The 46934-nt window shown below is 47.3% G+C and carries 51 protein-coding genes, 8 tRNA genes and 3 pseudogenes; 35 read left to right on the top strand and 27 right to left on the bottom strand.

Annotated features, from left to right (window positions below; genetic code table 11):
• From QZ157_RS05965 to QZ157_RS05850, 24 genes are all read left to right on the top strand, one after another.
• The coding region (locus QZ157_RS05965) for a CDP-alcohol phosphatidyltransferase family protein (RefSeq protein ID WP_295143067.1) at positions 1 to 594 on the top strand (594 nt) is incomplete at its 5' end.
• 153 nt (positions 595 to 747) lie between these two features.
• Positions 748 to 1143, top strand: a complete 396-nt coding sequence (locus tag QZ157_RS05960) for a hypothetical protein (RefSeq protein ID WP_295143064.1) — start codon at positions 748 to 750, stop codon at positions 1141 to 1143.
• Positions 1130 to 2296 (top strand): beta-ketoacyl synthase N-terminal-like domain-containing protein, encoded by a 1167-nt coding sequence (locus QZ157_RS05955; RefSeq protein ID WP_295143061.1) that lies wholly within the window; start codon positions 1130 to 1132, stop codon positions 2294 to 2296. Before QZ157_RS05960 ends, QZ157_RS05955 begins: the two co-directional genes overlap by 14 nt.
• Positions 2293 to 2733 (top strand): thioester dehydrase, encoded by a 441-nt coding sequence (locus tag QZ157_RS05950; protein WP_295143058.1) that lies wholly within the window; start codon positions 2293 to 2295, stop codon positions 2731 to 2733. Before QZ157_RS05955 ends, QZ157_RS05950 begins: the two co-directional genes overlap by 4 nt.
• Positions 2726 to 3439 (top strand): 3-oxoacyl-ACP reductase FabG, encoded by a 714-nt coding sequence (gene fabG, locus QZ157_RS05945; RefSeq protein WP_295143056.1) that lies wholly within the window; start codon positions 2726 to 2728, stop codon positions 3437 to 3439. Before QZ157_RS05950 ends, fabG begins: the two co-directional genes overlap by 8 nt.
• Positions 3439 to 4680 (top strand): beta-ketoacyl-ACP synthase, encoded by a 1242-nt coding sequence (locus QZ157_RS05940; RefSeq protein WP_295143053.1) that lies wholly within the window; start codon positions 3439 to 3441, stop codon positions 4678 to 4680. The genes fabG and QZ157_RS05940 overlap by 1 nt, the downstream gene beginning before the upstream one ends.
• Positions 4681 to 4897: 217 nt before the next feature.
• Positions 4898 to 5317 carry an excinuclease ABC subunit A gene (locus QZ157_RS05935; protein WP_295143051.1) on the top strand — a complete coding sequence of 140 codons (420 nt, stop codon included), beginning with the start codon at positions 4898 to 4900 and terminating at the stop codon, positions 5315 to 5317.
• A gap of 15 nt (positions 5318 to 5332) precedes the next feature.
• Positions 5333 to 6013, top strand: coding sequence for a beta-ketoacyl synthase chain length factor (locus QZ157_RS05930; protein WP_295143048.1), 681 nt, complete (start codon positions 5333 to 5335; stop codon positions 6011 to 6013).
• On the top strand, positions 5991 to 6743 hold the full coding sequence (locus QZ157_RS05925) for a 1-acyl-sn-glycerol-3-phosphate acyltransferase (protein WP_295143045.1): 753 nt from the start codon (positions 5991 to 5993) through the stop codon (positions 6741 to 6743). Before QZ157_RS05930 ends, QZ157_RS05925 begins: the two co-directional genes overlap by 23 nt.
• Entirely contained in the window at positions 6740 to 6997 is a 258-nt protein-coding gene (locus tag QZ157_RS05920) for a phosphopantetheine-binding protein (protein WP_122862785.1), read from the top strand. The genes QZ157_RS05925 and QZ157_RS05920 overlap by 4 nt, the downstream gene beginning before the upstream one ends.
• Before the next feature lie 2 nt (positions 6998 to 6999).
• The gene (locus tag QZ157_RS05915) at positions 7000 to 7251 is read left to right on the top strand and encodes an acyl carrier protein (RefSeq protein ID WP_002946939.1); all 252 of its coding nucleotides are present in this window, start codon (positions 7000 to 7002) and stop codon (positions 7249 to 7251) included.
• Positions 7235 to 7771: a DNA gyrase subunit B gene (locus QZ157_RS05910; RefSeq protein ID WP_295143038.1), complete on the top strand. Its 537-nt coding sequence runs from the start codon at positions 7235 to 7237 to the stop codon at positions 7769 to 7771. The genes QZ157_RS05915 and QZ157_RS05910 overlap by 17 nt, the downstream gene beginning before the upstream one ends.
• A complete protein-coding gene (locus QZ157_RS05905; RefSeq protein ID WP_295143035.1) occupies positions 7761 to 9440 on the top strand; it encodes an AMP-binding protein in 1680 nt (559 codons plus the stop codon). Before QZ157_RS05910 ends, QZ157_RS05905 begins: the two co-directional genes overlap by 11 nt.
• Positions 9413 to 11314 (top strand): glycosyltransferase family 2 protein, encoded by a 1902-nt coding sequence (locus tag QZ157_RS05900; RefSeq protein WP_295143032.1) that lies wholly within the window; start codon positions 9413 to 9415, stop codon positions 11312 to 11314. Before QZ157_RS05905 ends, QZ157_RS05900 begins: the two co-directional genes overlap by 28 nt.
• Before the next feature lies 1 nt (position 11315).
• Positions 11316 to 11747: a thioesterase family protein gene (locus QZ157_RS05895; RefSeq protein ID WP_295143029.1), complete on the top strand. Its 432-nt coding sequence runs from the start codon at positions 11316 to 11318 to the stop codon at positions 11745 to 11747.
• Complete coding sequence (locus QZ157_RS05890) at positions 11722 to 12243, top strand: outer membrane lipoprotein carrier protein LolA (protein ID WP_295143027.1); 522 nt, start codon at positions 11722 to 11724, stop codon at positions 12241 to 12243. Before QZ157_RS05895 ends, QZ157_RS05890 begins: the two co-directional genes overlap by 26 nt.
• Positions 12240 to 14471: a hypothetical protein gene (locus QZ157_RS05885; protein ID WP_295143025.1), complete on the top strand. Its 2232-nt coding sequence runs from the start codon at positions 12240 to 12242 to the stop codon at positions 14469 to 14471. Before QZ157_RS05890 ends, QZ157_RS05885 begins: the two co-directional genes overlap by 4 nt.
• Positions 14472 to 14558: 87 nt before the next feature.
• Positions 14559 to 14753, top strand: coding sequence for a sulfur carrier protein ThiS (thiS, locus tag QZ157_RS05880; protein WP_295143023.1), 195 nt, complete (start codon positions 14559 to 14561; stop codon positions 14751 to 14753).
• A 1-nt stretch (position 14754) separates the two neighbouring features.
• Positions 14755 to 15531, top strand: a complete 777-nt coding sequence (locus QZ157_RS05875; RefSeq protein ID WP_295143019.1) for a thiazole synthase — start codon at positions 14755 to 14757, stop codon at positions 15529 to 15531.
• 634 nt (positions 15532 to 16165) lie between these two features.
• Entirely contained in the window at positions 16166 to 17299 is a 1134-nt protein-coding gene (gene thiH, locus QZ157_RS05870; protein ID WP_295143070.1) for a 2-iminoacetate synthase ThiH, read from the top strand.
• 41 nt (positions 17300 to 17340) lie between these two features.
• Positions 17341 to 18021, top strand: a complete 681-nt coding sequence (locus tag QZ157_RS05865) for a thiamine phosphate synthase (protein WP_295143016.1) — start codon at positions 17341 to 17343, stop codon at positions 18019 to 18021.
• 232 nt (positions 18022 to 18253) lie between these two features.
• Positions 18254 to 19645 carry a WG repeat-containing protein gene (locus QZ157_RS05860; protein WP_295143014.1) on the top strand — a complete coding sequence of 464 codons (1392 nt, stop codon included), beginning with the start codon at positions 18254 to 18256 and terminating at the stop codon, positions 19643 to 19645.
• 77 nt (positions 19646 to 19722) lie between these two features.
• Entirely contained in the window at positions 19723 to 20316 is a 594-nt protein-coding gene (locus QZ157_RS05855) for a hypothetical protein (protein ID WP_295143011.1), read from the top strand.
• A gap of 256 nt (positions 20317 to 20572) precedes the next feature.
• The gene (locus QZ157_RS05850; protein WP_295143008.1) at positions 20573 to 21457 is read left to right on the top strand and encodes an EamA family transporter; all 885 of its coding nucleotides are present in this window, start codon (positions 20573 to 20575) and stop codon (positions 21455 to 21457) included.
• An 824-nt stretch (positions 21458 to 22281) separates the two neighbouring features.
• On the opposite strand, the pseudogene QZ157_RS05845 reads toward QZ157_RS05850, so the two are convergent.
• The 18 genes and pseudogenes from QZ157_RS05845 to QZ157_RS05760 all read right to left on the bottom strand — a co-directional run.
• Positions 22282 to 23136 (bottom strand): annotated as a pseudogene (locus QZ157_RS05845) (ATP-grasp domain-containing protein); the annotation flags it as partial.
• An 18-nt stretch (positions 23137 to 23154) separates the two neighbouring features.
• Positions 23155 to 23487, bottom strand: a complete 333-nt coding sequence (locus QZ157_RS05840) for a cupin domain-containing protein (RefSeq protein WP_295143005.1) — start codon at positions 23485 to 23487, stop codon at positions 23155 to 23157.
• Positions 23488 to 23629: 142 nt separating this feature from the next.
• Complete coding sequence (rplS, locus tag QZ157_RS05835) at positions 23630 to 23986, bottom strand: 50S ribosomal protein L19 (RefSeq protein WP_295143002.1); 357 nt, start codon at positions 23984 to 23986, stop codon at positions 23630 to 23632.
• Positions 23983 to 24687, bottom strand: coding sequence for a tRNA (guanosine(37)-N1)-methyltransferase TrmD (gene trmD, locus QZ157_RS05830; RefSeq protein WP_295142999.1), 705 nt, complete (start codon positions 24685 to 24687; stop codon positions 23983 to 23985). Before trmD ends, rplS begins: the two co-directional genes overlap by 4 nt.
• A complete protein-coding gene (rimM, locus tag QZ157_RS05825) occupies positions 24687 to 25214 on the bottom strand; it encodes a ribosome maturation factor RimM (protein WP_295142996.1) in 528 nt (175 codons plus the stop codon). Before rimM ends, trmD begins: the two co-directional genes overlap by 1 nt.
• A complete protein-coding gene (locus QZ157_RS05820) occupies positions 25207 to 25449 on the bottom strand; it encodes a KH domain-containing protein (protein WP_295142993.1) in 243 nt (80 codons plus the stop codon). The genes rimM and QZ157_RS05820 overlap by 8 nt, the downstream gene beginning before the upstream one ends.
• 6 nt (positions 25450 to 25455) lie before the next feature.
• On the bottom strand, positions 25456 to 25686 hold the full coding sequence (rpsP, locus tag QZ157_RS05815; protein WP_002951203.1) for a 30S ribosomal protein S16: 231 nt from the start codon (positions 25684 to 25686) through the stop codon (positions 25456 to 25458).
• A 67-nt stretch (positions 25687 to 25753) separates the two neighbouring features.
• Entirely contained in the window at positions 25754 to 27094 is a 1341-nt protein-coding gene (gene ffh, locus QZ157_RS05810; protein WP_295142990.1) for a signal recognition particle protein, read from the bottom strand.
• Between the two features lie 66 nt (positions 27095 to 27160).
• Entirely contained in the window at positions 27161 to 27919 is a 759-nt protein-coding gene (locus tag QZ157_RS05805) for an RluA family pseudouridine synthase (protein ID WP_295142986.1), read from the bottom strand.
• Positions 27916 to 29055 (bottom strand): lipid IV(A) 3-deoxy-D-manno-octulosonic acid transferase, encoded by a 1140-nt coding sequence (gene waaA / locus QZ157_RS05800; RefSeq protein WP_295142983.1) that lies wholly within the window; start codon positions 29053 to 29055, stop codon positions 27916 to 27918. The genes QZ157_RS05805 and waaA overlap by 4 nt, the downstream gene beginning before the upstream one ends.
• Before the next feature lie 9 nt (positions 29056 to 29064).
• Complete coding sequence (locus QZ157_RS05795) at positions 29065 to 29775, bottom strand: zinc ribbon domain-containing protein (RefSeq protein ID WP_295142980.1); 711 nt, start codon at positions 29773 to 29775, stop codon at positions 29065 to 29067.
• Between the two features lie 9 nt (positions 29776 to 29784).
• On the bottom strand, positions 29785 to 30522 hold the full coding sequence (locus QZ157_RS05790; protein ID WP_295142977.1) for a Nif3-like dinuclear metal center hexameric protein: 738 nt from the start codon (positions 30520 to 30522) through the stop codon (positions 29785 to 29787).
• 6 nt (positions 30523 to 30528) lie between these two features.
• Positions 30529 to 31407, bottom strand: a complete 879-nt coding sequence (gene glyQ, locus QZ157_RS05785; RefSeq protein ID WP_295142974.1) for a glycine--tRNA ligase subunit alpha — start codon at positions 31405 to 31407, stop codon at positions 30529 to 30531.
• A gap of 10 nt (positions 31408 to 31417) precedes the next feature.
• Positions 31418 to 31831, bottom strand: coding sequence for an effector binding domain-containing protein (locus tag QZ157_RS05780; protein ID WP_295142972.1), 414 nt, complete (start codon positions 31829 to 31831; stop codon positions 31418 to 31420).
• 2 nt (positions 31832 to 31833) lie between these two features.
• Positions 31834 to 32307: a DUF3972 domain-containing protein gene (locus QZ157_RS05775; RefSeq protein WP_122874143.1), complete on the bottom strand. Its 474-nt coding sequence runs from the start codon at positions 32305 to 32307 to the stop codon at positions 31834 to 31836.
• A 10-nt stretch (positions 32308 to 32317) separates the two neighbouring features.
• A complete protein-coding gene (gene purE, locus QZ157_RS05770; protein WP_002951177.1) occupies positions 32318 to 32815 on the bottom strand; it encodes a 5-(carboxyamino)imidazole ribonucleotide mutase in 498 nt (165 codons plus the stop codon).
• On the bottom strand, positions 32812 to 34074 hold the full coding sequence (locus QZ157_RS05765) for a peptidase U32 family protein (RefSeq protein WP_295142966.1): 1263 nt from the start codon (positions 34072 to 34074) through the stop codon (positions 32812 to 32814). Before QZ157_RS05765 ends, purE begins: the two co-directional genes overlap by 4 nt.
• Entirely contained in the window at positions 34071 to 34799 is a 729-nt protein-coding gene (locus tag QZ157_RS05760) for a chemotaxis protein (RefSeq protein WP_295142963.1), read from the bottom strand. Before QZ157_RS05760 ends, QZ157_RS05765 begins: the two co-directional genes overlap by 4 nt.
• Before the next feature lie 123 nt (positions 34800 to 34922).
• Here QZ157_RS05760 and QZ157_RS05755 point away from each other — a divergent pair, with 123 nt between their 5' ends.
• From QZ157_RS05755 to QZ157_RS05710, 10 genes are all read left to right on the top strand, one after another.
• Positions 34923 to 35702, top strand: coding sequence for a histidinol-phosphatase (locus tag QZ157_RS05755; RefSeq protein WP_295142961.1), 780 nt, complete (start codon positions 34923 to 34925; stop codon positions 35700 to 35702).
• A gap of 86 nt (positions 35703 to 35788) precedes the next feature.
• Positions 35789 to 37219, top strand: a complete 1431-nt coding sequence (glnA, locus tag QZ157_RS05750; RefSeq protein ID WP_295142958.1) for a type I glutamate--ammonia ligase — start codon at positions 35789 to 35791, stop codon at positions 37217 to 37219.
• A 125-nt stretch (positions 37220 to 37344) separates the two neighbouring features.
• Positions 37345 to 37420, top strand: a tRNA-Lys gene (locus QZ157_RS05745).
• 10 nt (positions 37421 to 37430) lie between these two features.
• Positions 37431 to 37506 (top strand) — tRNA-Glu (locus tag QZ157_RS05740).
• A 16-nt stretch (positions 37507 to 37522) separates the two neighbouring features.
• Positions 37523 to 37598, top strand: a tRNA-Val gene (locus QZ157_RS05735).
• Between the two features lie 8 nt (positions 37599 to 37606).
• A tRNA-Asp gene (locus QZ157_RS05730) sits at positions 37607 to 37683 on the top strand.
• Between the two features lie 3 nt (positions 37684 to 37686).
• Positions 37687 to 37762 (top strand) — tRNA-Lys (locus QZ157_RS05725).
• An 18-nt stretch (positions 37763 to 37780) separates the two neighbouring features.
• A tRNA-Val gene (locus tag QZ157_RS05720) sits at positions 37781 to 37856 on the top strand.
• 8 nt (positions 37857 to 37864) lie between these two features.
• Positions 37865 to 37941: transfer RNA gene (locus QZ157_RS05715), tRNA-Asp, on the top strand.
• Between the two features lie 3 nt (positions 37942 to 37944).
• Positions 37945 to 38020 (top strand) — tRNA-Lys (locus QZ157_RS05710).
• A gap of 503 nt (positions 38021 to 38523) precedes the next feature.
• Here the strand turns inward: QZ157_RS05710 and QZ157_RS05705 are convergent.
• Positions 38524 to 38616, bottom strand: a pseudogene (locus QZ157_RS05705) (IS1595 family transposase); the annotation flags it as partial.
• A gap of 706 nt (positions 38617 to 39322) precedes the next feature.
• Here QZ157_RS05705 and QZ157_RS05700 point away from each other — a divergent pair.
• Positions 39323 to 39874, top strand: a complete 552-nt coding sequence (locus QZ157_RS05700) for a hypothetical protein (RefSeq protein ID WP_295142956.1) — start codon at positions 39323 to 39325, stop codon at positions 39872 to 39874.
• Between the two features lie 87 nt (positions 39875 to 39961).
• On the opposite strand, the gene QZ157_RS05695 is transcribed toward QZ157_RS05700, so the two are convergent.
• The 8 genes and pseudogenes from QZ157_RS05695 to QZ157_RS05660 all read right to left on the bottom strand — a co-directional run.
• On the bottom strand, positions 39962 to 40621 hold the full coding sequence (locus QZ157_RS05695; protein ID WP_295142954.1) for a hypothetical protein: 660 nt from the start codon (positions 40619 to 40621) through the stop codon (positions 39962 to 39964).
• 795 nt (positions 40622 to 41416) lie between these two features.
• Positions 41417 to 42028, bottom strand: a complete 612-nt coding sequence (gene ttdB / locus QZ157_RS05690; RefSeq protein ID WP_295142952.1) for a L(+)-tartrate dehydratase subunit beta — start codon at positions 42026 to 42028, stop codon at positions 41417 to 41419.
• Positions 42025 to 42924, bottom strand: a complete 900-nt coding sequence (ttdA, locus tag QZ157_RS05685) for a L(+)-tartrate dehydratase subunit alpha (RefSeq protein WP_295142949.1) — start codon at positions 42922 to 42924, stop codon at positions 42025 to 42027. Before ttdA ends, ttdB begins: the two co-directional genes overlap by 4 nt.
• Before the next feature lie 13 nt (positions 42925 to 42937).
• Positions 42938 to 43387: a DUF2809 domain-containing protein gene (locus QZ157_RS05680; protein ID WP_295142947.1), complete on the bottom strand. Its 450-nt coding sequence runs from the start codon at positions 43385 to 43387 to the stop codon at positions 42938 to 42940.
• Positions 43388 to 43436: 49 nt separating this feature from the next.
• Positions 43437 to 44183: a nickel pincer cofactor biosynthesis protein LarB gene (larB, locus tag QZ157_RS05675; protein WP_295142943.1), complete on the bottom strand. Its 747-nt coding sequence runs from the start codon at positions 44181 to 44183 to the stop codon at positions 43437 to 43439.
• The gene (gene larE, locus QZ157_RS05670; protein ID WP_295142941.1) at positions 44170 to 44949 is read right to left on the bottom strand and encodes an ATP-dependent sacrificial sulfur transferase LarE; all 780 of its coding nucleotides are present in this window, start codon (positions 44947 to 44949) and stop codon (positions 44170 to 44172) included. The genes larB and larE overlap by 14 nt, the downstream gene beginning before the upstream one ends.
• Positions 44921 to 46339 (bottom strand): nickel pincer cofactor biosynthesis protein LarC, encoded by a 1419-nt coding sequence (gene larC / locus QZ157_RS05665; RefSeq protein WP_295142938.1) that lies wholly within the window; start codon positions 46337 to 46339, stop codon positions 44921 to 44923. Before larC ends, larE begins: the two co-directional genes overlap by 29 nt.
• Positions 46340 to 46341: 2 nt before the next feature.
• A pseudogene (locus QZ157_RS05660) lies at positions 46342 to 46934 on the bottom strand (general glycosylation pathway protein); the annotation flags it as partial.

Genomic DNA, 46934 nt, shown 5'->3' with positions numbered 1-46934 from the left:
AGTATTTACGAGCTAAAACCCAGGTTTCAAAATCTACTGCGCCCGCTAGTTAGGCGTCTTTATAGCGCAGGCGTCACGGCAAACGAAGTTACTATCGCTGCCTGCGCCATTTCCGTTTTACTTGGCGGAGTTCTGATAAAATTTGCCGATATTTCAGCGCTATTTTTTCTACTGCCCGTTTGGATGTTTTTGCGTATGGCGCTAAATGCCATAGACGGTATGCTAGCTCGCGAGTTTAATCAAAAAAGCCCGCTAGGAGGCTACCTAAACGAGGCTACGGACGTTATTTCGGACGCCGCACTTTATCTACCCTTTGCCTTCGTAGCTCCGTTTGGTCAGAGCGTTATCACGCTCGTTATCTTTCTATCTTTTATGAGCGAATTTTTAGGCGTGCTAGGTCAGATCCACGGACGGGGCAGGCGATATGACGGACCTATGGGTAAAAGCGACCGAGCGTTTTTATTCGGGCTTATAGCTACCGTTTACGCGCTACTGGGACAGCTACCCTCGTGGAGCGTCTGGGTGCTTTACGTAGCGGTATTTTTACTAGCGGTTACTTGCGTAAACCGCGTGAGGATGGGGCTGGGGGAGTAGATTAGCTTATTTTAAGCGCCTAAATCCCTTGCATTCCTAAATTTGCGCGGTCTTTAGCTGGAGGCAAGCTCTGCGCTGTAGGTTTAAGGTAAAAAAGATATAATTTAAAATTATTCTAAAAAACAATAAAGATTTTAATGGGGCGGCTAGCGAGTGAGGCTTAAAAGAGCTTTTAAATTTTTACTTATTTTTACGGCGACGATCTTTTTTTGCGGATGTGCGGCGAAGGCAAAATTTGATGTTCCGCAGATCGTAAATTTCGACAAACGCGAGTTTGAAGTGATTTCCCAAAGCGGCTCAAATTTGCTCTATATTTCGCATGAAAAAGAGGATTTTTATTTTACGATGATAAACTCCATGGGTACTCCGCTGGCTAGGCGAGTTTTAAGGCCGAGCGGCGAATTTGAAGCTATCGGTTTTTTACCGCCAAATAGCGCCTACAGCGAGCTTTTTGTGAAAGTGCTAAATATCGTAAAATCAAATCAAAAAGAGGCCGTCATAACGGCAAATAACGAAAATTTTAAGGTAAGAGCCCTTGATATACGTTAGTAAGCCAGCCCTCATCAGCGCAGCCGGAGCCGATGCGGAGGAAAATTTTGCAAATTTATGTGGCGAAAAGAGATTTTTGAGCGTTTGCGAAGGCTTTAGGGCGGATAAAAGCTTTATCCTCGGCAAAGCCCGCGCGCCGCTGGCTAAATTTAGCCAAAATACGCCAAAACACTTGCAAACGCGCACGAACGCTCTGGTTTTAAGTGCGCTTTTGCAGCTAGATAAAGACGTGCGAGACGCTATCAAAAAGTACGGCAAAAATCGCGTCGGCGTAGTGGTGGGCACGACTACTAGCGGCGTGGAGGAAAACTACGAAACGTTTAAGGATTTTGCCGCAACGGGGTTTTTTGATGCTTCAAAATTCGGCGTCAGTCGCAACTCCTTAGCCAATCCGTCCGAATTTATTGCCGATTTTTACGGGCTTAGCTCGGTTGCGTTTTCCGTCTCGACGGCCTGTACCTCGGGCGTCAAGGCGATCATAACGGCAAAAAGGCTGCTGGAGCCCGGTATCTGCGACGCCGTAATCTGCGGCGGCGTGGATAGCCTAAATACGCTAACGATAAACGGCTTTGATAGCCTAGGCATCCTAAGCGCGCGCGAGACCAATCCGTTTTCCAAAAATCGCGACGGTATAAATATCGGCGAAGGCGCGGCATTTTTCGTGGCGAGCAGGGATGAAATCTCAAACGTCGTTATCGCGGGCGAGCACTCAAACTGCGATGCGTTTCATATGACGCAGCCCGATTTTAGCGCTCAGATGCAAACAAAGTGCGTGCAAAAGGCGCTGCAGGCGGCAAATTTAAGTAGCGTTGATTATATAAATTTACACGGCACGGGCACGCAGGCAAACGATAAAATCGAGGCAAAGATCGTGCATTCGCTTTTGCCGCTCGTACCCGCAAGCTCCGTTAAGCCTCTAATCGGCCACACGTTAGGAGCCGCAGGAGCCATCGAGAGCGCGCTTTGCGCTATGCTTTGCGCTAGAGGTGAAACAGTGCTGCCGCCGCACGTATATGACGGGGTTTATGATGATGAGATAGAGAGGGTAAATTTGGTAAAATTTGGCCAAAAAGCGGTCGTAAATTCAGCTATGTCGCTGTCGTTTGCATTCGGCGGCGATAACGCGGCGATCGTGTTTGGGAGGGCGAAATGAGCCTAGAGGGTTATCTCCCGCACGGCACGGCGATCATTTTTATCGACGAGGTGCTTAAATTTGAAGAAGGACGCATAAAAACCAAAAGCGTTATAAAAGAGGATAATAAATTTCTCTCAAACGGCAAATTCGCCATGCACAAAACCGTCGAGATGATGGCTCAGTCGCTGGGCATCTACGACTCAAAGATGCGCGAACTAAAAGGTATGAAATTTGGCCTGGGTTTTTTGCTAGGCAGTAGAAAATTTGAGATATTTAAGCCATTTTTACAGGTCGGAGACGAAGTCGTCATCGAGGCTGCCTGCTCGATACAAGACGCAAGCGGTTTTGGCGTTTACGACTGCGAGCTCTACGTAAACGGCGAGCTTGGAGCGCGCGCGACGCTAAACGTGCTAAGCCCGGACGAGGAATACGTAAAAAGGATACTAGATGAGTAAAAGAGTGCTGATAACGGGCTCAAGTCGTGGCATCGGCGAAGCGGTGGCTAGACGGCTGGCGGCGGCTAGATACGAGGTCGTGCTGCACGGCAAAAGCGAGAGCGAGCGGCTATTAAATTTACAAAACGAGTTAAATTTGAGCGCTTTAAAATTTGACGTCGCAGATACGCAGGCGGCAAGAGCGGCGATCGAGGCCGATATAGAGGCTAACGGAGCTTATTACGCGGTGGTACTAAACGCCGGTATCACGCGCGATAATACCTTCGTAGCGATCGAGGATGAGGATTGGTTTAGCGTCGTAGATACGAATTTAAACAGCTTTTATAATGTCCTAAAGCCAGCTCTCATGCCTATGATCCGCGCCAAAAAGCCCGCTCGCATCGTCATCATGAGCTCGGTCTCAGGCGTCATCGGCAACCGCGGACAGAGCAACTACGCAGCGAGCAAGGCCGGCCTCATCGGCGCGGCAAAATCCCTAGCCGCCGAGCTAGCCTCGCGAAATATCACCGTAAACTGCATCGCACCGGGACTCATCGAGACTGATATGACGGACGGCGGTTTGCCGATGGAGGAGATCTTAAAGGCAATCCCCGCTAAAAGAGCGGGCAGAGCAGACGAGGTCGCGCCTTTGGTGGAGTTTTTGCTAAGCGAGGGCGCAGCCTACATAACGAGGCAGGTTATCGGCGTAAACGGAGGGCTTTGCTGATGCGAGTTTTTATAACCGGCATGGGTATGGTGAGCGCCTTTGGCAAGAGTTGGGACGAGATAAGGGCTAAATTTGAGCTTGGCAAAAACGCCGTGAGATACATGCCTCAGTGGGATAGATATGAGGATCTAAATACCCGCCTAGCTGCGCCCATAGAGGGCTACGAGTGTCCTATCTCGTGGGACCGCAAGCAGCTAAGAAGCCTAGGCATAGTCTCGATGTATAGCGTCGAGGCGGCGGGTCTAGCGCTAAGAGACGCAGGACTGATGCGAGGCGAAAATTTAGACGCCGCGAGCCTAGATCCTAGCGTGCAGGACGGCAGACTAGGCGTCGCGTGCGGCTCGTCTACGGGTAGCACCGAGTCGATACTGGCGATGGCAAAACTGCTAGAGCGCGGCGAAAACGAGTGCAATGCCAACACCTACATCAAGATGATGCCTCACACCACGGCGGCAAATATCGCGCTTTTTTACTCGCTAAAAGGTCGCATTATCCCGACGTCCTCGGCCTGCACGAGCGGTTCGCACGCGATCGGATACGCCTACGAGAGTATCAAAAGCGGCAAGATCGACATGATGTTAGCAGGCGGCGCCGAGGAGCTGTGCCCGAGCGAGGCGTACGTGTTTGACATGCTTTATGCCACTAGCGTGAAAAATAGCTCGCCCGAGATTTCGCCGGCTCCCTTTGACGAGGGGCGCGACGGGCTAGTGCTAGGCGAGGGCGCTGGGATACTTTTGCTTGAAAGCGAAGAGAGCGCCGTAAAACGCGGAGCTAAAATTTACGCCGAGGTCGTGGGTTTTGGCTCAAACTGCGACGGCTCGCACGTAACGCGACCGCAAAGCGCGACGATGAAAGGCGCGATGGCTTTAGCCCTAAAAGATGCAAATTTAACGCCTGAAAAGATCGGCTACGTAAACGCTCACGCCACGGCGACTAAGCAGGGCGACATCGCCGAGAGTATCGCTACAAACGAGCTTTTCGGAGATAAAATCGCTATCAGCTCACTAAAAAGCTACCTCGGCCACACGCTGGGAGCTTGCGGCGGTTTGGAGGCGATATTTAGCGTGATGATGATGAGAGAGAAGAGATTTTTCCCGACGATAAATTTAACCAGCGTCGATCCGGAGTGCGCGCGGCTTTTTTATCTGAGCGAGCAAACGGCGATAGATACGGACTTTGTTATGAGCAACAACTTTGCTTTCGGCGGAGTAAATACCTCGCTAATTTTTAAAAGAATTTAAAACAAAGCGGCAAAGCGGGTCTAAATATCGGCGAAAAAATCAAAGCATAAAGCGGCGCTTTGCTAGGCAAATGCTTTTTAAAGATAAAGCAAAGCAATACCGCGAGCGTCGTTTGCCTTTGCGGGGTAAAATTTGGGCTAAAACCGAGCTTTTATGTTTATACTAACGAAATTTACGGTAATATTATGCGCTAATACGGCAAAATAAAGGAGAAAAAATGAAAAAATCATTAGTTTTGGCAGGCGTTTGCGCCTTGGCTTTAAATTTGAGCGCGCGCGACGACGTGCAGCACTTTTCGATCGAGGAGGCGTTAAACTCGCCAAAGGCTAAAGAGGTGCTAAATCCAAACATCAAGCTAAGCTTTGGCTCGGGTACGAAAGGCGGCATCATCAAAAGCGGCCTAATGGCGAACAAAAAAACCAATGCCTTTAACAAAAGCGACAAAGAGGCGTGCGAGTGGGCGTTTTTGTCGGCGGTAAAAACCTTCCAAGAGCGCGCGGTGCAAGAGGGCGGCTCGAAAGTGGTAAATTTGACCGGATACTACAAAAAACAGCCTTTTGACTCTAAAACGCAGTTTCAGTGCGGCGCGGGCGCTTTGATGGCGGGCGTAACGCTAAAAGGCGATATAGCAAAATAGGCGGCAAAAGGAGAAATGGGGCTAAATTTTAAACTCGATTTTTTTGACGCGGTAGTTTTTAACGGCGCGCAGGACGCGAAGCTAGCGGCATACAAGAGGGAGCTTGACGTCTCGCACGTGCCCCCGCTTGAGCGTCGCAGGCTTAGCCGCGCGGCAAAATGCGCCTTTGATCTAACCAAAAATATCGCGCCGCTTGATATGCCTATCGTTTTTAGCTCTTATGAGGGCGAGATAAATCGCTGTTTTGAGCTGCAAAATACGCTAGCTCGCGGCGAACTCATATCGCCGACCTCGTTTTCGCTCTCGGTACACAACGCCCTTTCTTCACTTTTAGCGATAAATTTTAAAAACCGTAGCGAAATCTCCGCCGTTTCTGCATACGCGCCGCTAGAGTACGCTTTGGTGCAGGCGCATCTGATGCTAAAAAGCGGAGCCAAAAATGCGCTCGTTTTAGCCTATCACGAGAGCATTTCGCAGGAGTATTTTGATGAGTTTGCGCCCTCATGCATGGTTTGTTTGCTAGTTAGCGAGGGCGAAAATTTAAGCCTATCGCAAGGCGATCTAGGCGGCAAGACGGATGAAAATTTGCTCGTTAAGTTCTTGCAAAATTTCGATCCGAAGCAAAAATGCTCTTGGCAAAGCGCGGATAAAAACTCCGCTTGGCGGTGGGATTATGAGCCCTCGTCGCGGGTTTAAAATTTTTATCGTCGGGGCGAATTTCGCACTATTTGGACTCATCTGTGCGCTTGGAAATTTGATCTTTATCCCGGTCGCGCTTCTTGGACTTTATAAATTTAAATTTATTCGCTATTTTTGCCGCGATCTGGTGCGTTTGGCTTGGAGATTTTTTATATTTTCTACTCAAATTTGCGGCTATCAGCGCACCAAATTTGACCTTCCTTTGGGGCTTGGCTCCGCTTCGCAGATAATCATCGCAAACCACCCTTCGCTTTTAGACGTCGTATTTTTGATAGCGCTCATCCCTCGCGCAAACTGCGTGGTAAAAGGGGGCCTTGGTAAAAATATTTTCTTGGCTCCAGCGATAAAATCCTGCGGCTATATCCTAAACACGGCAAACGAGGAGCTCTTGCAAAAAAGCGCGGATGCCCTAAAAAGCGGCGAGAGCTTGATAATATTTCCCGAAGGCACGCGCACGGCGGGCGAGATTGTCTTTCACAAAGCCGCCACCTATATCGCGGTAAATGCGGCAAAACAGCTAGTCGCCATCGCCATTAAAATGGATCCGCCCAGCCTCAAAAAACACGAGCCTTGGTACAAAACCCCGAGCGTTATGATAAAATACGAGTTCAAAGAGCTTTTTAGGCTAAATTTGGACGGGTTTTGCGCGGATAGGCCAAATCCGATCAGGGCTAGAGAGCTGCACGCTTTTATCAGCGAAAATTATACAAAGGAGTTTAAACAATGAACGAACTAATAGAGGAGATAAAAGAGCTCATCATAAAGAGCTTAAATTTAGAGGATATGAAGCCGAGCGATATCGATGAGAATGCGCCGCTTTTTAACGAAGGACTCGGGCTTGATAGCGTCGATGCGCTCGAGCTCGGCCTTGCGGTACAAAAAAGCTACGGCCTAGTGCTTGATTCTAAAACCGCAAATTTAAAAGAGATTTTTTACAGCGTAAAAAGCCTCGCGCAATACATCTTTGAAAATAGGAAATAACGATGAAACAGGAAGAAATTTTTGAAATTTTAAAGTCCGCGCTAGTGCAGCTTTTTGAGATCGACGAGGCCAAAATCACGCCGCAAACGCGCATTTACGAGGATCTTCAGATAGATAGCATCGACGCGATCGATCTTATAGATCACATCAAGCGCAAAACGGGTCACCGATTGATGCCTGAAGATTTTAAAAACGTGAAAACGCTCGAAGACATCGTAAACGCGGTGGCTAAAAAATTTGACGAGCAAGCTTAAAATCGCCCTAAGCATAGTTAGCGTCATCTACCCGTTTGCACTATTTTTTGCGGGCGATTTTGCCTTTTGGGTCGTTTGGGTGCTGGCTGTGCTATGGATAGCGCGCGCGGCGTATTCAAGCGGCTTTGAGAGAAGGCTTAGCATCGCGGCCGCTGTTTTTTTCATAGTTTGTATGATTTTTAGAGGCGGATTTTTAGCGTATCTTTACCCTGTTTTGGTGAGTTTGGCATTTTTGGCGTTTTTTGCTTTTAGTCTAAAAAACGAAGCCGTCATCACCAAAATCGCAAGGCTAAAAGAGCTTGATTTGGATGAAAAAGGCGTGATTTATACGCGAAATTTGACCAAAATTTGGTGCGCGTTTTTTGTTTTTAACGCCGCCATATCGCTTGCGCTAGCTTTGATTGAGGATAAATTTTACTGGAGCGTTTATAGCGGCGCGGTCTCTTACGTGCTGATGGGGGCGCTGTTTTTCGGGGAAATTTTATTTAGAAAGAGATTTGTAAAAAATAATGAGCTTTGAGGAAAATTTAAAAAATTTTAGATTTACGGACGACTACCGCGATGTCTTTGACGCGTGCCTTAGATTTGCCGCGTTTTTAGAAAAAGGGGGCGTAAAAGAGCTGCAAATTTATATCGATGACGCGTTTAAATTTTACGTCGCATTTTTCGGCTCACTTTTGGCGGGTGCCGCGCCTTACGTACTAGCAAAGCCGATCTATGAGCCAAATTTGACCGCCGTAAACGATGAAAATTTTTTAAATTTTCTTGCAAACGAGCCCGCGAAAGGGCTTAAATTTGACCCACAGGCTAAATTTTACCTGCAAACTTCGGGCTCTAGCGGCAAAAGCAAGATGATAGAAAAAACGCTCGCGCAGATGATAAAAGAGAGCGAGTATCTGGCCGCCGAGCTAAATTTTAGCAGCCAAAATACCTTTTTTTCGAGCGTTTCGCACAGACACATGTTTGGACTTACGTTTAAGGTCTTTTTGCCGCTAGTTCTCGGCGCTCGCGTCATCGCAGACGAGCTAAACTATCCCGAGGCGATTTTGGGTTTAAGTCTCGCAAATCACGTATTTATCGCTAGTCCGGTGCTACTTAGAACTCTAGCTCAAAGCCCCGCCGCAATCGCGCTAAAAGGCTTAAGCGGGATCGTAAGTGCGGGTTCGCCGCTAAAAAAGGAGCTAAGAAGCGAGCTGGGCCGAATTTGCGACGCGCGGATCATCGAAATCTACGGCAGCACGGAAACTGGCATAGTAGCAAAAGACTGCGGCGATGGGCTTAGGCTATTTGGCGCGGTGAATGCGGGGCTGGACGATAGAGGCGCGCTAAACGTGAGCTCGCCTTGGTGCGAGTTTTTTCAGACTAACGACGCGGCGAGCATTGACGAAGGCCGCCTCGCGCTACAAGGCAGGATAGACCGCATAGTAAAGCTAAACGACAAGCGTGTGAGTCTAGAGAGTATCGAAGCAAAGCTGCTAGAAAGCGGCCTGCTCGCGGACTGCTACTGCGCGCCGCATCCTAAATTTAAACGCATCGCCGCGCTTTTGGAGTTTAACGGCGAGGGGCTTAAAAAATTTAGAAAAATCGGCAAAAAAGGTGCAGTAGCCGAGCTAAAAGAGCTTTTAAAGCTTGAGTTTAAAAACAGCGTCCGATACTTTAAAATAGTAGAAAAAATGCCGCGAAACCAGCAGGGTAAATTTGAAAAAAGCGAATTTGAAAATACGCTATTTGCTAGTCCCAAACCCGTCTGGAGCGGCGGGCGCGTAAATGAAGCGGGCGAAATTTGCGGCGGTCAAATTTATGGAAGCGGCCAAAATTTAGAGATCGGTTTAGGCTGCGGCGCAAATTCTAGCTGCGTTAAATTTGACGAAAACGGCGAGCGGCTTGAAAACCTAGTGCAAAAATACGAATTTAGCGCCGTCATGCACGCAGGGCTCGAGATTTTCGAGAGCCATTTTCCAAATTTACCGCTACTGCCGGGGTTTATGCAGCTTGACTACGTCTTTGAGCTAGCTGGCGGCGTCGGTATCGACGTTAGCGGCGCTAGCACGGTGGAAAATCTAAAATTTATGAAGTTTGTAAGACCTGGAGACGCACTTCGCGTTTGTTTTGAAAAACGCGGCGGCAAGCTTTACTTTGAGCTGTTTTGCAACGGCGAAAAATGCTCGACGGGAAGGGCTGCGCTTTGAATAAATTTGCGTTTTTGGTGCCCTTTTACAATCACCCGCAAAATATCAAAGCCCTGATCGCCGCGCTAAAAACACACGAGCTGCCAATTATCGTCGTGGACGACGGCTCGGACGAGGTGAGCAAGCTAATCTTAACGGAGCTTGAGCGCACGGAGGGCATCTTGCTACTCACGCGCGCGCAAAACGGCGGCAAGGGCATCGCGATGAAGGACGGGTTTAAATTTGCTCTAGAGCGCGGTTTTAGCCATGTTTTGCAAATCGATGCCGATTTTCAGCATGACGCGGCGCTCATCGGTGAGTTTTTGAGGCAGAGCGAGGCGCACCCGCAAAGTATTGTCTGCGCAAATCCTATTTACGGCGAGGACGCGCCAAAATCACGCGTTTATGGCAGAAAGATCACGAATTTTTGGGTCGCGATAAATACGCTAAGCCTTGGCGTCAAAGACGCTATGTGTGGCTTTCGCGTCTATCCTTTAGAGCAGCTTAAAAAAGCGGCGGCAAAAAGCAAAACAAATAGGATGGAATTTGACATCGAGATTCTCGTAAGTGCCGTAAGACAGGGCATCGACGTGCGCTGGATCGATACGTACGTGCGCTACGAAAAGGGCGGCGTTTCGCACTTTAAGATGTTACGCGATAACGCGCTAATCAGCCTCATGCACGCAAAATGCTTTTTTTCTCTGCCTAAATTTATGCTTAGTAAAATTTGGCGAGCGTGCGGGGTAAATTTGAGCGAAAATGACCGCGACGAGCCGCGTAAATTTGACGCAGAGTCCGCCAAAATCAGCGAAAAAAACGCGGCAAGCACTCAAATTTCCGTAGAATCCACGGAAAACGGCGTTAAATTTGATGGCGCGATAAATGAAGCGAGCGAGGTACAAACACCGTTAAATTTAAGCAAAAGCGCAAATTTTAAGGACGGCGCAAATGACTCACAAGATTTAAAAAAACCACAAGAAAACGCCGAGCAAAATCTCTGGTGGAAAAAGCAGGAAAGAGGAGGGGCGTTTTTTTTAAGACTTAGCCTATTTTTGGCGCAAATTTTGCCTGAGTTTGCGCTAAAGCTTATAGTTAAAATCGTGGTTTGGTTTTATTATATATTTTCAAAAAACGAGCGCGAAAATGTTGCCGAGTTTAGACGAAATTTAAGCGAATTTGCCGGCTCGCATACGCTAAAAGGAACGAGCATTTTTAGTCATTTTGAGGCGTTTGGCGGCGCTATTTGCGATAAATTTAGAGTCTGGAAAGGCAAGATCAAGGATAACGAGCTAGAAATCATTGATCTAGAGCGCATAAAAAGCGAACTAATCGGCGCGCAAAAAGGGCAAATTTTGCTCACGGCGCACCTTGGAAACGTCGAAATTTGCAAGGCTTTGGCTGCGCGGGTCAAGGGCTTTAGGATGGTGATTTTGACCTATGACGAGAACTCGCGCAAATTTAACGAAGTGCTGCGCGAAATCAGCAAAAATGACGGCAGCGTGCGCATGATGGCGGTAAATAAGCTAGACGTTGCCGCGATGCTGGAGCTAAAAAATATCGTCGAAAGCGGCGAGCATATCGGCATAATGGGCGACAGGACGCCTCTTGGCGGAGATAAGGCCGCGCGCGTGAAATTTCTGGGCAAGGAGGCCGGCTTTAACTACGGTCCGTACCTCATCGCGGGGATTTTAGGCGTAAAGATAAGCTCGCTGTGGTGCCAAAAGATCGGCGGTAAATTTAGGATCGAGCTCGTGCCGCTAGCAAGCGCCGTAAAGCTGGGGCGAGATAAAGCCGCCGCCGCACGCGAATATCTGCAAATTTACGTCCGCGAGCTAGAAAATCGCTGCAAGCAAACGCCTGCACAGTGGTTTAATTTTTTTGATTTTTGGAGATGAGATGATATCAAAATCGGTCGCGCTAAAGGCGCAGTTTTACGACGTGGACAGTATGAATGTCGTGTGGCACGGCAACTACGTGAAGTATTTCGAGACGGCTAGATGCGCGCTGCTAGAGGAGATAGGCTACGACTACGAGGCGATGAGAGCGGACGGTTACGCATATCCGATCGTAAAAATCGAGGTCAAATACGTAAAACCCGTATTTTTCGGCGATGAGATCGAGGTAGAGGCGACGCTAAAGGAGTGCGAGTGCTTTCTAAAGATCGGCTACATCGTAAGAAGCGCCAAAAGCGGCGAGACGCTGTGTACGGGCGCGAGCTCGCAAGCAGCCGTGGATATGCGCGCGATGCAGACGTGCTTTGAGATCCCGCAAGAGCTACAAAATGCAGTAAAAAGGTATATAAATGAAAAAAATAGCGATAATTTTTAGTTTGGCCGCGAGCCTAATGGGGCTTGATTTTAACGAGATAAAATCTCAAATCAAAACGCAAAATATCAGCGGCGAGTTTGCTCAGACGAAGTTTTTGAGCGGATTTAACGTGGAGTTTAAAAGCTATGGCAAATTTGAACTCAGTCAAAGCGAACTGCTCTACGACACGCTAAGTCCGATCGCCGTGAGCATCGTCATAAACGAGCGCGGGATCTTTCAAAAAAGTGGCAACCAGCTCATAAAAATCGATCAAAATTTTGATAAAAAGCTCTTTTTATCCATCATAAAGCTCGATAAGGCCGAGCTTGAGAAAGAATTTATCTTTAAAATCTCAGGCGACAAAAACAACTGGAAGATCGAGCTAACGCCCAAAAATCTACTGCTAAAGCAAATCTTTACGCGAATCTTAGTAGGAGGCGATAAATTCGTCCGCAAGATCGTGTTAAACGAGGTTAGCGGCGATAAGACGGTAAATGATTTTTACAACGTAAAATGAAAAAATCCGCGCGTCTTTTTATCTTTTTAGCGGCGTTTTTAGCCGCGCTCGCCGTTTGTTTTACAAACGCGAAAAAGATAAACGCGGATATTTTTTCTCTAGTAAATTTTGAAAACCCTACCGAGCAAACAGCGCTAAAATCGATGCTAGATAGCGCTTCTAGCGAGTTTTTGCTAGTTTCAAATTCGCCTGAGTTTTTAGAAAAAAGCGAAATTTTAGCCGAACAAAGCGGGATTTTTGAAGAGTACCGCGCAAAGCAGGACGTAAATTTAACCTCGTATCTAACTCAGCTAAATGACTTAAAAATTGCGCTTTTAAACGAGCAAACCTATGAGCTTTTAGTAAAAGACAAAAACGAGTTTTTCAGACAAAGCGCGCAAAATTTATTTAATCAATTCGCCTTTAAGCCGCTTAACGCGAAGGATGATTTTTTCGCCCTAAGCTCGCACATGAGCCTGGATGGCTCAAAAATCAGCCTAAATTTGTCAAATTTGATGCTGGAAGCCGCGCACGAGGGCGGTAAATTTTACCTCGTAAAAGCACGTCTAAAGCCTGGCTACGAGCCGCGAAATTTGATCAAATTTTATGAAGACGTACGCGAGCTCGCGACGCAGGACGAAGTGCAGGCTTATGCTAGCTGCGGCGCGCTATACGGAGCCTACGGCAAAGCGGGCGGCGACAAGGAAAGTGCGGTCATGAGCGCGGTTTCGCTTGGTTTTTGCGCGATTTTTTTGCTGCTCGCGTTTAAAAATTTGCGCATTTTTTGCGTCGTTTTCGTCGCGATTTTCGGCTTTGCGTGCGGGCTTGCGGCTTCGCTTTTGATCTACGATAGCCTTAGCGTCATGGTCGTGGTTATCGGCACGAGTCTCGTTGGACTCATGTTTGACTTTGCGTTGCACTGGCTGGGTAAAAATCAAAATGCGCCCGTGGCGGCCGCAAGCGTGCGTCCGATGCTTAAGATTTTCTTGCTCGGACTTTGTATCACGATGAGCGGATACGGCGTTTTTGCCTTTTCATCGCTTGAGTTGCTGCGCCAAACCGCGATATTTTCGCTATTTACGCTGCTTGGGGCGTTTTTATTTACCTATTTTTGCTTGCCTTTTATATTTGAGGGCGCGACGTTTTCGCAAAGCGCCGTGTTTTCGAGATTTTTTGATAAATTTGCAGGGTTTTGCGAGCGCGCGGCGGGAGCGGTAAATTTAAAAGCTTTTCTCGCCGCATTTGCGCTTTGCGCGGGAATTTTGGCGCTAAATTTTAAAAGCCTAAGCGCGCCAGAGCAGATCAAAGACTACGCAAGCTCGCCCGCGCAGCTACTGGAGCAGTCTAAAAAGATCAGCGAAATAACGGGCGCCGCGCCGCAAAACTCCGTCATCGTGCTAAAGGGCGGCGACGATCTAGTCGGCGACGAAAAGCGGCTGATGCGCGAGCTAAAGCAGGCAAATCTCGTAAAAGACTACGCTTCTATTTCTAAATTTATCCTAAGTCTGGCCGAGCAGGAAAATGTAAAAAATATCTTTAAAGGGGTAGTGCACGACGAGGAGATCTTTAAAATTTACGCTCAGTTTGGATTGCCTAGCGAGCTAGTAAAACCCGAGCTTGAAAAGATCGCAAACGCCAAAACTATCGGCGTTAGCGAGATTTTAGAATTTGACGCGGCAAAAAATTTGACGCGATTTTTACCGAGTAAAAACAGCAGTGCGGTATATACCGAGGGGCTTGCAAGCGGCGCTAAAACGGATGAAATTTTAAAAGCAAACGGCGCTTTTAGCGTGGATTTCGTCGGTGCGCTAAATCAAAATTTGACCGAGGCAAAGGCCTGGGCTGCGGCGCTAAAAGGTGGCGCGTTTTTAGTTGCATTTGCGCTTTTGTGGGCGTTTTTTGGGGCGGCGCGCTCGCTTTTGGTTATGAGCGTCATCGCGCTTGGCGTACTGGTCGTGCTTTGCGGCTTTACGGCGCTTGGCGTTCACGTAAATATTTTTGCTATTTTCGGGCTTATCTTGGCGAGCGCGGTCGGGATCGATTATCTCATCTTTGCGCTAAACGACGACTTGTCGCGGCGGGAGCGCGTGTTTGGGATATTTGCCGCGTTTATCACGAGCTTTATATCGTTTTTTGCGCTTAGTTTTAGCCAGACGCCGGCAGTTAGCGTTTTTGGGCTAGTCGTTAGCCTTTGCGTCGCGTTTTACGGGCTTGCCGCCTGCACGCTCGCTATGAAAAATTTGGCTTAAATTTAGCAAAAAGCGGTATAATCGGCGACTCTGGGGCGCGAAATTTGACCCGCAAGGGCGCGCTAAATTTAATAAAACGGAAATAAAATGCTAAAAATAAACGGCAAAGATGGGGGCGAATTTATCGGCAAAACAGTAGCGCAGCTGCTCGCTGCAAAAGGGCTAAATCCGGGGCGTATCGCGGTCGAGCTAAACGGCGAAATCTTGCCAAAAGATAAATTTGATACGGCGCTAAAAGACGGCGACTTGGCCGAGATAGTGCATTTTGTAGGCGGAGGCTGAGATGAAATTTGATGAAAATAACGATATTTTAGAGCTTGGCGGGCATAAATTTAGCTCGCGCTTTATCCTGGGATCGGGTAAATTTTCATTGCCTCTTTTGGAGGCCGCGGTGTACGAGGCGGGCGCGCAGATCGTGACGCTAGCGCTTCGGCGCGTGAACGAGGGCGGGGTAGAAAATATCTTAGATTTTATCCCAAAGGGCGTGACGCTACTGCCAAACACCTCGGGTGCTAGGAACGCCGATGAGTGCATGCGTATCGCAAAACTAGCGCGCGAGGCCGGCTGCGGCGACCTCGTGAAGGTCGAGGTTATCAGAGATAGCAAATACCTGCTGCCCGACAACTACGAGACGATAAAAGCGACCGAAAAGCTCGCAAACATGGGCTTCGTCGTGATGCCCTATATGTATCCCGACCTAAACGTAGCGCGCGATCTGGCCTCTGCGGGTGCTGCGTGCGTGATGCCTCTGGGCGCTCCGATCGGGACGAATAAAGGCCTTTGTACGCGAGAATTTATAAAAATCTTGCTCGCCGAGATAGACCTGCCCGTGATCGTGGATGCTGGTATCGGCACTCCGGCGCAGGCGTGCGAGGCGATGCAGATGGGCTGCGCGGCAGTGATGGCAAACACCGCTATCGCGACTGCGGGCGACGTAAAGACTATGGCGCGAGCATTTGCGCTAGCGATTCAGGCGGGCAGGCTGGCGTATCTATCCGGGCTTGGCAATGTGAGCGAAAGTGCTCGTGCGTCAAGTCCGCTGACGGGATTTTTGGAGTAAAGTCGGCCGAATTTGCGCTTGGTTTATTTTGGCTAAAAACGGCTTTAAATTTGGTTTGCGATGATTTTGCGGCGTGCTAGGTTTGGTTTTTGGTTTGAAATTTATTTGCTTGGCACGATTTGCTCGGTATTTTAGTAGGTTTTGCGGTAAAACCCGCCTAAATTTAATGAACTTTCGCATTTTAAATTCGGCGAAGCGGCGGCAAAACGGGTCGTCAAATTTACCTTTTTGATTTATACCGCGAGGAAAACTACGCCGATTTAGCTTGCCTTTAAAATAACGCGGAGCGGAAGTGTTTAAAGTCGGCATCGCTTCGCTTTATCGGAACAAACGAGCGATAAATTTTCCTGACGTTGCGCGGCATTTTGGGTAGAGGTCGTAGCGAAATTTGATGAGGCATCGCGATATCGGCGCGTTAAAATTTACCGATTTGTCGTAAAATTTAGCCAAACGCCGCATAAATTTACTCAAAATAGTGAGCCAAACGCGATAAATTTATCCCTTGTAACGGCGAGCTTGCAAATTTGAGCCAAATTTATACGAGCAAGCTCGCGATCTAGGCTCAAATTTGCAGTGCAAAAATCGCTAAAATTTAGACTAAAAAACGGAGAAATATTTGAAAAATATAGACGTGATGGAGTATGCGCAGGGCGCCCAGCGCATAGACGAAACGCTGATGCGGCGGGTGCTAGCCGCGCGAGAGGACTACGACTACGAGAAATTTGACGCCCTTAGCGTAAAGCGCGCTCTTGGCGAAGAAAATCTAAGCGTAGAGGGCCTAAAAGCGCTTCTAAGCCCCGCTGCGGGCGCATTTTTAGGCGAGATGGCGGAGGCGGCGCGAGATAGGACACGCAGGCAGTTTGGCAACTCGGTGCAGTTTTTTACGCCGCTTTATATCTCAAATTTTTGCGACAGCGACTGCGTCTACTGCGGTTTTAGCTCGCGAAACAAGATCTCGCGCGTGCGGCTAAAGGCGGACGAGGCGGCGACGGAGCTGGCAAATATCGCAAAAAGCGGGCTAAAAGACGTGCTTATCCTAACCGGCGAAAGCGCGAAAAAAAGCGACCTAGGCTACATCGGCGAGGTTTGCAAGGAGGCGTCTAGGCTTTTTAGCAACGTAGGCGTCGAGATATATCCGCTAAATGCCGACGAATACGCGTTTCTGCACGGTTGCGGCGCGGACTACGTCGTGGTTTTTCAGGAGACTTACGACCCGGCAGCGTATGCGAAATTTCACCTAGGCGGCGTCAAGCGCTCGTTTGCCTACCGCTTTCACGCTCAGGAGCGCGCTCTTATGGGCGGTATGCGCAGCGTCGGATTTGCCGCGCTTTTGGGGCTTGACGACTTTAGAAAGGACGCTCTAGCCACCGCGCTGCACGCTCATCTCATACAGCAAAAGTACCCGCACGCCGAGATCGCGCTATCTTGTCCGCGCCTGCGCCCCGCGATTAACAAGGCTCACGTCGGCCCGCGAGACGTCGATGAGAGGGCACTATTTCAGGTCATCTGCGCGTACCGTCTTTTTTTGCCGTACGCAAATATCACGATCTCCACGCGCGAGTCGGCGCGCTTTCGAGACGGCGTCATCGCAGTCGCCGCAAACAAAATTTCAGCCGGCGTTAGCACTGGCGTGGGGACGCACTCGGATAAAACCAAAAAGGGCGACGAGCAGTTTGAGATCAGCGACGCGCGCTCGGTTGATGAGATACTGGGCGTCGTGCGAGGTCTAAATTTGCAGCCCGTGATGAGCGAGCATATTTACGTTTGAGGTCGGTCGGCTATCGGTCGCGCGTTTTTCGGACGTAAAATTTGGCTTTTGGAGTAGGGGCGATGGGTTTTGGTAAATTTGAGCTCGTTTGGGTGACGAACCGCCGATTGAGCGAGGATTTTTTCGCGGACGTTAGGCGCGTAGCGCAGGGCGGCAAGGCGGATAAAATTTTGCTCAGGGAGAGCGATTTATCAGGGGACGAATACGAAAATTTAGCCCGCAAAACGCTTGAGATCATCGCTGAGTGCGGCTCTAGCGCGGGCCTAGTTTTGCATACTCACGCAAGCGTCGCAAGCAAGCTCGGCATGGGCGAACTGCATCTGCCTTTTGCTAAATTTAGGGCATCAGGCGGCAAGCGGGCTGTAAATTTAGCGGATTTAAATTCGGCTAAATCAGGTAGCGTTCGTGCGGATAAAGATGAAATTAGCGGCACTTATGCGCCGAATTTGACGCAAAATCTCAAAATTGGCGTTTCGGTGCACTCTTTAGAGCAGGCTCTAGCGGCGCAGGATCTCGGTGCCGACTACGTCGTGGCGGGGCATATTTTTGATACGCCGTCTCACGCGCTAGAGCGAGGCAGGGGGCTTAAATTTTTGCAGGAGATTTGCGAGAGCTTAAAAATAAAAACCTACGCTATCGGCGGGATAAATTTTGAAAATTTAAGCAAGATCAAGGATGCGGGCGCGGCCGGCGCGTATATGATGCGGGGATTTTTAGGCTAAATTTAGAGCGCTTTGCCTACTCGCCGGTACCGAAAATCAGATCAAATCCTAGCCGTAGCGCAAAAATAAAAATTAGCCTTTGCCGCAAAAGCTCGTAGGTTTTGCTACTCTGCGCATCGCCGTTAAACCGCGCTTGCGGCGCGTTTGGGTTTAAAAATACGCTCGCGGCCCTAAAAAGACTTGAAAATTGGGTGCGCGAGGGCTTTGCGCGAACTAAATTTAAAGGAAATAAATGCGAGATAACGGCCTAGAATACGACTTTATCGGCGAGTTTTCAAATGGCGGTCTGGCCGCGATTTGCGGTAAAAGCAAAAAATGGGGGCTGATAAACTCAAGCGGCGAGGAGGTTTTGCCCTGCGTTTACGATAACGTTTGGTGCTTGCCCGAGTTTTTTACGCTCGAAAAAAACGGAAAGCTCGGCCTAGCAAACGCGCAAGGAAAAATCATCCTGCCCTGCGAATACGGCGATATCGTAGGCGATGAAGGGGCTGGCTTAGAGCCTTTATTTCGCGCGAAAAAGGGCGAAAAATGGGGCGTCGTAGATAAAGACGGGACCGTTTTGGCGCCTTTTGAATTTGATGAAATTTCCGAGGTCGGGCAGGACTTTATCATCGCCGCAAAAGGCGAAAGATGGGGCATAGCAAATAAACGCGGCGAAGCTCCAGGCGGGTTTTGCTATAGCAGCGCGAGCTTGGTTGGTCGCGGGGGTTTATTTAAAGTTTCAAAAGATGGCGAGTTTTTGCTGGTTGATATAAACGGCGAGGCGAAATTGCCCGCGGGCTACTATATAGATTATTTCTTGGATGGTTTTGCCGCCGTGCAAAAAGGCGGATCCGCTAGGCCCGTAATCGGCGGAAAATGGGGCTACGTAAATAGTCGCGGCGAGCTTGTTATTCCCTGCAAATACGACGGGGCAGAGTGGTTTTGCGAAGGGCTGGCTAAGGTTAAAAAGGACGGACGCGAGCTTTTTATAAACCGAAACGATAAGGTCGCGTTTTACTGTAAATTTGACGAAACGAGGGATTTTTGTAGAGGACTAGCCGCGGCAAGGGACGGCGAAAAATGGGGTTTTATAGATAAAAACGGAGAAGCTATGATACCTTTTAAATTTGACGAGGTCGGAGAGGTCTGGTATGGGGGCAAATTTTGCCGTGCAAGAATAGGCGAAAAGTGGGGCGTCATAGACAAAAACGGCGAAGCAATAATACCGTTTAAATTTGACGATGTCGGTATACCGGGTAAAAACGGCCTTACGGTAGTACGAGAGGGCGAAAAGTACGCAATCGCGGGCAAAGACGGCATAACCGTCCCCTTTGAATACGATTTTCTAGACGAGTGCGAGGACGGCGTATTTATAGCGCAAAAGGGCGAAAAATACGGGCTAATATCAAGCACGGGCGATATACTCGCTCCGCTAGACTTTGACGATATAGACATTTTTGAGGATGGGCTGGCTAAGGCTGAAAAGGACGGCAAAGTCGGCTTTTTAGACGTAAGCGGACGAGTTGCGATACCGTTTAGATACTGCAGGGCAAGCGCTTTTAAAGGCGGTATCGCTTCTGCTCAAAAAGAGGACAAATGGTATATCGTGGATAAAAACGGCAAAACGGTCGCGCCAAAATAACATAGGCGCAAATTTAACCGTTTTGCGCGGCGCTTAAAAAGCGGTAATAAACTAAAACTAAACGCAAAGGAACAAAAATGGACGAAAACAAAAAGATAATCGTCGAAAAAATGATAGCCTACGAAAAAAGGCTGATTAGCCCGGATCATAATTTTAACGAAGATACGCTTTGCGCGTGGATTTTAGAGGCTTGCGAGTTTGCTTTTGATAACTTTAAGGAAAAAGATACTTTTGCTTTCGAGTATTTGTACGAGTACAGGGTTGCTACCGTAGGGCTACGGCTGATGATGGGTTTGAAGAAATTTTATCCGCAGTTAAAATCCTCTCAAAAGGTCGTCGATACGATTTTAGCCGTCATAGAAAACGAAAAATACGGCGGCGGACGGCACGACTTTGTTCTAGTGCTATGGGAAAATAGGCTAGATATCCCATTTATACAAATCGCTCAAAATCGTAGCGACTTTTGGGAAAATCCGCGGTTTGCAAGCACGATTATCTGGGGCCTGGTTAGACGCAAGATAGCGGGCTTCGCTCCGCAAATACAGGCCGCTTTGCAGCGATTTACGGATAAAAGAGGACTGCATCTAGATATCAGAAAGGATTGTCAAAAGTATTTAGCTAACGAGCCTAAATACAAGCATTTTTCGGTATTTTTACAAAAGCAAAAATAATCTAGCGCTTTAAGCTTTGATCGAGGTCGGTCGGCTTTTGTTTTAAGATAAAGCTCTCAACTAGAAAATTTGCAAAGCCGCCCGTTTGGCCTCCCGTATGCGCGCCTACTTGCGGACTTAACCGCAAGCGGCTGCGCGAGATTTTGCTAGAGCGGGTAAATTTATACGGGCGCTTTTGCGGCTTAAATTTAGGTTTTAAATTTAGGCGAATTTCGCTACTATTTGGGCTAAAATTTGATTTAAAAATGGAGAAAAAGTGAAAAAACTAATTTTCGTAACCGTGCTTTGGGCGTTTAGCTTTAGCCTCATCGGCGAGTTTTTGGCGGGGCGAGTGGATAGCTACTTTGCCGCGTTTTCGCGCGTAGTGCTTGCGCTTGGCGTATTTTTGCCCTTTATGATTAAGGATTTTGCCGCAAAGAACCTCGCCCTCTACGCTAAAGTAGCCGCGATCGGCGCAGTGCAAATCGGCGCGATGTATATCTTTTACTACAACTCGTTTACTTACCTTAGCGTTGCCGAGGTTGCTCTCTTTACGATATTTACGCCGTTTTATGTGAGCGTGGTTTACGACGTGCTCGCGGGTAGGCTTAGGCTACTGTATCTGCTTAGCGTCGGTATCGCGGTCTTTGGCGCTCTTATCATCAAATACGGTAACGTAAATGCGGGCTTTTGGCATGGATTTTTGCTCGTGCAGGGGGCGAATTTATGCTTTGGCGTCGGACAGAGCGCGTATAAATTTTTGCTAGAAAAGCGTGATTTTAACGAGCAAAGAGGGGTTTTTGGCTACTTTTTCGTAGGAGCCTCGGCGGTTACGGGCGTAGCATTTGCCATGTTTGGAAATCTGGAAAAAATAAACCTCGACCTAACCCAAAGCGCGGTTTTGCTCTGGCTTGGTATCGGAGCTAGCGGTCTTGGGTATTTTTTATGGAACAAAGGCGCGTGCGAGGTAGACAGCGGCACTCTAGCCATCATGAATAACGCTCTCATACCTGCGGCCATCATCGTAAATTTAGTCTTTTGGCACAAAGATGCGGATATACTAAGGCTCTGCCTCGGCGGTGCTGTGATTTATATCTCGCTACTCATTCACAACAAAATCATCGAGCACTACGAACGAAGCAGGGCGGCAAAACGGCTCTAAATTCGGCGCAGGATTGCTAAAACGAGTTTTTGGTTTTTGTTTATGAGTGCCGCAAGTTCGTCTTTGCTTTAGCCCAAAAGTTTTTGCCGTGTAGCAAGCTTTGGACGCATTTTATGGGTGCTGGATACGGAGATAAATTTAATCAAAAATACAAAAAATAAGTAAGCAAGAGCGGAAACAAAGGTTGCTAGCGCATTACTAAAAGGTCAGACGGACGAAAAATAAATCTTAAGCCCGCTTGCCGCCTTATCATCTGGCGGCGCTTTGCCAGTTTAAGCAAATTTGCCGCTGTCTTGGCTATCTTTTTACGCTTTTTCGTCGCTTTTTTGCGAAATTTTGCTTTTAATTTTTCGGCATTGCTTGTTGGGCGCAGCCGGTAGAACGGAGGAACGAACCGGTTAAATCAAGCGTTTCGCCTAAATTTAGACCAAATGTAACTTAACCGCATTTTTAGCTACTTTTCCTTGCTTATAGCCGTGTTTTGGGACTGCAAACGCAAGTGGAGCGACATTCTTTAAGATAAAACAATAAAAAATAATGCCATTAAATTTAGTTTATTAGCACAACTCCGCCTACTTGCTGGAGCAAATGGGGGGGGTCTAACTATTGCGTTCGTATGTTCTTTGAGAGGGATATTTTTGTTTTTAGCCTTGATTAGGCGTTATATGAGGCGTCAAAGCCGTTGTTGATTTTATGCGCTAACTCCGATTGCGTGGCTGTCTGGCGCCCGCTGTAGTTAAGTTATAAAATTTACCTCGCATCTCATGCTGCGTCGGTATGCCGACGAGGGCCGATAGCATGCTAACTAACGCGCTATTTTACGCCATGACCTCGCCCGTACTTTTCATCTCAGGCCCCAGGATTAGATCCGCGCCAGAGAGTTTGTTAAACGGAAAGACCGCTTCTTTGACGCAGACGTGATTTTTCACGCGAGGCTTTAGTATGCCGCGCTCCTCGTAAACCGCGCCGTAGTTATCATAAAATTTAAGCGCCTCACGCAAATCTCCTTGCCACATAACGCGCGTAGCGACCTTTGCCATCGGCACGCCCGTCGCCTTGCTAACAAACGGCACGGTGCGGCTAGCGCGCGGGTTTACCTCGATCATGAAAAGTTCGTCCTCGTAGATGGCAAACTGGATATTCATAAGCCCAACTACGCCTAAATTTAGCGCGATGTCGCGGGTTTGATTTTCTACCTTTTCGATCATCTGCGCGGTTAAATTTAGCGGAGGCAGTATGCATGCGCTGTCGCCGCTGTGGATGCCCGCCTCCTCGATGTGCTGCATCACGGCACCGATATAGACGTCCTTGCCGTCGCTGATCGCATCTACATCGAGCTCTACGGCATCTTGTAAAAATTTATCGATTAGTACGGGCGAGTGATTGCTGACCTTGACCGCTTCGCTCATGTATAGGCGTAGCTCCTCATCGCTATGCACCCGCCTCATCGCACGGCCGCCTAGTACGTAGCTAGGGCGCACGAGCACAGGATAGCCGATGGTAGCGGCCTTTTCTAACGCCTCTTTTTCGCTTGTTGCAGTGTCGTTTCGCGGCTGTTTGACGCCTATTTTAGAGATAAATTCGCTAAATTTCTTCCTATCCTCGGCGACGTCGATAGTGCGCGCGCTGGTGCCAATGATTTTCGCGCCCGCTATGCTTAGGCGTTTGGCGAATTTTAATGCCTAAAAGTTTATACCTCAAGATTTTAAAACCTTGAATACTCGACTTACATCGTCATTTTTGCTTAAGCTAAGTCTTACGATACTATTTTCTAGTGCAATGAGTGCATGAGGAATGTTTGGATCAAGCGTAACCATATCAAGCGTATTCAGCGTCGTAGAATCTTCGCCGACGCTAAAATCTATTTTTCCGCTTAAAACTTGAACCATTATCGCTCCAGGCGCCTTATGCTCTTTCATTTCAGCGCCTTTTTCTAAATTTATACGTATCTCTTTGCTATGCGGACCATCAAAAAGCTTGGCGATGGTAACACCGTCAAATATACTATTTTGCCATACTATCTTTTCCATTTACAACCTTTATTATAAAATAATAACACCATTGTAACTCTAAATTTAGATAAAAGGATTGATTTTAATTAAGCGATTTTTGAAATTTAAGAAAATAGGTAGGGAGCAAAAGCCTAAAAATAGACTTTTGCAGGAAGTAAAATTATTTTTTAAGCTCTTTAATGCGAGCAGCTTTACCACGTCTATCGCGTAGATAAAATAACTTAGCGCGGCGCACGCGACCTTGTCTTAGAACGGTTATACTCTCTAGGCTCTCGCTATAGATAGGGAAAATTCTCTCTACGCCTACGCTGTTTGCGCCGATCTTTCTAACAATAAAAGTTTCGCCTGTTCCGCTACCGCGTCTTGCTATGCAGATACCTTCGAAATTTTGAATTCTAGTTTTATCGCCTTCTTTAATGCGGATAGCTATACGCAAAGTATCTCCAGCGCGAAAATCAGGCACAGACTTTTGAGCTATTTGAGTTTGTTCAAATGCCTCTATATACTTGTTTCTCATATTTTTTCCTTGGTCGGCGGCTCAAATTTTCGGTATAAATCCGGACGAAAAAACCTAGTTTTTAAGAACGCCATATTATTTTTCAAAGCTCTGATTTTAGCATGGTCTCCCTTTAAAAACGCTGAAACCACTCCAGAACCTTTGTAATCACTGGGTTTTGTAAAAGAGGGGGCTTCGAGCAAATCGCCTTCAAAACTCTCAACTTCAAGGCTTTGATTATTTCCTAAAACGCCGTCGATATTACGAGAAATCGCATCGACAATGCAAAGCGCGCCCAGCTCCCCTCCGGTCATCACAAAATCGCCTATGCAAAAAATCTCGTCCGCGTATTTTTCTATTATGCGCTCGTCTATACCTTCATATCTACCGCAAACTAGACAGATGTGTTCTTTTTTTGCTAGACGCCTAGCATCGTTTTGAGTAAATTTTTTTCCGGCAGGCGCGAGAAAAATAGTATGGATTCTTGGCTCATTTTTCAATAAAAAATTTAAAGTATCATTAAGAGGCTGACATGCCATGAGTAAACCCGCACCGCCGCCAACCATATAATCATCTACCTTTTTATGCTTATCGGTACTAAAATTTCGAGGATTTAAAAAATCAATAAAGATAAGATTTTCCTTTACGGCACGGCCTAAAATACTATCTTGAAAATAGGGTAGCACAAGGCTTTCAAAAAGCGTAACAAAGGTAAATTTCATCAGGAATTTTCTAAAATCAAGATAGCATTCTTGGTATAGATTTTTTTATTTTCTACATCGACTTTTTCTATATAAATGTCGATGTATGGAATATAAAAACTTTTTTCCAACCCTTTGGTGATTAAATTTTCATCGGTTTTTACGAGGAATAGATGATTTGCCCCGACTGCATCTATATCCTCTACCTCACCCAGCCTTTGGTTATTCTCGTAAATTTCGCAACCGATGACATCAAAATAGAAAAATTCGCCCTTTTTTAGTTTGCAGTTTTTTCTAGTTTCTTCTTTTGTGGTGTAGATTGTTTTATTTGTAAGAGTTTTTGCACTATCTATATCTTCAAAGCCGCAAAAAGAGATAGTATCGTTTGTGTGATTGTAGCTTTTTACGACAAGTTCTTTACCGTCTTTATCGCAAAATATAGCATTTTTTTTAAACTGGCTAGGAAAGTCACCTTTATTGTGAAGCTTGACAAATCCCTTTAGTCCTACAGTTTTGCCAAGCAGCGCGACTTCTATAAACTCATTCAAGAGGCTTTACCGTAACGCGGTATGACGTCGCATCTTTGGCTTTATAGCCTACGATTACGGTCTTTATCGCGTTTATCATTCTGCCGTCTTTGCCGATAAGTTTACCAGTATCGACTTTATCGGCGTAAATTATCAGCTCGGCAAAATTTTCGTCAAGCTCGACTCGCTCGAGTTTCACTTTTTCAGGAAAATCGGCGATGAGCTTAGCATATTCAAGTAAAAAATTTTCTACCATTTTTAATTATTTGCTGGTTATTTTTGCAACCCTATCGCTAAGTTTCGCACCAACGCCCTTCCAATAAGCCAAGCGCTCAGCGTCAAATTTTACCACCTCAGGCTCAACCATCGGGTTGTAGTAACCGATCGACTCTATCCAGCCGCCGTCTCTTCTTTTTCTGCTATCCGTTACGACTATACGATAAAAAGGTTTTTTCTTGCGTCCCATTCTCGTTAGTCTTACTACTGTTGCCATTATATTTCTCCTTCTGTTTTTTAAATAGGCTTAAATTTAGCCACGCTCGTAGCCAAATTTAAGCCATTTAATTAGGGCGAGAGTTTTTGGCTTGGTTTAGTAAATTTCCAAGCCCCTTTAGGCCTTCTTTACCAGAAAACCTCTTTGCTATTTTTGATGCATTTTCAAATTGCTTCAAAAAGCGATTTACTTCTACTTGAGATAGTCCAGATCCCGCAGCCAAACGCCTTTTCCGGCTATTGTTTAGCAAATCAGGATTCTCGCGTTCTTTTTGTGTCATCGAATTTATCATAGCTTTGATATGTAAAATTTCCTTCGAGTTATCAAGGTCGATATCTTTTATCTGATTTGCCACGCTTGATAGCCCTGGTATCATACCGATTAAGCTTTTCATATTTCCGAGCTTTTTGACGCTTTCCATTTGTGATAAAAAGTCGTTAAAGTTAAACTGCCCTTTTTTAATCTTTTTATTTATTCTTTTTGCTTCTTGCTCGTCTATCACAGCGCTAGTTTTTTCAACCAACGTCGCTAAGTCACCCTCGCCCATTATGCGGCTCACGATACGCTCAGGGATAAAGCTCTCCATATCGCCGACTTTTTCGCCGATACCTACGAATCTAAGCGGTATATTTAGCTGCTTGGCTATGCCGATAGCTACGCCGCCTTTGCTGTCAGAGTCAAATTTGCTTAGCACTACGCCGCTTATTTTTAGCGCATCGTTAAACGTGCTTGCTGTTTTTACGCCGTCTTGTCCGCTCATAGCGTCAGCTACGTAAAAAATTTCATGCGGCTCGAGCGCTGATTTGATATCTTTTATCTGCTTCATCAAAGCTTCGTCTATAGCTAGACGTCCCGCCGTATCGACCAAAAGTACGTCGTAAAGCCCGCTTTTTGCTTTAGCTAGCGCTTGTTTAGCTACGTTTAGCGGATCGGTTTCGTTGTCTATACTAAAAAGCTCTATCTCGTTTGCTTCGCAAAGTTGACGAAGCTGCTCGACGGCCGCCAAGCGTTGCAAATCGCACGCCGCGACCAAAACTTTTTTCTTTCTAAGCTTTAGATAATTAGCTAACTTTATCGTCGTAGTGGTTTTTCCGCTACCTTGCAAGCCAGCCATTAGCACGATCGTAGGAGCTACGGGCGCAAAGACAAAGCCCTGGTTGCCCGGCGCGGTTAAAACTTTCGTCAAATTTGACTTTATAGCGTCTAAAAACTGCTTTTGGCCTATCCCGCTTTGCTTTAGATCGGCCTCTATGAGAGCTAGCAATTCTTTAGTAACTTTGTGATGAACGTCGGCTTTTAGTAGTGCTTTTTTAAGCACATCAAGCGCGTTATTTAGCGCTTTTTCATCGTCTACGAAACGAATTTTACTAACGGCTAAGCGAAACGACTCGCTGATTTGTTCAAACACATTCTACCTTTTATTTACATTTATAGCTAAAGCGCGTATTTTATTAAATTTAAGCTTTATCGCTCTTTAAATCTCAAAATTTCTTGAAATTTCAAAACCGAGCCTATTAAAATCACTGCTCAAATTTGACCTAAATTTATATCCTAAAAGCTCGATTTTGTAAGCATGCAGATACATTCTCGCGGATTTATTTTTAGCGTATTTTTCGTCCCCTACGATCCCGTATCCCACGTGATTTAGATGCACTCTGATTTGGTGAGTTCTGCCGGTTTTTATCTCGACTTTTACGAGGCTTTTTTTGCCTGCGACCATAACCGGCGTCACGTGCGAAAACGCCTCTTTGCCGTTTGGCGAGATCTTAGAAAACGCTCCGCCTTTGTTTTTTAGCGTGATTATTGGTTCGTTTACGCTAAATTCCTCGCTCACGATACCCTTGACCGCCGCAACGTATTCTTTTTTTACGCGGCAGTTTTTAAACTCCTCGATCGCTTTTTTTTGAAATTCCTCATTTTTAACAAGCAAAAGCACGCCACTAGTTTCCTTATCAAGCCTATGAAGCAGAGGAAATTTATAAGTTTCGCTCACTTTTTCCGACGTTAAAAACGCCGGCTTATCAACAGCGATTAGGTTTTCATCCTCGAAAATCACGCTTGGGCGCGGCAGCTTTTGCACGTTAAATTTAGTCGCCGCGCTCATCATCGCGCGTGCTACGGCGATCCTTTGCCCCTTGGCGCTAACCAGCCCAGCGTCGATCAACTCCTTTGCCTCGTTGTTTGAGATGCCCTCCTGGATCGCCAGTAGTTTATAGGCTTTTTCTTCTTTCATAAATTTTCCTCAATATCTTTTAAAATCTCGCTTGCATCGCCTTTGGCGACTATTTTTGCCTTTGGCAAATCTTGCTTTAAAAGCGAACTTATCTCGTCCGCTTTTGCAAATTTTATACCGTCCACCGCGCCATACAGGGCCTTTTGGTTAAATATAAATTCCCCGCTTATCACCGCGTTTTCAAACTGCGCCGCCTCGATCGGATTGTGTCCGCCGACGTTTGGCACGAAGCTACCGCCAAGCACGACGACGTCGCTAAATTTATAAATATTTACCAGCTCGCCCATCGCATCGACCAGCACGCACTGCGCGTTGAAATTTTTCGTTTCGCTAAATTTAGCAAAACTAAGTCCGTTTTTTACGGCAAATTTAGCCAAAATCTCGCCCGCATCGTCAAATCTCTCAGGATGACGCGGAACTAAAATCAGCTTGTCGTTTGCGCTAAAATTTAACTCGCGCAAAATCAGCTCCTCTTCGCCCGCATGAGTGCTAGCCAGCACGATAACGCGCTCTTTTGGCTTAGCATAAATTTTACTCGGGCTTGGCAAAAAGGCTGATTTTATATTGCCGCTAACGACGATATTTTTGGCGCCTAGCCGCTGTAGACGCTGTTTATCTAGATCGCTTTGAGCGTAAATTTTATCTATAAATTTAAACAAATATCTATAAAAAAAGCCAAATTTGAGATAACTTTTGTAGCTCCTATCAGAGATCCTAGCGTTTATCAAAATGACGCGCGAGCCTTTAAATTTAGCCCAAAAAACAAGCCCCAGCCAAAGCTCGGCCTCAAAAATAACCGTTATCTTAGCAGGCTTTAGCCAAAACGGTAAAAATATCTCAAACGGCAAAAAGCGCGTATTTGGCGTGATCTTTTTCGCCTCGTCAAAACCGGTTTTGGTTACGACCGAGACTGCGGCTGCGTCCTTGAATCTACTAACTAGCGGCGCGATAGAACGCACTTCGCCGAAACTGCACGCGTGAAAATGCACGCGCGAGGCGTCAAATTTGGGATTTTTAAACAAAAAAAATCTAGCGGGGATCGAGGCTCTGTACTTTTTATTAAAAGCTAAAATCGCAAGCGGTAAAGCCCCCAAGGCAAATGCCGCGAGGACTAAAACGTAATAAATTATTATCAAATTTAAAGGCTAGTTCGCCGCTTCTTTGTATAAAATTCGGCCGCAGTGAGGGCAGGTCACGATATCTTCGCCCTTGATGACGGCAGAATAAGTCTTGTCGTTTATTTGCATAAAGCAACCGTAGCAGGCCTGCTTTTTGACAGGCACGACGGCTGTGTTGTGCGCCCATTTGCGGATTTTCTCGTAAAAGGTCAAGATTTTTTGATTCATCTCGCCGACTAGCTTGTTTTTCTTAGCGTATATTTCGTCTCTTTGTTGCTCGATAGCGCCGACTTCGGCCGAGATTTCGCTCTCGATTTTGGTCAAATTTTCGCCAAGTTCCGCAGCCTTTGCCTCAAGCTCGCTTTTTAGCGCATTTTTGCTATCTATGATTTTTTCTAGTCTTTCGACCTCTTCGTTTGCGGCCTCTAGCTGTTCTTTAGCTAGCTCGTCTTCTAGTTGAAGCGCTTTTATCTCTTTTTCGGTTTTTGCCGCACCGCTTTTTTTAGCGACGTCTTTTATCTTTGCGCTAAATTCGGCTATGTGCGCGTTGGTTTGAGATTTTTGATTTTTTAGCTCGGTCACGCTCGTAGCCGCTTCCTCGATCTGCGCTAAAATCGCCGCCTGCTCGTCCTTGGTCGCTCTTAAAACGCTTTGAACTTTCTCAAGGCGCGGCGTAAAATCGTCGATATCTTTATCGATGTTTGAAAGCTCGACTAGCTGTTCTAAATATTTATTCATCTTTTTCCTTTAACTGTATGAAAACGGGTTTTTTGAGTTGGATATTATAGTAGGAATCGGCAAAATTTGCAAATATTTTGCAAGCGACTCCCCAAAATACCGCTCGCTCTCGAAGTGCCCGATGTCTAGCATAGTAAGATTATTTTGCGCGGCGCTCATGGCTTGGTGATACTTCAGATCTCCGGTTAAAAACACGTCCGCTTTAACGCTATCAATCAAATCGCCGCCGCTTCCCGTGCAAAATGCAAGGCGTTTTACCTGCGCATTGGGATCAAATTTTCGCCCTTTGCAAACTCTTAAATGGCTTAAATTTAGCTTTGTTTTTACCATCTCGCAAAGCTCGTCAAAGCTCAAATTTACATCCGCATAAAGCACGAATCCATCGCGTTCTTTTATTGCAAAGCCCAAAATTTCGCTTAGCACGTATTCGTTTAGGTGGCTTAGATCATAGTTTGTATGCATCGCGATTAGGCTTAAATTTTTAGCCATCATCTTTGCGATTAGGCTACTTGGATACTTGTCCAAATTTAGGGATTTTAGCCCCTTAAAAATGAGCGGATGATGCGTAATGATAAGCGAGTTCGGCTGTGCTTCGTCCAAAAGCTCGTCGTCGACGTCAAGGCTAAGGTAAACGCGCTCCGCGCTCGCCTCAAACGAGCCCACGAGCAATCCGCTGTTATCCCATTCCTCTTGACTCGCAAACGGGCTAATCTCGTCTAAAATTTTATAAATTTCGCCGATTTTCATCAAATTTTATTCGCCCTTCGCGTCGTTCGCGGCATCGATGCTGGCTTTATACGTTAGCGCGCACTCTTTGGCTAGCTCGCGGATTTTTAGGATATAGTCTTGCCTTTGCGTTACGCTGATCGCTCCGCGCGCGTCAAGGACGTTAAACGTATGCGCCGCAAGCATGCAATAATCATACGCAGGCAGCGAAATTTTAGCCTCTAGGCAGCGTTTGCACTCGCCGAAAGCATTTTCAAACTGGCGAAACAGCATATCTACGTCCGCGACCTCGAAATTATATTTGCTCCACTCGTACTCGCCTTGTTTATGCACGTCGGCGTAGGTCACGATGTTGCCGCCCCTATCGTCCCAAACGATATCGTAGACGCTATTTACGTCCTGCAAATACATCGCAAGGCGCTCGAGACCGTAAGTGATCTCAGCCGAAACCAGCTCGCACGCGATGCCGCCAACTTGCTGAAAATACGTAAACTGCGTCACCTCCATACCGTCCAGCCAGACCTCCCAGCCTAGCCCCCAAGCGCCTAGCGTCGGGCTCTCCCAGTTATCCTCGACGAAGCGGATGTCGTGATTTTTCAAATTTAACCCAAGCTTTTCGAGGCTTTTTAGATAAAGCTCCTGTATATTTTCGGGGCTTGGTTTAATGAGCACCTGAAACTGATAATAAGCACCCAGGCGGTTTGGGTTTTCACCGTATCTACCGTCGGTCGGGCGGCGAGATGGGGCAACGTACGCCGTCGCCCACGGCTTTGGTCCGAGGCTCCTTAAAAAAGTCGCCTGATGATAGGTGCCGGCACCCGCAGGCATATCGTATGGCTGCAGTATCACGCAACCCTGCTCGCGCCAGTAATTTTGCAACGTCAAAATAATCTCTGAAAACGTCATTTTTTACCTTTTATTTTATTGATATGTAAATTTCTATTTTTTCGTTTAAATATTTCTCAAAATCCGTTTCGTAGGCTCTTTTTAGCTTTGAGCTTTCAAAATATTTCCAAATTTCTCCCCAAAATTTTGCTACGTTTTGCGGCTCGTTTGGAAAGCTAAAAACAGCGTATTTGCCGCCTTTTATCTCTAAAATTTCACCGCCTGAGCAAAGCGACTTCGTACCGATAAATAAATCATAAAGCCCGTTTACGCCGTTTTCGTAACTACAATAAACGCCGTAAATTTCGCTTTTGCCGTCATAAAATTCTTTTGTAAATTTAGCCCACAAGGCTGGGATTTTACCGTCGCCGTTTATCTCGTCGGCATTTTTGGTACGAGTTTTTAATCCGCAAATTTTAAAACCCTCTACCGCTAAAATTTCCATGACTACTCCTTGTCGCCTTTAAAATTTTCAACCGCCTTGTTCCACATGAGCTTGTATTTTCGTTTTAAAAACTCGACTTCATCTTGCGAATTTTTTAGCTGCTTTGTGAGCGTCTCGACCGTGCGGCGATCCTCGTCGTAGAGCTCTTGCATCGAGATTAGCGCCTCTTTTAAAAACTTATTTTCGTTGCGCAGGGTCTCTAGCGTTTCGTCTTTAGCATCAAGCACCTTTTCGTGCAAATTTAATATCGTGCCGATCGTCTTTTCCACGAAGCTAAAGCCGTCGGCACCGATCTGGGGCGCAGGTACGGCCACGACGCTAGGCACCACGCTCATCGTGCCCTGGCTAGCCTCTATGAGGATCTCGCCGCCTTCTTCTTTCGTATTTAGCACGCCGCGGTTTATCATCCCCTCGATTACCTCGCGCTCTAGGTGCACGAGCTTGCAAAATTCGTCTATACTTAAGTATGTCTGCATATTTGCTCCTTTAGGCGAGTAAAACTTCCACCTTCGCCGAGTCTTCCTCTACTTGCTTAGCTTTGGCTGCTCGGTCGGCTTTTAGCATTTCGTCTAGATTTTGGTCGTTTAGAGCTAAAATTTGCAGTGCCAGATAGGCTGCGTTTACCGCGCCGGCCTTACCGATCGCTACGGTGCCTACAGGCATGCCGCCTGGCATCTGCACGGTCGAATAAAGCGCGTCCACGCCGCTTAGCGCGGAGCCTGCCATCGGTATGCCGATCACAGGACGAGTGGTGTTTGCCGCGATAGCGCCCGCCAAGTGCGCCGCCATGCCGGCTGCTGCTATAAATACCTGCGCGCCCTTTTCCTCGGCTGCGGCGACGTATTCGCTCGTTCGCTTCGGGCTTCTGTGCGCGGAGCTTATGATCAGCTCGTAAGGAACGTTAAATTTCTCAAGCGTTTTCGCCGCCTCGCTAACTACGTCGTAGTCGCTCTTGCTTCCCATTATTATAGATACGAATTTCATTTTATTTCCTCTCTTAAAAAGCTAAATTTAGGCAGCCTCGCGCCCAAATTTACTTCGTTTTCGTTGCCGCTGTGGATTTCTGCTATTTCCTTGCCTTTTTTGGTTACGAGCTTTTTAAATTTGATAAATTTCTTGCCGTCGCGACCAAAAATTTGAGATATTTCGCTCTCGCACTCATCTATCTGAGCGCCCAGGGGAGCCACGATCTCGTACTCGTTGCCTGGGAAAATTTTATATTTGCATTTAAAAAACTCGCAGTCTAAAGTCATGGCGTTTACCTGATGAGTGCCTTCTTCTAGGCTACTGGTGTGATTTTGCGTATCCGTTTTTTCAAACGGGCGATTTACCAAGTAGCCGTCGGTAAAGCCGCGATTTTTTAGCGTATTTAGTTCGCTCGCGTAAATTTGCGCGTCAAATTTGCCAGCCGCTGCGTCGTCGACAGCCATTCGGTAGGCTCTGGTCGCGCAGGCGGCGTAGTATTCGCTTTTCGTGCGGCCTTCGATCTTTAGGCTATCGACCGCGCCGCTTTCGATGATATCTTTGATGTGTGCGGATAAATTTAAATCTTTGGAGTTCATCACGTGCGTGCCGCCTTCTTCGTCTTCTTCTAGGCGAAACAGCGTCCCGCTCTCGGGGTTTTTGGCGTAGAGTTCGTATTTAAACCTGCAGTCGTTGGCGCAGCTGCCGCGGTTTGACTGGCGGCCGCTTTGAACCGCGCTAACCAAACAGCGCCCCGAGTAAGCAAAGCACATCGAGCCGTGTACGAAAATTTCGATATCGAGCGTCGGGATTTGCTCTTTTATCTTCACGACGTCTTTTAGGCTCATTTCGCGCGCTACGACGATGCGTTTTGCACCCATTTCGTGGTAGATTTTAGCGTCAAGCGCATTCATGACGTTTGCCTGCGTCGAGAGGTGTATCTCAATCTCGGGCGCGATCTCTTTTGCTAGGCTCATGACGCCCGGAGTCGCGATGATAAAGGCATCTGGCTTCATTGCAGAAATCGTTTGCAAGTGGCGTTTTAGCGGCTCGATTTGCGAATTAAAAGGAAACGCGTTTACCGTCGCGTAAAATTTCTTGCCCTTTGCGTGCGTGTATTCGATAGCTTCTTTGAAGCTTTCAAGGTTAAATTCGCGCGCCGAACGAGTGCGAAGAGAAAAGCTCGCCACCGATGCGTAAACCGCGTCCGCGCCGTACTCTAAGGCTATTTTTAGCTTGGTTAAATTTCCCGCGGGAGATAAAAGCTCGGGCTTTTTCACTTTTTGCCCAAGCTTTCGATCAGAGCCTCGATATCGTCGTTACTGACGAGATTTTCGGTGTGCGTATCGCCAGCGATATGTACGGCCGAGGCTACGCGCTTCTCGTCGTCGATCTTGCCCTCAAAGAGGCTGCTCATATACTTGCTAAGCGCTCGCATTACGTTGATGACGCGCTCGATCTTTTGACGATGGATGTCTTGATACTGCATCATATCCATCGCCATCATTATCTCGTCTTCGGCCATCCTGACATTATCTAGAGTCGTTTCTGCAGAGCTTTTTAGTGCGTTATTTTTCTCTAGCGCCTCGGCAAAAGTAGCGATATTCGGGAATTTTTCGTGTAGTTTGGTAAAAATTTCGATATTAGCCTCTATACCGCTGATAATCTCGCTAAGTCCGCTCTCTGCGTCCATAGAGAAGTTATTGATCGCGTCAAGCTTGTCAAACATCTGCGTGGCTTTTTCCTCGCTGTCTTTCGTGACGTCGTCTAGTTGATGAACCATCTTGTGATCATCGGTCGGAGGAGGCGGAGGCCATGGCATATTTGAGGATACTTTGTAGTCGCCGGAGTCGAATTTAACGTCTTCGTCTTTGCCCTCTACCGAGGCTTCCTCGGCGGTTTCTAGGTTTAAATTTTCATCTTCGCTAGCTTGCGCGTCGTCGGTCTCGGCGGCAACGCCCTCTAAATCGCCCGCCATCAAGGCGTCAAGTTCTTCTTGCGTCATAAAAACTCCTATTTAAATTTAGGCTGATTATATAAAAAATTAACGAAATGTAAGTTTAAAAAGCGAATTTTATCCTTAAATTTATCAAATTTTAGGTAGCATCTCGGAAACAAAAGGACGAAAATGAAAGTCGATCTTCACAATCACACTCCGCTTTGCAAACACGCTATAGACGAGCCTAGGCAGTACGTTTTAAGCGCGATAAATTCGGGCTGCGAGTATTTTGGTTTTAGCGACCACGCGCCGATGAAATTTGACGAAGCGTACCGTATGGATTTTTCGCAAATGGACGTTTACGAGAGCGAAATTTTGCGCCTCAGAGACGAATTTGACGGGCGGATAAAAATAATGCTCGGCTACGAGGTCGATTTTTTAGAGGGCTTTATGGATGAGCGGGTTTTATCGCGCGACGCAGACCATCTCATCGGTTCGGTGCATTTTTTGGGCGGTTGGGGCTTTGATAATCCCGAGTTTATCGGCGAATATAAAAACCGCGATATAGATCAAATTTGGCGGGATTATTTTTACTGCGTAGAAAAGATGGCAAAGTCTGGCAAATTTGACATAGTCGGACATTTGGATTTGCTAAAAGTATTTAAATTTATGCCAAAAACCGACGTTAGACTCCTTGCTAAAGACGCGATTAACGCTATAAAAAAGGGAAATTTGACGGTGGAGATAAACGCGGCCGGCTTTAGAAAACCGATCGGCGAGCAGTATCCGAGCGTAAATTTACTAGAAATGATCGCCGAAAAGGATATCCCAATCACCTTCGGCTCGGATGCTCACGCAAAAGACCAAGTCGGTCTAAACGGCGAAAAATGCGAACAAATCGCTAGAAATTTAGGCTTTAGCAAGTGCGCGATATTTAAAAATCGCGATAGAGAATTTGTAAAATTTTAGATCAGGTAGAAAAAATTATTTAAATTAATCTTAAAAGCAATATTTTATGATACAATTACGAAATTAATAAACAAAGGAGCGGAAAAATGGGAAAATTCGTAAAAAGCATCGATCATTTTTTTGATTTTTGCAAAGAGCACGAGGTTAAATTCGTAGATTTTAGATTTACCGATATGAACGGCGCTTGGCACAGCATCACGTATAACGTAAAAGCCGTCGAAAAGGCGCATTTCGAGCATGGAGTGCCGATGGACGCGAGCTCGCTGGGCGGCTGGCAACCGATAGATAAAAGCGACATGGTAATGCGTCCGGAAGCTACTAGCGCCTTTTTAGACCCTTTTACCGCCGACGTTACCGCAGTCGTTTTTTGCGATATTTACGACATTTACAAGGGGCAAATTTACGAAAAATGCCCGCGCTCGATAGCCAAAAAAGCGATGGCCTACGTAAAAGAAAGCGGCGTGGGCGACGCGGCGTATTTTGGGCCGGAGAACGAATTTTTTATATTTGATAACGTAAAAATCGTCGATAGCCCAAACTGCGCGATGTACGAAGTAGATACCGAAGAGGGCGAGTGGAATGATGCCAAGGACTTTACCGACGGCTACAACACGGGCCACAGACCGCGTAGAAAAGGCGGCTATCTGATGACGCAGCCGACCGATAGTATGGTCGATCTGCGCACTGAAATGATGCAGGTTTTAGAGCAAGTAGGCCTTGAAGTCTTCGTCGGGCACCACGAAGTCGCGCAGGGTCAAGGCGAGATCGGCGTGAAATTCGGCACTCTCGTAGAGGCCGCCGATAACGTGCAAATTTACAAATACGTCGTCAAAATGGTCGCGCACCTAAACGGCAAAACCGCGACCTTTATGCCAAAGCCGCTCTACGGCGACAACGGCAGCGGCATGCACGTGCATCAGTCGGTGTGGAAAGACGGTAAAAATTTATTCTACGGCGAGGGAAATTACGCGAATTTAAGCGATTTCGCGCGCTGGTACATCGGCGGAATCTTAAACCACGCAAGAAGCGTCGCGGCGTTTACAAACCCGAGCACAAACAGCTACAAGCGCCTAATCCCGGGCTTTGAAGCGCCGTCTATCCTAACGTATTCTAGCCAAAATCGCTCGGCATCGATCCGTATCCCTTACGGCTCGGGAGAAAAATCCGTGCGCGCCGAGATGAGATTCCCTGATAGCACGGCAAATCCTTACTTGGCTTTTGCTACGATGCTGATGGCCGGGCTTGACGGCGTGAAGCACAAAATGGAGCCGGTGGGCCCGATGGATGAAAATTTATTTAAACTGCACCTAGACGAAATTCGCGAGCGCGGTATCGAGCAGCTACCGCATACGCTAAGGGGCAGCCTGGAAGCGTTAATCCGCGACAACGAATATCTCCGTCCGATAATGACCGAGACTTTTATCGATGATTATCAGCATTATAAATTTGAAACCCAAGTGTGGCCGTACGAGGCAAGACCTACGGCATACGAGTTTAAGACTTGTTTTTCTTGCTAAATCGAATTTAAACGTAAATATCGTCGCAAATTTTTAAATTTACGACGATATTTTAAAAACGACGGCGATTTTCTTGACAAATCAGCCTTTTTTATATATAATCACGTTTCGTTTTTTGAAAATTTGTCTTGTTAGCTCAGTCGGTAGAGCATTTCACTTTTAATGAAGGGGTCGCTGGTTCGAGTCCAGCACAGGACACCATTTTTACATAGACCCTTTCGTCTAGTGGCCCAGGACTCTACTCTCTCAGTGTAGCAACAGAGGTTCAAATCCTTTAAGGGTCGCCACGATTTAGTCTTTTTTGGTCGCTTAGCTCAGTTGGTAGAGCGCCACCCTTACAAGGTGGATGTCATAAGTTCGAGTCTTATAGCGACCACCATTTTAGGTGCAGCGGTAGTTCAGATGGTTAGAATGCCGCCCTGTCACGGCGGAGGTCGCGGGTTCGAGCCCCGTCCGCTGCGCCATTTGTCTTGTTAGCTCAGTCGGTAGAGCATTTCACTTTTAATGAAGGGGTCGCTGGTTCGAGTCCAGCACAGGACACCATTTATTTTTATTAACTTCGGTCGCTTAGCTCAGTTGGTAGAGCGCCACCCTTACAAGGTGGATGTCATAAGTTCGAGTCTTATAGCGACCACCATTTTAGGTGCAGCGGTAGTTCAGATGGTTAGAATGCCGCCCTGTCACGGCGGAGGTCGCGGGTTCGAGCCCCGTCCGCTGCGCCATTTGCCTCGTTAGCTCAGTTGGTAGAGCATATCACTCTTAATGATGGGGTCGTAGGTTCGAACCCTACACGGGGCACCACTCATACCATAAAGTAACCACAAAAATTTTCTTGATGTTTTTTAGTTTAAGGTAACTTAAGCAAATTTTCTCTTGTCAATCTCAAAAGTTTCTGATATAAGTTTTATTTCGTAGTTTTAGTGCTATATTTAAACTACTTACGCTTGTAGCCACTTTTTAAAAAGCTATAAACGCGGCGATGTGGAGCAGAATACACTCTTTAAGATAAGGTAGAAATTCTCTTTTTCTTAACTTCCCTGTGGTCGCCGTCGTCACTACGCCTAAAAATTCCCTTTAAATTTAGAAATCCATGCTTAGCATATCCCTTCTGCCTCTACTTTACTATACTCGTAGCCTTTGGGTGGGCGGTAGCAAAGCAAGCAGCAACTAAAATTCTCAATGCCATTTATACGGTTTTGCCGTTAGCTTCTTGCAAAGTAGTAAGCAAAGCGAAGTAAAGACGATTTTTATTTACTCAAACAAAGCGCCTAGGCGAGCTAACGTACCAAAAATTTTGCCTAAAAGCCGGTTAGATTTGCTATTTTAGTAGCTTCTATTTCTTTTGCTAAATACTTTAGAACTTCTCTAAATTTATTATCTAAAATTTGGGAACGTATATACTTATTTTTAACTTCTCTACGCCAGCCGCTTTAAGAGCTTTGGCAAAATCATAGTTCTCGCATTTAACTTCACTTCATTTACTACCGATGGGACGCAGTTGCTTTGAGAAAAACGTCTGCGAAAGTTTTTGACTTATCTTGAGCCTAAATTTGAAAATTCTAAGCGGTAGAAAAGACGCCCTGACTCCGAAACGGTATCAAAGAAGCAGACAGGCCTTGCAAGATACGTAAAAGCGGTTAGCGCCGTTACCGCTGATGCCCGTAAAATAGCCGGATAAAGGGTGTTTTAAAGGATTTTGCTAAGATTACGCAAGGAGCGTCAAGAAATAAATATCGCAGCAAATTTAAAATAAAACTTACGCAAAAAGCGCGATTATTGATTGCGGACGGGTTGCCTAGCTTTAAAGTCGGTCGCGGCAAACGAACTTACTCAAAGATACGCGCAAACGGCGCCAAAATTTTAGTTTTTGCCAAAAGCGGGCTGGATTAAACTGCGTAAAGCCAAATAGGCGGCATATAAAGAGCGTAAATTTGGGCAAGGAAGACTTCAAGAAGATGGTATAATACGCTCAAAAATCGCTAAAAGGTCGCAGTTATAGAGCCGAAAAATAAGATTATAAGACTAAAAGCAAGATTAAGATTGGCCGCAAGGAAGCTTAAAATTGCCTTTTTTGTTAGCTTGGGCGCTTACGCTTTGGTTGCTTTGAGCTTATTTGCCGTACCCGAAGATATCTTGTCCGCTCACGCGGCTTTTAGAGACTTTACGGCGTTTATGGCGGATTTTTATCCTGCTATAAATACGGCGCAGACTAAAACCGCCTTTGGCGACGTGGCGGCGTTTCATCTTAGTTATTTATGCTTTTTTATGCCTGTTTGTTTGCTATTTGCGGGACTTTACGGCGTGGCAAAAGGAGCTACCGGCAGGCTTGAAGGAAGCAAAAGCAACGCCCAAGCGCTTTCGCAAGGCATTATTTTATTTGCGCTTATCGTATGCTTTTTGGTATTTGGCGGACTTAATGATTTTTTCTCTGGCTATTGGATATGGCACACTTATCGGCCGACGCGAGAGTTTACGATGCAGATAAGATTTGAACTATTTTTTTGCTATGAATTGATCGGCTTTGGTATTGCGAATTTTTGCGTGATGATGTCGGCATATCTTATTATACAGATTTGTAGGCAGCTGTGGGCGTTTGTTTTGCTTAGGGCTCGCCAAACGGCTGCGTTTTTCAGGCGGTTTTTCGGGCGTCGTTAGGTTACGCGATAAAGTTTGTTTGAAACGAAGTCAAATTTGACCATTTGATGCGAGAAACGCTAAATTTAAACAGCTAAAACCATAAATTTAAGCCGTGCGGCATTCTTGCTTCATTTTCATGCGGATAATGTTTGCTTGCAGCAATGCTTCCTCCTTATCAGGCAAGTTTGCGAGCCGCTCTAGCACCTCTTTGGCAAGTTTTTCCGGTTCGCTTAAATCATTTTTTGCACTTAAATCATCTAGCAGCTTCGCGTTTGCTTTCGCCGCGCTTAGGCACAAAAAGTCAAAACATACGCAAAATACGAGTAAAATCTGCGCGCACGGGACGTAAATGCTAAAAATATCCCTTGAAATTATCGCCGTAATAAGCCCGCAAAGTAGTTCCAAAAGCGCCAAGCGAAATGAAAAAACGTAAAAATATCGCTCCTCTAGCCTTGCAATCAGCGAAAATCCAAAAAGTAGCGCATCTAAAAGCAACCCGGAAGCCGGCCCGCCGAAAATATTTGCCGAGGCGCCCCAAGTAAAATCAAAAATGATATTTTGCGAAACCAGCACGATATAAAGCGATAAGATGAACGCAGGCGCAAACATGGCGAGGCTAAATTTAGGGTCTTGCAAGCAAAGACGCGCGGCAAATTTGATAAAAGCATAAAATTTAGCCAAAATGCCCAAAGTAAAGTAGCCTACAGCCGTCAAAAACAGCGCGCAAGCACAGAAAAATACAACCGTAAAAGTCGTTTTGCCCAAATTTTTCCTTTTTTATATTGTTAATTAACGGATAAATTTTGCTGTTTGGGCCGTTAAATTTGGCTTAAATTTATCCGTAAACGGCGGTTAAATCTGGATCGCGTCCGAGCCTGAAGTATCACCTACAGCGTTTGGCTTGCGACTTTTAGTAAATAAAAAATATCCTCATCGCCTACGCTTCCGCCGTCATAAAAATCCAAAATTTCTTTTAACTGCCGCTTATACGGACGCCAAGCTTGCTTTGGATCAGAGATTTATATCCGCAGTCCCGCAGCCGCCGTCAGCGCCGTAGATTTTGGTATTTATTTATGTTTGTTTTATATTTATATTTTGCCTCTTGGCTACGTTGCGGACGAAAATTTAAGCCGCCAAGACTTGTTTTAGCTAAATTTGCGCACTCATGCCTAAAATCAGGCAATGCGGGCGCAATACTGGGCGCGCTAGGGCTTGCAAGCTACCTCTACGTAAGCGTGAAATTTGCGCAGAAAGATAGCGCGTGAGCTAAATTTGCGAAAGAGCCTCAGCGAGATTGGCGCGCTTTTAATCGGTGCTTTAAAACGGCGGCTTTGCGGGTTTAAATTTTTAAAATTTATCCCTCGCGATTAGTTAAATTTTGCAGATAAAATTTAATCTCGCGACAAGTCCCGCCGGCTGTTTTATTAATCGATTACGCCCGCGCTATCCGCCCAAAGCCCTTAAAATTTGCCCCTCGTTAGAGCGTTAAATTTTAAATTTTAGCGGCAGGGCGTAAAAATTTAAGGCGTAGAATTTAAAGCGCGAGCCGCCAAAATTTAACTACTTTATAAACCCGACCTGCGGTAAGATTTCAGCTAGCGCCGCGTCCTTTTTCTCGTTAAATTTGACCTTATTCTGCTCAAAAAGATTATTTCCGTGCGCGTCTATGGAGACGATAAGCGGGCCAAACTCCTTCACGCGGCACTTCCACAGCGTCTCGGGCATCCCAAGCTCCGTCCAGTCCGCACTCTCGATCTCCTCGACCTGCGTCGCGGCTACCACCGCGCAGCCTGCGGGAAATACGCAGTGTATCGCGCCAAACTCCTTGCAGCCGCTCATCGTGCCCTCGCCCATGCCGCCTTTACCCACAATCAGACGCACGCCCGTTTTGGCGATAAATTCGCGCTCAAATTTCTCCATCCGCATGCTCGTAGTCGGCCCCACCGAGACCATTTCAAAGCCCTCATCGCCCACTTTTCTGATGATCGGTCCAGCGTGCAGGATCGCTCCGCCTCTGATATCAAGCGGCAGCTTGCGGCCCTCCTGCACGACGCGTCTGTGCGGCACGTCGCGGCAGGTGACGATGTGCCCGCTGAGGTAGATCACGTCGCCGATTTTGATATCTGCTAGATCCTCGGCCTTGATCGGCGTGGTTAAAATTTTCTTACTCATAGCGCGAACTCCTTGTGCGATTTTACGGCAAAATTTAGCTTTTCGTCCCAGATGATGTGGCCTTTGCGGTGCGACCAGCAGCCCACGTTTACGGCGACGGCGATGACGCTTGGGTGGCGGGCGCAGTTTTCGATATGCACGCCCATCACCGAGCTTGCCCCGCTCATTCCTTGCGGGCCCAGGCCGATTTTATTTATGCCCTCTTCGAGCAGCTTTTCGGTTAGTGCGGCGCGGTCGTTTGGGTTTGCCGAGCCAAGAGGCCTCATCAGCGCCTTTTTAGATAGTAGCGACGCCACGTCGATCGAGGTGCCCACGCCTACGCCCACTAGCAGCGGCGGACAGGCGTTTATGCCGTAGCTCGTCATTATGTCCATGACGAATTTCACGACGCCCTCGTAGCCCATGCCGGGCATCAGCACGGTCGCCTTGCCGGGCAGACTACAGCCGCCGCCCGCCATGTAGGTGTGTATCTCGCACTCGCTACTTTGCGGCACGATCTCCCAAAATACGCTCGGCGTGCCCTTGCCGACGTTTTTGCCGGTATTGTACTCGTCGAAGGTCTCGACGCTGTTGTGACGCAGCGGAGCCTCGCGCGTCGCTCGCAGTACGGCCTCTCGCAGCAGCTCCTCAAGCTCGCCGATGAGCGGGAAGTTCGCTCCGCAGCGCACGAAAAACTGGATCACGCCAGTATCCTGACAGGACGGGCGGTCTAGCTGCTTAGCTAGGCGCTGGTTTTCAAACATCGTTTTGTAGATCTCCTTTGCCAGCGGCTGCGTCTCGCGCTCGGCGAGCTCCAGCAGCTTCGCTGTCACGTCGTCGGGCAGCACTTTGCCCGTGTAGCCGACGAATTTCGCCATGACCTCGGTCATCTTTTGCACGGCTTTTTGTTTATCCATTGCTTCTCCTTTGCTAAATTTTACTTTCAAATTTTTCATAAGCGCCCGCCAGGACGCAGCCAACCGCATAGCAGAGCAGGTCGGCAAAATCAAACGTCCCGCCGATCATTACTTTTAAAATTTTATTTTCTACGCCTAAAATTTGCACCGCGCCAAAATACTGCGCGAGCTCCAAAGCCGCCGCGAACGCGAAAATTTTAAGCGGCAAATTTAAAGGCGGCACGCTAAACGCAGTCCTAGCGAGCGCATAAAGCAAGATGACGGCCAAAACGTCGCCCGCGTAGTGGCGCACGAAGCCGCCCTTTACGCAGATCGCGATATAAATTTCAGCCGCTAAAATCAGAGTCGCCGCGATTAAAAACGCTAACCTTGTTCTCGTGCTTTGTCTTATTTGCGTCTTTTGCGGGAGCTTTTTTGCGCCCTTCGGCCTAGCCTTTTGCTCGTTTAAATTTTTCTCTCGCAACGCTTTCCTTTTAAATTTAGCCGATAAATTTGCCTCGCGCGGCGTAAATTTAGAGATGATTTATCAGGCTCGCGTTATACGCGGCGCCGAATCCGTTGTCGATATTTACGACGCTAACGCCGTTTGCGCAGCTGTTTAGCATCGCTAGCAGAGCCGCCAGTCCGCCAAAACTCGCGCCGTATCCCACGCTGGTGGGCACCGCGATCACCGGCACGCTAACAAGCCCCGCCAGCACGCTAGCTAGCGCGCCCTCCATGCCCGCCACCGCGATCACGACCTTTGCGCCGCGTATTTGCTCTAAATTTGCGATCAGCCTGTGCAGTCCCGCCACGCCCGCGTCGCTAAATTTGCGCACGTCGTTGCCTAAAAATCGCGCCGTCTCGTACGCCTCCTCCACTACCGCGCCGTCGGCGGTGCCGGCGGAGACTATCGCGATGTAGCTTTGCGTGAGCGCGGGTTCTTTAAATTTGACGCTGATGACGCGGCCGCGAGCGTTAAACTCCGCCTGCGGCAGTATCTCGCGCACCCGCTTAAAAACCCGCTCGTTCGTGCGCGTGATTAGGATATTTTGCCCTCTCGCGCCGATCGCTTCTGCGATACGTAAATTTTCATCATCCGTCTTGCCCTCGCCGTAGATCACCTCGCCCGTGCCGTTTCGTAGTGCGCGCTGAACGTCGATTTTAGCGCAGCCAGCGTCGCTAAAAGGAAAATCCCGCAAAAACTCTATCGCCTCGCGCTCGCTTTTTTCGCCCGATTTTACGGCGCGGATAAAATTTAAAGCCTCATCTTTCGTCATTTAAAATCTCCCCGCGAAGCCCCTTTAAATCAAGCAAAATATCATACTCGCCAAGCGCGGCGATCTCGCGTACGACGGCGCCAAAATCTCCCGCGCAAAAGCGCCTCGTCTCGCTCGCTCCCATTTGCAGCTTAAAGGCTTTGCCGTCAAAGCGCGCGCGAACGTTTAAAAACCCGTGCGAGATTAGCAGATTTTCGGCTCGCTCCACGAGAGAAATCTCCTCCGCGGAAAACTCCCTGTCGTGCGGTAAACGCGTCAGAAGGCACGCGTAGCTGGGCTTATCTGCGGTCGGCAGTCCAAGCTCGCGGCTAAGCTCTCTAATCTCTGATTTTTTGAGGCCTTTAAGCGGCGAAAGTACGCCAAGCTCGTCTTTTGCTTTAAGCCCCGGGCGGTATTCGCCAAGATCGTCTAGGTTCGTGCCGTCGGCGACGTTTGTAAAGCCTAGATGTTTTGCTAGCTCGATTAGCCGCGTAAAAACCGCCTTTTTGCAGACGTAGCAGCGATCTTGCGGATTATTTTTTACCGCTTCGGGCGCGTCTAGCTCTAAAATTTCGTGCCTGATGCCGTAAGTACGGGTAAATTCTACCGCCTCTTTTATCTCGCGCCCCGACATATAGGGCGATTTTAGCGTGATCGCCACCGCGCGCCGGCCTAGCGTATCGGCGGCAACGCGCAGCAGTAGCGAGCTATCCACGCCGCCGCTAAACGCTACGGCTAAATTTTCCAGCTTTTTTATATCATTTTTTAGAATTTCTAGTTTCGTCATATTTTTTTAAAGTCTCGTTTCTAACCTCGCGGATCGTCGTTTGAAATCTCTGCGCGGCTTTTTTGCAGTCCTCGAATTCTGGCTTGATTTTTAAAATTTCGGGGTAATTTCGGACTAAATTTTCATCCGTCGAATTTTGCTCGGCGTTAAAACCGCAAGCTCGGCCGCGCGAAATTTTAATTCTTATTTTGCCGTATTTAGTCTCCACCTCGCAAAACTCGCGCGCAAGCTCGGTTTTCCTCACGGCGCACTCTCTAACTCCGATCGCCGTCGTATGCGCGAAAATAAGCCCCTTTATCCGCGTGGCGTCCTGCTTGCGGCACAGCGCGTTTAGCTCAAAGCCCGCGCGCCCCTTTTTCATAAAAATAGACCTGCTAAATACGTCCAGCGCGCCGCTATCTCGCAAAATATCGCACGCAAAGGCAAAGCTCTCGGCGTCCATGTCGTCGATATTAGTGGAGATTAAAATCCGCTCGCAAAGCTCGCCATAGCCGATCTGCACGCTCAAATTTGGCTCATCTCTCAAGCCTAAATCCTCGCTCGTTTCGCAAAGTATCACGCGAAGCGCGTTGGCAAAATCTGCGACGTCTTTATCGCCAGCGCCGTAGCCCGCGCTTAAAATTTTAAAATTTCGCGGCGACTCGCGGCTGTCTTGCTCTCTTAAATTTAGTGCGCAGGCCTTTAAAATCGCCGCTCCTGTGGGCGTAGTCATCTCGAAATTCGCTCGCCCTAGGCTTACTTGCGCGCCTTTTAAAATTTCGCAAACCGCAGGCGCCGGTACGGTCAGCCTGCCGTGAGCGCAATGCGCAAAACCGCCGCCAAGCTCGATAGGCGAAGCAAAAATTTGCGGCGCGCCCAAGGCCTCCAAGCAAATAGCCGCGCCCACTACGTCCGCGATGCTGTCTGCCGCGCCTACTTCGTGAAAATGTACTTGCTCTACGCTAGTGCCGTGGATTTTAGCCTCGGCTCGCGCGATAACGCTAAAAATTTCGCTTGCCGTTTTTTTTACGAAAGCGCTTAGGCTAGAGCTCTCGATAAGCTCTAAAATTTGCGCGAAATTTCGCGGATGCGGATGGTTTTGGGCGGGCTTATCCGCTCTAAATTGGGCGCCGTGAATTTTGCCGCTTAAATTTTGACGCGGGCTAAATTTAGCACCCGAGAGGCCAAGCGGAATTTGATCCCGATTTGTCGCGCAAATGACGTCTATTTTGGTTGCGGAGATACCGCATTTTAGCACTTTGCGCTTGCGTAGGTAAAACTCGCTAGCTAAATTTAGCTTAGCAAGCTGGGCGCAAAGATAGCTAAAATCCGCGCCCAGATCCACCAGCGCGCCTAAATTCATATCGCCGCTGATGCCCGCACTTGCGTCGTAGTAAAGAAATTTCGCCAAACTTAAACCTTAGGCACCGTCATCGAGCCAAACGGCAATATGATGATCCCGGCGTCCGCACCCTTTTGCGCGAGCGCGTCGTCCACGGCCTTTTGCAAATCATGATACGGTTTTAGGTGCACGGCTCGCATCTCGTCGTCGCTAAGCTCGCTCACCGCCCAGGTCTGCGCCCAGAGCGAGATTTCAGCCATCTTAGCGGCTTTGTGATAGCCTAGGTGAAATTCGTTCGAAATTTTTTCCAGCACCTCTTGCGGGGTCGGCGCGGACGCCATTAGGTTAAAAAACGGCTTTGGTCCGATGCCCGTGCGGCACTTTGCGACCATTATCAAAATCCCGTCCTTAGCAAGCGCTAGTTTGCCGTTGTCTAGGGCTTTTTGCGCCTGATAGAGATCGACGTCCATCGGATAGGGCGCGACCGAGATCACGATATCTGCCTTGCGCGGGATATTTACGCAAAATACCTCGTCGGCCTTTTTTACGCAGTCGTAAAAGCTATCGTTTAGATCGCCGGCGCTTGCGTAATACACGCCGTGCTCGCTATCAAGCACCGTCTGGATCGAAAAAACGTCGATGTGCGCAAGAACTTTCATCGCGT

It is taken from the genome of uncultured Campylobacter sp., assembly GCF_905372745.1.
Taxonomy (GTDB): domain Bacteria; phylum Campylobacterota; class Campylobacteria; order Campylobacterales; family Campylobacteraceae; genus Campylobacter_A.
The sequence above is the reverse complement of the archived record's forward strand: the minus strand, read 5'-3'. Positions and strand labels throughout refer to the sequence as shown.

Bases quoted from the DNA above. Each gene is read 5' to 3' on its own strand.
- QZ157_RS05840 (WP_295143005.1), bottom strand. From the start codon at position 23,487: ATGGAAAAGATAGTATGGCAAAATAGTATATTTGACGGTGTTACCATC.
- QZ157_RS05940 (WP_295143053.1), top strand. From the start codon at position 3,439: ATGCGAGTTTTTATAACCGGCATGGGTATGGTGAGCGCCTTTGGCAAG.
- QZ157_RS05915 (WP_002946939.1), top strand. From the start codon at position 7,000: ATGAAACAGGAAGAAATTTTTGAAATTTTAAAGTCCGCGCTAGTGCAG.
- QZ157_RS05775 (WP_122874143.1), bottom strand. From the start codon at position 32,307: ATGCAGACATACTTAAGTATAGACGAATTTTGCAAGCTCGTGCACCTA.
- purE (WP_002951177.1), bottom strand. From the start codon at position 32,815: ATGAAATTCGTATCTATAATAATGGGAAGCAAGAGCGACTACGACGTA.
- QZ157_RS05790 (WP_295142977.1), bottom strand. From the start codon at position 30,522: ATGAAAATCGGCGAAATTTATAAAATTTTAGACGAGATTAGCCCGTTT.
- QZ157_RS05925 (WP_295143045.1), top strand. From the start codon at position 5,991: ATGAGCCCTCGTCGCGGGTTTAAAATTTTTATCGTCGGGGCGAATTTC.
- QZ157_RS05860 (WP_295143014.1), top strand. From the start codon at position 18,254: ATGCGAGATAACGGCCTAGAATACGACTTTATCGGCGAGTTTTCAAAT.
- ttdB (WP_295142952.1), bottom strand. From the start codon at position 42,028: ATGAGTAAGAAAATTTTAACCACGCCGATCAAGGCCGAGGATCTAGCA.
- QZ157_RS05900 (WP_295143032.1), top strand. From the start codon at position 9,413: ATGCTCGACGGGAAGGGCTGCGCTTTGAATAAATTTGCGTTTTTGGTG.
- QZ157_RS05950 (WP_295143058.1), top strand. From the start codon at position 2,293: ATGAGCCTAGAGGGTTATCTCCCGCACGGCACGGCGATCATTTTTATC.
- QZ157_RS05935 (WP_295143051.1), top strand. From the start codon at position 4,898: ATGAAAAAATCATTAGTTTTGGCAGGCGTTTGCGCCTTGGCTTTAAAT.
- QZ157_RS05895 (WP_295143029.1), top strand. From the start codon at position 11,316: ATGATATCAAAATCGGTCGCGCTAAAGGCGCAGTTTTACGACGTGGAC.
- QZ157_RS05755 (WP_295142961.1), top strand. From the start codon at position 34,923: ATGAAAGTCGATCTTCACAATCACACTCCGCTTTGCAAACACGCTATA.
- QZ157_RS05805 (WP_295142986.1), bottom strand. From the start codon at position 27,919: ATGAAAGAAGAAAAAGCCTATAAACTACTGGCGATCCAGGAGGGCATC.
- rplS (WP_295143002.1), bottom strand. From the start codon at position 23,986: ATGAGAAACAAGTATATAGAGGCATTTGAACAAACTCAAATAGCTCAA.
- trmD (WP_295142999.1), bottom strand. From the start codon at position 24,687: ATGAAATTTACCTTTGTTACGCTTTTTGAAAGCCTTGTGCTACCCTAT.
- QZ157_RS05760 (WP_295142963.1), bottom strand. From the start codon at position 34,799: ATGACGCAAGAAGAACTTGACGCCTTGATGGCGGGCGATTTAGAGGGC.
- QZ157_RS05855 (WP_295143011.1), top strand. From the start codon at position 19,723: ATGGACGAAAACAAAAAGATAATCGTCGAAAAAATGATAGCCTACGAA.
- thiS (WP_295143023.1), top strand. From the start codon at position 14,559: ATGCTAAAAATAAACGGCAAAGATGGGGGCGAATTTATCGGCAAAACA.
- fabG (WP_295143056.1), top strand. From the start codon at position 2,726: ATGAGTAAAAGAGTGCTGATAACGGGCTCAAGTCGTGGCATCGGCGAA.
- ttdA (WP_295142949.1), bottom strand. From the start codon at position 42,924: ATGGATAAACAAAAAGCCGTGCAAAAGATGACCGAGGTCATGGCGAAA.
- QZ157_RS05930 (WP_295143048.1), top strand. From the start codon at position 5,333: ATGGGGCTAAATTTTAAACTCGATTTTTTTGACGCGGTAGTTTTTAAC.
- QZ157_RS05780 (WP_295142972.1), bottom strand. From the start codon at position 31,831: ATGGAAATTTTAGCGGTAGAGGGTTTTAAAATTTGCGGATTAAAAACT.
- QZ157_RS05885 (WP_295143025.1), top strand. From the start codon at position 12,240: ATGAAAAAATCCGCGCGTCTTTTTATCTTTTTAGCGGCGTTTTTAGCC.
- larE (WP_295142941.1), bottom strand. From the start codon at position 44,949: ATGACGAAACTAGAAATTCTAAAAAATGATATAAAAAAGCTGGAAAAT.
- thiH (WP_295143070.1), top strand. From the start codon at position 16,166: ATGGAGTATGCGCAGGGCGCCCAGCGCATAGACGAAACGCTGATGCGG.
- QZ157_RS05905 (WP_295143035.1), top strand. From the start codon at position 7,761: ATGAGCTTTGAGGAAAATTTAAAAAATTTTAGATTTACGGACGACTAC.
- QZ157_RS05820 (WP_295142993.1), bottom strand. From the start codon at position 25,449: ATGGTAGAAAATTTTTTACTTGAATATGCTAAGCTCATCGCCGATTTT.
- QZ157_RS05920 (WP_122862785.1), top strand. From the start codon at position 6,740: ATGAACGAACTAATAGAGGAGATAAAAGAGCTCATCATAAAGAGCTTA.
- QZ157_RS05795 (WP_295142980.1), bottom strand. From the start codon at position 29,775: ATGAATAAATATTTAGAACAGCTAGTCGAGCTTTCAAACATCGATAAA.
- QZ157_RS05890 (WP_295143027.1), top strand. From the start codon at position 11,722: ATGAAAAAAATAGCGATAATTTTTAGTTTGGCCGCGAGCCTAATGGGG.
- glnA (WP_295142958.1), top strand. From the start codon at position 35,789: ATGGGAAAATTCGTAAAAAGCATCGATCATTTTTTTGATTTTTGCAAA.
- glyQ (WP_295142974.1), bottom strand. From the start codon at position 31,407: ATGACGTTTTCAGAGATTATTTTGACGTTGCAAAATTACTGGCGCGAG.
- QZ157_RS05875 (WP_295143019.1), top strand. From the start codon at position 14,755: ATGAAATTTGATGAAAATAACGATATTTTAGAGCTTGGCGGGCATAAA.
- larB (WP_295142943.1), bottom strand. From the start codon at position 44,183: ATGACGAAAGATGAGGCTTTAAATTTTATCCGCGCCGTAAAATCGGGC.
- rpsP (WP_002951203.1), bottom strand. From the start codon at position 25,686: ATGGCAACAGTAGTAAGACTAACGAGAATGGGACGCAAGAAAAAACCT.